Below are 56,806 nucleotides of genomic sequence, written 5' to 3'. Positions count from 1 at the left end.
GCAATCTCGTGCCCGGTCAGCTTGTCCTGCGGCATATCATCGGCGGCAGGAGACTGTGCCGTCAGCGATGCCGCCGCCAGAATCGCCGCAAATCCCAGCACGATCTCCAGCTCGCCGAAGCGTCGAATCTGTAACAGTAACGGTTGCGGTTTCCGCTCCATCCGCCGCACCAGCAGAAAATTCCCGCCGCCCAGCGTCAGCGCCAGCAGCAGCAGGTAAATCTTCGCCGACAGCATCGCGCCATACGACGTTCCATACAGTCCCTGCCACGACCCGACGTAAAACCACGACATGCCCACGCCGGCCAGCACCAGCACAGGCACGCTCACGATCGCCATCGTCGAAAACCGCCGCACCATCGTCTTCGCGGCCTGCTCCGCGTCCGCTCCGCTGCGCCGCAGCCCCAGCAGCAGATACGGCATCGCCCCGATCCACGCAGCGGTTCCCAGATGATGCAGCCCCGTCAGCACCAGCAGCAGCACCCGCGAATCCATCCGCGACGCTGCATGGCTCAGCGCCACCGACGAGCACAGCAACACCAGCCCCGCCAAAGATGCCGCCGCCAGTACCCACCGCCGACGGCTCCGCAGCAGCACAAAGAGCACCAGCGCTGCGCCCGCCATCGCGCATCCGGCAATGAAGTATCCGGCGCTCGCCACCTCGCGAAAGCTCATGCCGGAGTCGCTCATCAGCTCGAGCGAGCTGATCGCCAGCCCCGCCGCCTTCACCGCTACCAGCGCCAGCGCAAACCATGCCGCCACGCGTCGTATCCGCGTCTGTATCAGGCGATCCGCGCCGGCCGGCACGGCAACAAGAAGGAGGAAGATCAGACCGCCGAGGGTCAGAGCTTCCAGAGACAGCGATGCTGCCCGCAATATCACGGACAGCAGATCGAAGTCGCGAAGCAGCCAGATCAAGGGACTCTACTGAACCGTGAACGGAATCTCGCCGCGCGTCGTGTGCCCGTCGGTCGAGAGCGCCTGCCACAGCAGAATGTAGCTGCCGGCCTGCAGCTTCGCATGCGAGCGCAGCGCGTCCGGAGCATCCTGCGGGTCCAGCGCTTCGGTCTGCGTCTGCCCGTTCGGCAGCTTCAGAAAGATCCGCGACCGCACGCCGTCCACGCGCGAGTTGAACTTCAGGTGGATCGTCACCTCCGGCCCCCGCACCGTCGCATGCGCCTCCGGCGTGCTGCTCACCAGCACCGCATGCGCCAGCGCCAGCCGCGGAGCCATCAGCAGCAGCGCCAGCGCCACCATACTCATACCGTACGACAATCTCTTTTTCATCTCGATTCCCTTCCTCTGCACTCTTATCGCGACGCCGCCCGCTCCGACCGCCCGCTGGTCTCCGCCGCCCGCGCCTCGGCAAAGGCCGCAGCGCCCATCAGCGCAGCGCGGCTCTCCAGAATGATGCGCACCGGCGTATGGATCAGCAGATCGCTCAGCCTGCCCTTGTCCGTAAACGAGTGCAGGAACGCTCCGTCCTTCATCTTCTTCAGTATCTTCGGGGCGATCCCGCCACCCAGATAAATCCCACCCGAGGCCAGCACCTTCAGCGCCATATTGCCCGCTTCCGCGCCATAAGCGCTCACGAAGATATCCAGGGTCTTCGAGCACAGCTCGTTGCCGCCGTCTTCGCCCAGCTCGCCGATCACCGCATTCGGATCTTCATTTTCCATCCGGTCGCGCAGCCACTCCGGCTCTTCCATGCGCTTCTCATCGCGCAGAAAGGTATAGATATTCTTCAGCCCAATGCCGGAGACCACGCGCTCGAAGCTCACTCTGCCGTTCAGCCGTCGCATCAGCCAGCGCAGCAGGTCTATTTCCAGCTCATTCCTCGGAGCAAAATCCGCGTGCCCGCCCTCCGACGCCATCGGCACATGCATCTTGCCATTCCACACCAGGATGCCCTCGCCCAGGCCCGTGCCCGCCGAGACCAGCGCGCGATTGCCCACCGCGCTCGCGTCGCCCGCATTCAGCGTAAAAATCTGATCGGGACTCAGCTCCGGAATGCCGTAACCATTGGCCTCCAGATCGTTGATCAGAAACAGATGAGCAATGTTCAGATGCATCGACAGCTCGCGGCTGTCGAGCGTCCACGGCAGGTTCGTCAGCTTCAGCCGCCCGTTGCGCACCGGCCCCGGCACGCCGAAACACGCCGCCGTAATCTCCGGCTCGCCGCTCTCTTTCAGAAACCGCGTGACGATCTCTTCCAGCCCGCTGAACTCATGCGCCGGAAACCGCTCATCCCGCACATGCGTCAGCTGTCCATGATCGAATCCATACAGTGCCAGGTGAACCTTCGTCCCCCCTACATCCCCGGCCAGAATCATCGCGCAATCTCCAGCTTTCCCGCGCCCTGCGCATCCGGAGCAGGCAGCAGCGCCGCCGCGTCCTTATCCAGCAGCATGCGCAGCAGGCCGCTGCGCGGCTGAATCAGCTGCGAGGGCAGCGTCTCCGGATCGTACGGCCCCTCGAGCACGCGATGCAGCGGATCGGCCTTGTCCTTCCCGCCGATGAGAAAGAAAATATCCCGCGCCTGCACAATCACCGGCCACGTCAGCGTCACGCGCCACGTGTCCTTCTGCGGCACATGGTTGGCAACCACCACCCGCCCCAGCTCATGAATCGCATCCGTGTGCGGAAAGATCGACGCAGTGTGGCCATCGTCGCCCATGCCCAGCGCCAGCACGTCGAAGGTCGGAAGCTCGGCGCCCTCCAGCCGAAACTGTCCGCGGATCGCCGTCTCATACCGCGCCGCCGCCTGCTCCGGTTCCAGCTCTCCCTCGATGCGGAAGATCTGCTCCGGCTTCAGCGGCACCTTGTCCAGCATCGCCTCGCGCGTCATCCGGTAGTTGCTGTCTTTGTCGTCCGGCGGAACGCAGCGCTCATCCACCCAGTAGATCTGCACCTGCTCCCACGGCATTGCCTTGCGGTACGGCTCCGCGGGATTCGCCAGCAGCTCAAAGGCCCGCTTCGGCGTGCTGCCGCCCGAGATCGCGATCCGCGCCAGGCCGCGCGCGGCCGCCGCCGTGCGTGCGCTTTCGACAAAATACTCCGCAGCGGCGCGAGCCAGCGCATCCGCCCCCTCATACACCCGATACTCAACAACGTAAGGCCGTGGCATGGTCTCCTGCCGATGATTGAAATTTATAGCTTATGCCATGCGCGGCCGTCGCGTTCGAGCAGGTCGTCGCCGCACTGCGGGCCCCACGCTCCGCTCGCATAGTTCGGGAAGGTCTTCGGCACCTTGTTCGCCCACGCCTCCAGCACCGGCGTATACAGCGACCAGGTGGCCTCCACGCCGTCGCGGTGCGCAAACAGCGTCGCATCGCCCAGCATCGCATCCAGCAGCAGCCGCTCGTAGCCGTTCGCCGACGAGGTCCCGAAGGCATTCGCGTAGCTGAAGTCCATCACCACCGGGCACACCGCCGTCTCCGGCCCCGGAACCTTCGCGCCGAAGCGCAGCGAAATACCCTCGTCCGGCTGAATCCGCATCGTGATCCGGTTCGGCTGAATATCGCACGCTCCGTTCGAGCCGCCGCCAAAGAGCAGCAGCGGTGGCTGCCGGAACTGCACCGTCACCTCCGTCACCCGCTTGGCCAGCCGCTTGCCGGCGCGCAGATAAAAGGGCACGCCCGCCCAGCGCCAGTTCTCGATCTCGAGCTTCACCGCGGCATAAGTCTCCGTCTGCGACTTCGGATCGACGCGCTCTTCCTCGCGGTAGCCCTTCACCGCCTTGCCGCCCACCGTTCCCGGACCGTACTGCCCGCGCACCACATTCTGAATATCGATCGGCCGGATCGCCTTCCACAGCTTGACCTTCTCGCTGCGCACCTCATCGGCCGCAAAGCTCACCGGCGGCTCCATGCCGACGAACGACAGCAGCTCCATCACGTGGTTCTGCACCACGTCGCGCAGCGCGCCGGCTTTTTCATAGAACGGTCCGCGCCCCTCGATGCCGATGTTCTCCGCCGCCGTAATCTGCACGTGATCGACGTAATTGCGGTTCCAGATCGGCTCGAAGATACCATTCGCAAAGCGGAAGACCAGGATGTTCTGCACCGTCTCCTTGCCCAGGTAATGATCGATGCGGAAGATCTGGTTTTCGTCGAAGACGCGGTTCACGTCGTCGTTCAGCTCGCGCGCGCTCTCCAGATCGTGCCCGAACGGCTTTTCGATGATCACCCGCGCCGTGCCCTTTTCGGGATGCGACATGCCGTGATCGCCCAGCCGGTGAATGATGTCGGAGAAGTACTCCGGAGCCGTCGCCAGGTAAAAGAGCCGGTTGCCGCGCGTTCCGAACTCGCGGTCATAGCCCTCGAGCAGCTCCTTCAGCTTTGCGTATCCCTCGCCGTCGTCGAAGTTCATCGCATGGTAGCTCACCTTGCCGATGAACTCGTCCAGCTTCTCCGCGCCTTCCGTCACGCCGCCGAATTCGAGAATGCCTTCACGCATATCCGCGGCAAAGCTAGAGCCCAGATCGCGCCGAGCCACGCCCACAATCCGAATCTGCTCCGGCAGCAGCTTCGACTGTTCCAGATGAAAGAGCGCGGGCAGCAGCTTGCGCTTGGTCAGGTCGCCCGATGCCCCGAAAATCACCACCACGCACGGCTCCGGAATCCGCTCCCGTGTCTGCGCCGTCGCCTGCTTCACATCTTCAGGAGAAATCTTTACTTCCGTCGTTGCCATAAGGACCTCTTGCTTGCGAAGACCGCTCTGCGGGAAGAATGATTTTCGGTCTCTTGAAAGGGGACGGCCCTGGGGCCGTCCGTGGATGCTGCAGCCTCACGCGGACCCGGCCGCATGAGAGACGGTTGCGTCAGTCCTTCTTCACCGCGTGGCCGCCGAAGGCGTTGCGCATAATCGCCAGCATGCGGTCGGTAAAGTTATTCTCTTCGCGGCTGCGGATTCTGCGAATCAGCGACTCCGTGATCACCGGCGCGGAGATGTTCAGGTCGATCGCCTCCATCACCGTCCAGCGCCCTTCGCCCGAATCCTCGACATAGGCCTCCAGATCCTCGAGACCCGGGTCCTTCTTCAGCGCATCGGCCGTCAGGTCCAGCAGCCACGAACGCACCACGCTGCCGTAGCGCCATACCTGGGCAATCTTCTCAAGGTCGAGGTTCAGCTCCTTCTTCTGGCCCATGATCGAGAAGCCTTCGGCATACGCCTGCATCATGCCGTACTCGATGCCGTTATGCACCATCTTGACGAAGTGCCCGGCGCCGGCCGGCCCCATATATCCCCAGCCAAGGTCTTTGCCCGGCGCCAGCGCCTCGAAGATCGGCCGCAGCGACTCGACCACCGGCTCCTCGCCGCCGATCATCATGCTGTAACCCTCTTTCAGCCCCCACACGCCGCCCGACGTGCCCACGTCGACGAACTTGAACCCTTCCGCCTCCAACTCGTGATACCGCCGCTGCGAGTCTTTGTAATTCGAGTTGCCGCCGTCGATAAAGATATCGCCCTTCTGCATCAGCGGCTTCAGTTTGGCGATCGTGTCGTCCACCGGCTTACCCGCCGGCACCATCAGCCAGATCGCTCGCGGAGCCGAAAGGTTCTTTACCAGGTCCTCCAGCGACGAGACACCCGTCGAGCCGGCATCCGTCAGCCGCTTCACCGCTTCGGCGCTGAAGTCGAAGCCGACCACCTGGATGCCTCCCTGCCGCAGGCGCTCCGCCATGTTGCCGCCCATCTTGCCCAGACCGATAATGCCAAGTTCCCTGCCTGCTGCCATTGCCGCCGCTCCTCTCGTTCGTCTTCCGTTCTGTTCGTCAGTTCCGTTCGATGGACACGCCCAGCCGCGCCAGCTCGTTCCGCAGCGCCCGCGATCCCTCATAGCGAATCGCGTGCATGCCCTCGGCCGCCGCCGCCGCCGCATTCTCCGCGCGGTCATCGATGAATACCACGTTGTCCGGATCACGCTGCAGCACATCCAGCGCCAGCCGGTAGAATTTTGCGTCGGGTTTCCGAAGGCCCACATAGCATGAGCTGAAAAAGACATCGAGGCACGACAGCAGCCCGAACTCCTCCAGCCGGAAATCATTCAACTCCCGGGCTTCGTTGTTCAGAACGCCCAGCTCTGTCTCTTCTGATGCCGCCAGCTCGCGGAGGATGCCGAGAGCGCTGTCTTCCAGCACCTTCGACTGGGCCTTCATCGCTTCGATAAAGTCGCTGTGCGTGAAGCTGCGCGGCTCGTAAAAAACGGTACGGTCGAGATACTCCTCGACCGTAATCAGGCTCTTCTCCCAGGCATCGTTCGGTTCGGTGTGTCGCTGCTCAAAGGCATCGCGGTCCAGGCCGAACTGCGCCAGCACCGCTGCCCGCTCATGATGGTCCCATCCGTTGGTGAGAAAAACACCGCCCACGTCCCACAGGATCGTGCTGATCTCGCTCATCGCTGCTCCTGAATGCGCCAGAGTCGTATAAAAAATACGAGCAGAACTGCGTGACAAACAGATGAACAGTATTGCGTGAATCGTGAAACCGGCTACCGGCCGGCCCCGAACTCCTGCTTCACCGCCTCCGGCATATAGCGCGTCTCGATCGCCTTCACCTTGTTCAGCCGGCGCACAAAACGCTCTTCCTGCTTCTGGAATTTTGCGTTCAGATACGCCGCCACCAGATCAAAGGCCAGCGCCGGACCGATAATCCGGGCCCCCAGCACCAGCACGTTCATATCGTCGTGCTCTACCCCCTGGTGCGCCGAGTAGGTGTCATGGCACATGCTGGCGCGAATGCCCGGCATCTTGTTCGCCGCCACATTCACGCCCACCCCGCTGCCGCACACCAGGATGCCCCGGTCGGCGCGGCCCGCCATCAGCGTGCGGCCCACCGCTTCGGCGAAGTCGGGATAATCCGACGGCTCCGTGTTGTAGGCGCCGAGGTCGATCACCTCGTGCCCCAGACGCTCCAGGTATCCGCGAATCTCTTCCTTCAGCGGATACCCGGCGTGATCTGCTCCAATCGCCAGCTTCATGGCTACTTCCCTGCCAGCGCCGCTTCGCTTTTGCGGGCATGCTCCACCAGAGCCTTCGCCCGCGCCGCCACATTCGCCGCGCTGAAGCCCAGCTTCTCGAGCACCACCGGTCCCGGAGCCGACGCGCCAAAGCGCTCCAGTCCGATCACATCGCCGTGGCGTCCCACATACTTCCACCAGCCGTACGGCACTGCCGCTTCAATGGCCAGCTTGGGCAGATGATCGGGGAAGATCGACGCCTTGTACTCCGCGCTCTGCTCCTCGAAGAGATTCGTGCTCGGCATTGAGATCACACGGGCCCGGATGCCCTCCTTCGCCAGCTCTTCTGCGCCCTTCAGCGCCGTCCACACCTCCGCGCCGGTGCCCACGATCAGCACATCGGGGGAGTCGCCGCCCTTTTCCACGATGTACGCGCCGTGCTTCACGCCCTCGTAAATGGACAGCTTCTCCGCGTCCAGAACCGGCAGATCCTGACGCGACAGCGCCATGAAGCTGGGGCCGTGGTTCCGCTCGAGCGCCAGCCGCCATGCCGCCGCCGTCTCGTTCGCATCCGCCGGACGGAAATCCGTCAGATGCGGTATCGCGCGCAGCATCAGCAGGTGCTCGACCGGCTGGTGCGTCGGACCATCCTCGCCCAGCGCAATCGAATCGTGCGTGAAGATGAACAGCGACTGCGTGTGCATGATCGCCGCCATGCGGATGGCCGATTTGCAGTAATCGGAAAAGGTGAAGAAGGTCGAGCCGTATCCGATCAGGCCGCCGTGCGCCGTGATCCCGTTCACCGCCGCGCACATGCCGAACTCGCGCACGCCGAACCAGATGTTCCGGCCCTTCGGATCAAGGTGGAAGTTGCCGCCATCCTTCAGAATCGTCTTGGTCGAGGCCGTCAGATCGGCCGCGCCGCCGATCAGCTCCGGCACTTCCTTCGCAAAGGCGTTCATGATGGCATTGCCTGCATTGCGCGTCGCCACCGCCTTGCTGGTCGGGAAGACCGGCAGCGACTTCTCCCAGCCAGCCTTCAGCTTACCCGCCTGGGTGCGCTCGAACTCGGCCGCCAGCTCAGGAAAGCTCTTTCTGTACTCAGCGAAGAGCTTCTTCCACTCCTCTTCAAACTTCGCGCCGCGATCGACGATCGTCGACCAGTTCTTCTGCGCCTCCTCCGGCACATAAAAGAACTTGTCCGCGGGCCAGCCCAGATTCTTCTTCGTCTCCGCCGCTTCTTCGGGCTTCAGCGCCTCGCCGTGTACCTTGTTCGTTCCTGCAATCGGGCTGCCGTAGCCGATCACCGTGCGCACCGCGATGAGCGACGGCTTATCCCTGACCGCCTTCGCCGCCTCAATCGCCGCCGAAAGCGCGTTGAGATCGTTGCCGTCGGCGACCTTCTGCACATGCCAGTGATAGGCCTCGAAGCGCTTCTCCACGTCTTCGGTGAACGACAGCTCCGTCGGTCCGTCCAGCGAGATCAGGTTGTCGTCGTAGAGAAAGATCAGCTTGCCCAGCCCCAGCGTCCCGGCAAGCGAAGCCGCCTCGTGCGAGATGCCTTCCATCAGATCACCGTCGCCGCAGATCCCGTAGGTGTAGTGATCGACGATATCGAAGCCCGGCTGGTTATACACCCCGGCCAGATGCTTCTCGGCGATCGCCAGGCCCACGGCCATGGCAAACCCCTGCCCCAGCGGACCCGTCGTCACCTCCACGCCGTCCGTATCGCCACGCTCCGGATGCCCCGGCGTCTTCGATTCCCACTGCCGGAACTGCTGCAGGTCCTCGATCGTCACGTCGTAGCCGGAGAGGTGCAGCGCGCCATAGAGCAGCGCCGAAGCATGCCCGTTCGAAAGCACAAACCGGTCGCGGTTCGACCAGTGCGAGTTCTTCGGATTGTGCCGCATGTATTTGTGGAACAGCAGGTAGGCCATCGGAGCATCGCCCAGCGGAGCCCCCGGGTGGCCGCTTTTGGCCTTGTCGACGGCATCCACCGCCAGAAATCGAAGGGCATTAATGGAAAGCTGATCGAGTTCGCTCATAAGTCTGGTTTCTCCTCTGATATGCCCGGGCCTGCCGGATAAAAATTACGGTGATACTTCGATGATATGAGATTTTCGGCAACGGGTCAGTCTGAGGGATACGGGCTTCGGCCCGCCGCATCGGCCATTGCATGACTGCGGCCTTCGCTCCTCAGAACATGCCCTTCCAACCAGCCCGCTGCCGGATATGCAGAATATTTTCAGGAGGCCGGCTCAATCTCCACGTCAAAATTGCGGCCTTCCCAGCGCTGTTCGTCCGACCAGAAAAGAGTAAATGAAAGTGCGCCGGTCTGTTTTTCCCCGGTCGGCAGATCGGCATACGACCCCGCGAACCCCACCTGCGTGCTGTCCAGAACATGCGACGTCTTCCACCCGTCGTCGCTCCACACCACGCGAAAGCGCGACGCCGAGGTCATGCGCAGCGCCTTGCCCGCCGTGATCCTCCGGATCTGACGCCGGCTTACCTTGTAGACCTCGATCCGGCTCGGCTGATGCTCGCCGCCCGCATACCGCCGCGCCACCACCGGAATGCAGTCGTAGACCCTTCCGTCCTTCGCCGAGCGCAGCAGCTTCAGATACTCCGCATGCGCCCACACCAGCGGCATCGCCGAGCCCGCCGGCCCGCCGAAGCACAGTCCGTTTTTGTCCGCCTCATCCCAGATCTGCTCCGGCAGCATACCGCCCGCCGAGGCGAACTGCTCATAGGTGTGGATCAGCGGACGCACATCGCGCCCCGCGGCCAGCTCATAGTGCGCCCGCTCGCCGGTCAGCAGCGGCCATGCCCGTCCCTGCCCCCATCCAAGGTACGGACCGCCATCGTGCCGCTGCCCGTAGCCGTCGTGGTTGTAGCGGCGCCAGCACGGTCCCTGCGGGGCGTTGATCTTCAGCACCCGGTCCACCACCTTCAGCGAATCCACGATCAGCGGATCGTCGGGCCGGCGTACGCCATACCGCACCAGCTCCAGAAAGCCCGCGTCGATCACCTCGCGCGCCTCGAACTCGTACTTCTCGCCCGGCCCGCGGTTGTTCAGCCGCAGCGTCTCCGTGCCGCACTCCTCATGCGCATACGGATCGCCGCACTCCGGAGGACGAATCCGCATATAGTGCCGCTTCACCTCCGGATCGAGCACGCCGTTGTTCGTCACCGTCCAGTCTTCGAGGTGGCTCTCGATCCAGTCCGCGTGCTCTTCCAGAAACTGCCCCAGCTCCGGAGATCCGTGCGCCCGCGCCATATCCGCCGCACACACCAGCCCTGAAATCACCGCCGCCAGCGTCGACGGCGAATACCCCGCCGCCTCTTCCCAGCGCTCCTGCTGCGTGACCGGAGCGTAGCGCACCAGAAAACCCGCCGCCCGCTCCACGAACGGGAAGACGTCGAAGGTGCCCAGCGCATCGGCCTTCCACAGCCGCCACGCCAGCATAATCGGAAACGCGACCTCGTCGAGCTGAATCCCCGACCAGTACGGCGTTCCGTCGATCCAGAAGTTCTGCGCGAAGCCTCCATCCGGCTTCTGCGTGCAGGCCAGATAGACCAGCGCGCGCAGTGCCGTCTGCGGCCTTCCGCAGGCCATCAGCGCCGTGGCGCTCTGCACCATGTCCCGCGTCCACACCAGGTGGTAGCCGCCCAGATCGTCGTCGCCCTTCGCATAGCCCCACGGAATCGACGCCGAAGCGATAAACGCTCCGCCGTAGGTCTTGTCCTCATGCGCCAGCACAACGTTGTGGCTGATCTGCAGCAGCCTGCCGCCATCGCTCGCATGCTCGCCCAGTTCCCCCGGCGTCGCAGCGCGGTGCCACTGCTCGATAAACCGCGTCAGGTGCCGCTCGAACTTCGTCGCGCGCGCTCCGAGCGTCGTCGCCAGCGCCGCATGGTGTCCTTCGCCGAAGCCGATCGCGATCACGAACCGGTGCGTATGCTCCAGCGGAATCTCACCCATGATGGAGACATTGCCGTCGAGCGCCGAGCCGAACTCCCAGTCCATCAGGAAGTTCTGCTTCAGATCCTGCCAGCCGTCGCTCGCGCCCACATAGCCGCAGCTCACCCGGCTGAAGCCGCAGCTGGCCGCCATCGCCAGCGACGTATGATTTCTCCACGCCAGCCCCACGCGCCTGCCGGCCACATCCACCACCCGCGCCGAGTTGCCCATGCCGCCGCCTTCGATATGCGGGGAGAGCAGCGCATACACCCGCAGCCGCGAGATCACATCCTCTTTGCCTTCGAGCTTCACCCGTATCAGCACCACCGGATAATGCGGATCGCTGATGATCTCCTTCGTCAGCACGTACCGCCCGTCGGGGTCGACGTTGCGGATGCGCACGCCCAGCGCGTCGGAATCGATGTACTCGAACTCATGCTTCAGATTGCGCCGCTCTTCGTGAAAGAAGGTCTCGCCGTCGGTGATCAGAAACTGCATGTCGCGAATCTGCGGCCGGTCGATCGTCGGGTAATAAATTTCGTTCAGAATCCCGTGCGATACCGTGAACCACACCCGGCTCGATGCCGAATACGCCGTGCCCACCGCATCCTTCGCGCTCGAAGTCCATCGCGGCTCCAGCCCCGGTCCTCCGAACGCTGCCCCCTGCCCCTCCAGCCACCTGTACTGCGACGCCGCCTGTGCCATGCCGTCCTTCCGTTAAGTCCGCTACTTTACACCCCGGATGTGAAAACCGGGGAAACCTGGGTAACTTCCTGCCCGCAGCAGCGGCAGGGCAGACCGATCGACTTTGCCCCGGAATGGCGCCGTAGGCGCGATCGCCCGTGACGGCGAGTCACAGCACCTGCGAATTCGCCTCCGGGTCCGGATGAAACTGCACCAGATCCATGGCATGGGCGATCTCCCGGTTCTTCATAAACTGCTGCCATACAAACCGGGTTCGCAGATTCTCTGCCATCAACAGCGTAATCCCCTGGTCGATGCCGAGAATATCGGGCGCAAACCAGCTCGCCTTCGGCTTCGGCAAAAATGCGTCGACAAAGCCATACCGTGTATACACCTTATCGCCGAAACGCTCCCGCATCTGTAACAGAACGTGCGAACATTCTGCGGGAAGAAAGACCAGCGATCCTCCTGTGGCACAGGGCACCAGCGTGCCGTCGATCGACCCCATCGCCGGCGGCCCTCCCCACACCCGGTAACCGTCCCGCGAATCCGAGGCCGAGATCCCCCACATATCCTGGTCCATCCACGGAAAATTCCGGCCCTCCGTCAGGCACCAGAGCTGGTGCGCCCGCGTCGCCGCGATCGAGTTCGTGAAGTAATTGGTGTGCAGATCCCGGACATCGCGGTAATTGCACCACGCATGGGCATACTGGTGGATAAACAGCGGGGCCACGCCGCTGATGTAGTCGATGCCGCCAAACTGCACCACTGGCCGCTGCAGCGCGTTCCAGGTCTGCGGAACCACCGGATGGGTCGGCGATCCGATGGCCATCAGATACATCGTCATCAGCTCGGAGTAGATGTCCCAGCGATGCTTCAGAAAGCCCTGGTCCGGCAGCCAGCCCATCGAGAGCGTATCGCCGCCGTTCAGCATCCACTCCCAGTCCACCCGCCGGTAAAAGGTGTTCGCCAGCGCCTCGATCCGCGTATTGCCCGCAAAGTACTGGCGGCAGGTCAGCACCCCGCACAGCAGCAGCGATGTATCGATCGACGACAGCTCGCAGCCGAACATCCGCTGCCCGCTCGTCAGGTCGATGAAGTGGTACAGGAATCCATGCTCGTGCGGGCAGTCCTCCAGCAGAAAGGCCAGGGTTTTCTCGACGCGCTCCTCGCAGTCCAGAGGCCGCAGATAATTCCGCTTGTGCGCGATGCACATCGCCGTCAGCCCGAAGCCGGTCGCCGCGATGCTCGAGACCCGGCTCAGCGACAGTCCTGCCGCGGGAGCGCGATCCCGCACCAGCCCCGTCTTCGGACTCGCCTCGTTATAGAAAAAATCGCACGCCCGGCCCTCGAGATCGTCCAGCAGCGCCTCGGCCGCCGTCGAAACCTGAGTCAGCGGGCGGTTGATGAACACACCCGGCGGGTGCGGATAATTCTGCGCCGCCTGGCTCTCGGTCTTCGGCTCCTGGCCCGGCTTTACCGGAGGAGCCTGCGACTGATTCTGAAAGCCTTCCGCCGCGGCAATCGCCGGAGCGCCCAGCGCCAGCATCCCGGAGGCTCCGGCCCTGCGCAACATGTCTCTGCGGGTTATCTGCGATCGGGCCAAAGCAACGGATTCTCAGACGGATACAAGGTAGAGATGATCAGAACGTGCGGATGGTCGCTCACGGAAAAATTCTACGCGCTCCCGGCTCCCTCTGCCGGAGCCTCCGGGCCCGTCTCACCCGGCATGGAATTGGCTTCCGCTCTGTGATTGGCTTCCGCTCTGCCATCGCCACGGTGATCCGCACCGTCCCCCGGCTGCCATCGAAGCCTGTGTCATGTACCGCCGCCTGATCTGACTTCTGCGCTCTGCGGCCTGAGCCCTGTCGCCCGTTTTCCGCATCCATTATCATCAGGAGCGCAGACACAGTGGCCATCCCGGCCGCGCCCAGAGAATTTCATCAACCCCAACGCATCGTGAAGGAGAACTACTTTGGCACACACCGTTCCGCCTCTGCCGTATGACTACGCCGCACTCGAACCCCACATCGACGAAGCCACGATGAAGCTCCACCACGACAAGCACCACCAGGCCTATGTCACCAACCTCAACGCGGCCATCGAGAAGCATCCCGACCTCTCCAGGCACTCCGCCGAAGACCTGCTCCGCAATCTGAGCAGCGTGCCGGAAGACATCCGCACCGCGGTCCGCAACAACGGCGGCGGCCACGTCAACCACACCATGTTCTGGACCATCATGCAGCCGGGCGGCGGCGGCGAGCCCACCGGCGCCATCGCCGCGCAGATCCGCAAGGACTTCGGCGACTTCGAAGCCTTCAAAAAGCAGTTCAACGAGACCACCGCGAAGCAGTTCGGCTCCGGATGGGGCTGGCTGATCTTCGAGGGCGGCCAGCTGAAGATCGTCACCAGCGCCAACCAGGACTCGCCCCTCAGCCAGGGACACTTCCCCATCCTCGGCAACGATGTCTGGGAGCACGCCTACTACCTGAAGTATCAGAACAAACGCCCCGACTACCTCGCCGCCTGGTGGAACACCGTCAACTGGGACGAGATCAACAAGCGCTTCGAAACCGCAAAGCAGTAGGACCAGCCGGTGCTGGCCGCGCGGGCAACTGCGCCGCGGCGCCATGAAAAAGGGACGGGCCATGCGCCCGTCCTTTTTTGCAGAGGGAACGCCTTCCCGGGAACTGCACCCATCATGGACAGACATCCGGCCTTCGTGAAAGGAACTGGCATGAAAGAGACCGAAGACAGGGAACAGCAGGCTGAGAGGACCGCTCCGTCGTTGCGGCCGCCACAGCAACCACGTGTGCCCGGACGGCCGGTACCTGCCTGGTTCGAGCGAAAGTTTGCCTTCACCTTCCCCGTCGAGCAGTACCCGAACCTCTGCGTCCGTCTTCTCGGCGCGCCCGTGCGGCTTGAAGAGCTTCTCCACAGCGCATCGGCCTCTGCTCTCACCGCAAAGCCCGAAGGCAAATGGTCCGCGCAGGAGCACGCCGGCCATCTCCCCGACATGGAGCCCCTCTGGCTCGCCCGCGTCGAAGATTTTCTCTCCGGCAGCGGCACGCTCACCGTCGCCGACCTCGCCAACCGCAAAACCCACGAGGCCGGCCACAACGACCATCCGCCTGCAGAGATCCTCGCCGCCTTCCGCGCCGCTCGCCTTCGCCTGCTCGACCGCGTGGAAGCCCTCGACCCGGCCCGCTTCTCCGCCTCCCTGCTCCATCCGCGCCTGCAGCAGCCGATGCGCCTGGTCGACCACCTGTACTTCATCGCCGAGCACGACGACCACCACCTCGCGCACATTTTCGAGCTCATTCGCCCCTGAAATTCTGCCTGAAATCCTCCCTCAAACCCCTTCTGAAACCCCAGGTTTGCCATTTTCGAGGCCCGGACCGACTATGAATGCAAACCGTGAAAGGAATTCTGATGATGGGGAAGATTGCTCTCTTCGGCGCCGCCGGAGCCATCGGCAAAAGCATTGCCACCGCTCTGCAGCAGCATGGCATCCCGTATCGCGTCGTCGGCCGTTCCGCAGCCTCTCTGCAACGCGCCTTCGGCGGCGATCCTCATGCCGAGATCCGCACCTGGAACCCCGACGATCCCGCCTCCGTTTGCGACGCCGCCTCCGGCATCGATACCATCATTTACCTTGTCGGCGTGAACTACTGGCAGTTTCAGCTTCATCCTGAGCTGATGCGCAAAACCCTCGACGGCGCCACTGCCGCCGGAGTCCGCCGCCTTCTCCTTATCGGAACCGTTTATCCCTATGGCCGCCCGCAGACTCCGACGGTCACCGAGGACCATCCCCGCTCACCGCACACCTTCAAGGGCAGAATGCGCAAAGAGCAGGAGGATCTTCTCTTCGCAGTCCGGCAGGCCGGGCAGATTCAGACCTGTGAGCTCCGCCTGCCCGACTTCTTCGGCCCCGGCGTGGATAAAAGTTTTCTCTGGAGCGCCTTCCAGGCAGCTAAAAACGGAGGCCGCGCTCAGCTCATCGGCCCTGTCGACACGCCTCACCAGTTTGTCTTTGTGCCCGACGTGGGACCCATCGTTGTCCGTCTGCTTTCAACCGAAGCCGCCTGGGGCCACGCGTGGAACTTTGCTGGCAGCGGCATCCTCACCCAGCGTGAATTTGTCGATAAAATCTTCGCCGCCGCGGGCCGTCCGCCTAAGTTCATGGTCGCCGGAAAACTCATGCTCCGCGCCCTGGGCATCTTCAACCCCCTGCTGCGCGAACTGGTGGAGATGCATTATCTGCAGACCACGCCGGTCCTGCTCGACGACTCCCGCCTTACACAGCTCCTCGGCGGCGTGGAGCGCACCTCATATGATGAGGGCATTCTTCAGACCCTCGCCACCATGCCTGCCGGCAAATCATCCTGATACCCGCTGCTGACCCTTCTCTTCGACCGTCAGTTTTACGCATACAGCTACGCCCTCCGCCGCCAGAGCCACTTCCTCCAGCTCCGGAAACGATGGGGCGATGCGAATCGTCCTGTCCTCCGGGTCCTTCCCCAGCGGATGCGTCGCGCCCGCCGGCGTCAGCTCCACGCCCGCGGCCTTCGCCAACTCGATCACGCGCTTTGCGCAGCCCGGCGGCACATCGAGGCTGATAAAGTATCCACCCTTCGGCCGTGTCCAGCTCACTCCCGCAACGTCCGACAGCTTCTCATCGAAGATCTCCAGCACCTTTTCGAACTTCGGAGCAATCAGCGCCCGCTGCCGTTCCATCAGCGCCGTAATCCCCGCCTCGTCCTTCAGAAAGCGCACATGCCGCAGCTGGTTTACTTTGTCCGGACCGATCGTGCGCGGCGTCATCCGCGCCGTCAGCCATTTCACGTTGTCCTTCGACGAGGCAAACAGCGCCAGCCCCGAGCCCGCCAGCGTGATCTTCGAGGTCGACGCAAATACATATGCCCGGTTCGCATGCCCCTGCCGCGCGCATGCCTCCAGAATATTCGCGATCTCGACCTTCTCTTCCGTCAGGTGATGCACCGCATACGCGTTGTCCCAGTAAATGCGGAAGTCCGCCGCCGCTGTCTTCATCCCCGCCAGCCGCTCCACCACCGCATCGGAGTACACCGCGCCCGTCGGATTGCTGTACTTCGGCACGCACCAGATGCCCCGGATCGACGCGTCGCCCGCAGCCAGCCGCTCCACCTCGTCCATATCCGGCCCATCGGCGTTCATCGCCACCGGAATCATCCGGATGCCATAGTCCTCGCAGATTCTGAAGTGCCGGTCATACCCTGGAACCGGGCACAGAAAGGCGATCTCGCCCTGCTGCGACCACGGCTTCTCGCTGTCGCACGTTCCCTTCAGCAGCGCATACACCACCGTGTCGTGCATCAGCGCCAGGCTGGCGTTGTTGGCCACAATCACCTGCTCCGCAGGAGCGCCCATCAGTCCCGCAAACAGCCGCCGCGCCTCGGCCAGTCCCTGCAGTCCGCCGTAGTTGCGGATATCCGTCACGCCCTCGGCCATATAATCCGCCGCGCCCGGCAGCGCCAGAAGCTCCGCGCTCAGGTCAAGCTGCGCCGGCGCCGGCTTGCCGCGGGTCAGGTTCAGCTTCAGACCTCTCGCCTTAAATGCCTCATAGCCTGCCCGAATCGTCTCTGCCGCCACACCGCTCTCCGCCACACCTGCCTGCGCAACCTCTGTCGTCATCGCCAAACATCCTTCTGTCGGATTTCTTTCTTCCATTATCAATCATCGGCGCGGAAACCCCGGCGGCAGAGCGGCGGATAAGAATTTCGGTCGGAGAAACGAAGATGCGATTTGAGGAAGGGGAAGGAATAAGAAATTCGATGAAGAGGAAGGAAAGAAGTGCGACGAAGAGGAAGGAAAAGCTGTAAGGCAGGAAGCGGAAAATACTCGAGAAGAGAATGAAAGAAGAGAGGTGAAGAAGAAAGTGAAAGAGGCAGGAGAGTCCCAGGAACGACGCCGTTGATTCCTGGTTCTAATCGCTAATTGCTAATTCCTGATCGCTAATCGCTGCTCCCTAATCGCTGCTCCCTGATCGCTGCTCCCTGATCGCTGCTCCCTGCGAGCGCCGGCCGCCGTCCATGATGGCGGCGGCGGCCCTGCGCTCTCAGGAATCGGTTGCTCTTGTCAGCGCTGGTCCGGCGTCCTCACGCCTGCCACGCTCAGGTCCACGCGGTACACGCTGCTGCTGGCCATGATGTACAGCGTTTTGAAGTCCGGTCCGCCCCAGGCCACATTGCCCACGCGCTCCGGAATCAGCAGCGTGCCGATGTGTTTCCCCTCGGGCGAAATAATCCACACGCCCGCCGGTCCCGCCGACCAGATGTTCCCCTTCTCATCCACCTTCATGCCATCGGGCATTCCATCGCGCGTATCCGCCGTCGCATCCAGCAGAACCTTTCCCGCTCCCACCGTTCCGTCCGCCTTCACCGGATACCGCATCCACAGCTTCTTCGGCGTCGTGTTGTCGACGTACAGATACTTCTCGTCCGGCGAGAACGCAATGCCGTTCGGCCGCGTCAGGTCCTTCACCAGCAGCTGCAGCTTGCTCCGGTCGGGAGCCGCTCCGGCCGGCTGCGACGCCGCACCCGGAATCCGGTAGACGCCGTTGAACGGCAGCTCTTTTTCCGGGTCCTTGTCGCTCTGCGTCCGCAGGCCGTACGGCGGATCGGTGAAGTACAGCGAGCCATCGGACTTATACACCAGGTCATTCGGGCTGTTCAGCTTCTTCCCGTGGTACGAATCCGCCAGCACCGTCTGCTGCGCCTGTCCATCCAGCGACTCCAGCCGCCAGATATCGCGCTGCGCATGCCCGGCCACCGTCAGCCGTCCCTGTTTGTCCACCGTCATGCCGTTCGATCCCGGCTCCGGCCCGCCATACGGAGCCGATCCCTTGTATCCGCTCGGCTGCATAAAGATGCTCGCCGGTCCATCCGGCGACGTCTTCCGGATGCTGTTGCTCGGAATCTCGGCGAAGAGCAGATACCCGTCGCGGATCCACACCGGACCTTCCGTCCACTTGTATCCGGTCACGACCTTCGTCAGCACCGGATTCTGCGGCACCAGAGCATCCAGCGATGCGTCCAGCCGCTCCACCTGCAGCGGCATCGTCGTCACGGCAGGCTGGGCGCTCTGTGCAGCAGGCTGCGCCGCCTCGTTTCCGGTTGCCGTGCTTTTGTTGCATCCGCCGAGCGCCAGTACGCCCACCGCCATGACCACCACCGCCTGTAACGGTCCTGTATGCCTCACTCGCCATCCCTCCCGCATTGAAAAATGTGAAAACCGGATTGAACAATATGCAAAGCCGGCAAAGCCCCGCCAGCAAACCCGTTCATTCTCGTGTCCTCACCGCAGCTCCGTCAAATACACCCGCACGCTTCGTCCGCAGCATGCGCTCTGCTCTCGCCTGTCAACCCTCTCCTAATGCGTCCTTCTTCCACCTGACACACCCGACACAGCTTCCGCTTCATGCCGCGCTGGCATGAAATTTTCCTAATCCCTCTAGACTCAGAAAAACAGGACTCAGAACAACGGGACTCACCACAGCGAAAGAAAAAGCCCGGCCATCGCGCCGGGCTTTTTTCTGCGCATATTTCAGGAGGCACAGCCGCCATCATGACCATCTATGTCGCAAAAGCAGCCGCGTATGCCGCAAAGACAGCCGTCAACCTCGCAAAGAAGGCCGTCACCATCATGCCGTGTTTTCTGTTGCATGGCCTCGTCTCAGCCGCGTCTGCGGCATGCACGGCCGTTTATACCGCATGCAGAGCCGTCTCGCATCTGCTCTGCTTTCTGTCATTTCTCCCGCTCGCGGCCGTCATCCATCGCACGCCATAATGAAAACAGGGCACTTCGCAGAATTCCAACGGAAAATACACGAAGATCTTGCCTCTTCCATACCGGATTCGGGTACGCCGGGCTGCTTCTGGTCGGGTATGCCGTGCTACTTCATCTCAATGCGCTGCGTTCCATTGCCTCGTACACTGCACGCAACGCGTCCGGCCGGCGTCCACACCGAGCCGTCGGCGAAGGTCACCTCTTCGAGCGTCACCGTGCCCACTCCAAAGAGCGCCGCATCCACCGGAAGGCTCCGCATGAGATTGTTTGCCGGGTCCACCACGCCGGTTCCCGACACGGTCAGGTCCAGCTTCACCGTCGCCGCATCCAGGTCGTAGACATTCCGCTTCACCTTCAGCTCCGCGCCGACCTCCATCGAGCGAATCTCTTTCCCGCTCTGATTGCGGAAGCTCAACTCGATTCCGCCTTCGCTCTGGACCGGCGAAGTGAGCTGAAGATGCGCCTGCGCGGCAGGCGAAACGGCGGTCAGCTCGACCGGACATTCAGCCTCGGCGTATGCGGCTGTAGTGGTTGCAGCGAACAGAAGGGCAAGCGCGAAGGGCTTCATGGGAGTGCCTCCCGTTGCCCCACAGCATAGCACCGTCCCGCAACACTGCGCCGCCGGCATTACACTGGAAGAAGCCCATGGTCTTCGTCCTCGACAACTACGACTCCTTCACCTTCAATCTCGTGCAGTACATGGGCGAGCTCGGAGCCGGCCTCACCGTCCGCCGCAACGACGAGCTGACCGTCGAAGAGGTGGAAGCCCTCGCGCCCGAGCGCATCGTGCTCTCGCCCGGCCCCTGCACCCCGCACGAGGCCGGCATCAGCATCGATCTCGTCCGCCACTTCGCCGGCAAAGTGCCCATCCTCGGCGTCTGCCTCGGACATCAGGCCATCGGAGCCGCCTTTGGAGGCGAAGTCGTTCGCGCTCCGCAGCTGATGCACGGCAAAACCAGCGCCGTCGAGCACGACGGCAAAACCATCTTCCAGGGCATCCCCAGCCCCATGACCTGCACCCGCTACCACTCCCTCATCGTTCAGGAGAAAGGGCTGCCGAAGGATCTCGAGATCACGGCCCGCACCGCGGACGGCACCATCATGGGCCTGCGCCACCGCCGCTATCCGGTCGAAGGGGTGCAGTTCCATCCCGAAAGCGTTCTGACCGGCGACGGCAAACAGCTCATCCGCAACTTTCTCGCGCTGAAATAAGCACCCTCTGCCGTTTGCGCAGGAGCCGGTCCCGTGGGATCATGCGGCCATGAATGGCCGCCTGCCCCTGCCCGCTCTGCTGTCGCACACGCTGGTCGCTTTCACCATCGAATTCGACAACGAATTCGAGCGGCGGGTGCCGCATCGCACCACAAACCACGGCTCTGTCCCCGGCGCTCCGTGGCTGGTGTCGCGCGTCATGTGGTCGAGATTCCTGCAGTTCCTCCCCGAGGAAGGCATCTCCGTCGCCGATCTGCAGCAGCGTCTCGGCATCGGCAGCAAAGACCTGCAGATCTGGCTGACACGGCTGGGCAAATGGTGGGGTTACATCACGGTAAAGCCGGATGCAGCCGCGTCCACAAAGCGCTTCCGGCCCACCGCCATCGTCCGCCTCACTCCGGGCGGCCTGCGAGCCATCGCCGTCTGGCGGCATCTCGATGGAACCATCGAAACACGCTGGCATGAGCGCTTCGGCCAGGACTCTGTCGAACGGCTGCGCGAGCTGCTGCGAACGCTCACCGGCCGCATGGACCGGAGCCTGCCCGACTCCCTTCCGATCCTCGGTTACGGTCTCTTCAGCAGAGAACCCGACCGTTCGCTGCAGCCTGCACCGGACGGGCACGAAACCAGACACGGCACCATGCACGAACCCTCCCTTCCCGTAGTTCTCTCAAAGGCGCTGCAGGCCTTTGCCATCGAGTTTGAGCATGAATCGGAGGTATCGCTCGCCGTCGCCTCCAATGCTCTCCGTCTCTTCGGCGAGCTGCCCGAAGGCAAAGCCGGTCTCCGCGCCCGGGACCTGCCCGGCCTCGCCGGCGTGTCGAAGGAAGCCAGCACCATGTCGCTGAGCTTTCTGAAGAAGCATGGATACCTGACCGATAAACCACAATCGCCGGGCAGCCGGACAAAGCATCTTGCCCTCACCTCAAAGGGGCAGCGCGGCCATGAAGCCTGCCATCAGCGCATCCGGCTCATCGAAGCGAGCTGGCAGGAGCGCTTCGGCAGCGATCTGCTGCTTCCTCTCTGCGATGCGCTGGAGCATCTGGTGGGCGAGCCTGTCCGGCAGCACTCTCTCCTGTTCCGCAGTCTCGAGTCCTTTCCCGGCGGATGGCGCGCCTCCCTTCCGCCCTCCGAGGCCCTCCCGCACTTCCCGGCCGTGCTGCATCGCGGCGGCTTCCCCGACGGCAGCTGACCCTCGCCGGAGACCTTCGGCTCACCTCGCGCGGCCGCTGCGGCCCGTTCCCATAGCGCGCCTGCTGTAAAATCGGCATATCGGAGCGTTTCCTCATCCGGATCCGGACGAAGATCCGTGGTTCAGCGATACGGCTCGCTGCACTTCTCCCTTGAATTCAGGTAAGGAGCTTCTTCAATTTATGGCGATTCCCGCCACACAAATGCGTCCGGGCATGATCATCAGGCACAACAATGAGCTGCATGCGGTCTTTTCGGTCGAGCATCGCACGCCCGGCAATCTGCGCGCCTTTATTCAGGCGAAACTGCGCAACCTGCGCACCGGCTCGATGTTCGAGCATCGCTTCCGCTCGCCCGACCCCATCGAGCGCGTCATCGTCGACGAGATCTCCATGGAGTTTCTCTACAACGACGGCGACGACTACTACTTCATGAACACCGAGAACTACGAGCAGACCCACCTGAAGCGTGACACACTGGGCGATGCCGTCGAATACCTGACCGCCAATCTGCAGATTACCGTCTCCTTCTTCGACGGCGTTGCCGTCGGCATCGAACTCCCGCAGACCGTCGAGCTGACCGTGGTCGAGACCGAGCCCGGCCTTAAATCGGCCACTGCTTCTTCCGTCACCAAGCCCGCGAAGATGGAGACCGGTCTCGTGGTCCAGGTTCCACCCTTCATCAATGAGGGGGAGCGCATCCGCGTCGACACGGCAGAAGGCGCGTATCTGAGCAGGGCATAGGCATCCGCAAACTTTTGTACCAGACGGCGCGGCCCCGGCTGCGCCGTTTTCTGCTGTTGTCCACATACAATCGCCACAGTTAACCGCAAAGATTTACAACTGCTGGCGGATCTCAGATTGCGCGAGGCTCGTCTACTCTTGAAGGCCGGAGAAAGCAGTGGCGCCTATTACCTGGCCGGCTATGCGCTTGAATGTGGGCTCAAGGCTCGCATTGCAGGAAATATTCCGCGGCATACGTTTCCGGACAGGAAACTGGCGAACGACGCATATACACACGACCTCACAAGACTGATAAAACTCGCAAATCTATCGGATATTCTCAGCGAGCGGGCTGGGAAAGACCCTGTTTTCCAGCAGAACTGGCTTTTAGCGACCCGCTGGTCGGAAGCAAGCCGCTACAGTATCTACACAGAGCAGGATTGCAGGGATTTTCTGAACGCCATCGCTGAAAAGCGCCACGGAGTCATGTCATGGGTGAAACAGCACTGGTAGAGGTTGATTTTCGCAGGAGCGCGCAGATCGTGGGGACGCTGGAAGAGAAAGGCATCCACGTTGCGCTCGCGGTATGGGCCCACTTCCCCGAGTACGAAGACTGGCGCTTCGTGGTCGCGTCAAAAGAACTCGATCCACTTAGCCTGGCCGAAGGCTATGGCAAAGTGACCTCAGCACTCCACGAAGCGGGAATCGATGCATGGCAAACGCCACTGATCTTTCTGATGAAAACAAGTGATCCCTTTGTCCGTGCTCTGCGTAAAGTCTTCGGAAAGACCGATAGCGTTTTCGGAATGCGTCTCGGTGGCCAGACGTGGGGGAACCGCTTTGTTGACGACGCCTATGCGTACAAGATCGCCTGAACACCTGCCAGCTTGCACCCTGTCTCCGCTTCTGAAAAACTAACCACGCATCTCATGGTCCGCCATTACCTCGTTAAAGGCCGCGTGCAGGGCGTTGGATTCCGGTGGTTTGTGCATCGGGAAGCGGGCGCGCTTGGCCTGAAAGGCTGGGTGCGCAACACCGAAGATGGCCACGTCGAAGTTGTCGCTGCCGGAGAATCCGAAGAGCTTGCCGATCTGTCCACGGCTCTGCATAAAGGCTCCCGCGGCAGCCGCGTCGACCAGGTCATTGAACATCCGCTCGACGATGCCGAAGGCGAATCGCTCGGACCATTTCAGATCGAAGGAGCCTGGTAATCCAACTCATGTCTCGTTCACCGAACTGCGATCATCTCAAGGCGCTGGTACGCACCGTCCCCGACTTCCCCAAACCCGGGATTCTCTTTTACGACATCACTACCCTGCTCAAGGACAAGTATGGCTTCGCTTCGCTGATTGACGCGCTGGCCGAACACTACATCGGACGCGATATTGACCTGGTCCTGGGTATCGAGGCCCGCGGCTTTATCTTTGGCCCCGCGCTTGCCTATCGCCTCAACGCCGGCTTCGTTCCGGTGCGCAAGCCACGCAAGCTGCCGGCTCCGGTCGCGCGCGTTACCTACGATCTTGAATATGGAACCGATACGCTCGAGATCCATCAGGACGCCATCGAGCCCGGCCAGCGTGTCATCATCGTCGATGACCTGCTCGCTACCGGCGGCACCATGGAGGCGACCATCAAGCTGGTCCGGCAACTGGGTGGAGAGATCGCCGGTCTCGGTTTCGCCCTCGAGCTGGATTTTCTGAAGGGACGCAGCCGCTTCCCGGATTTCGACGTCTTCAGTTTGCTGCACTACGACGAATAGCAGGCCGGAATCAGAGGTTCGGCTGAGCGTCGTCGCTCATCGGCATCAGCGGGGGAAGCTTGCTGGTGTGCCCTGCTTCCTTCAGCACGGCATCCACATGCTCCAGCACTTCCTCCGTGCTCATCGTGTACATCTCACGGCCATTGTCGTAACCGGACTCGACCGCCTGCTTCAGGTAGCGTCCCGCGGCCTGAGCGGCCAGCGCATCGGTAATGATGTGTCCCGTACGCTGCTTCTGCTCGCCCCAGGCCTGATACGGCATGGCAATCCACACCGGGCGTCCGCTCACGTCATAGCGAATATCGACGGCATCGGCATGGCGCGTGGCAATCGCCACAATGTTGGCGATCCAGCGGCAGTGCAGCTCTTCGCCGGTCCAGCGGTCGGTTACGCGAAAGTCTTCATACATGGCATCTCCAGAGTAAATGGAGCATCGCAGCCGCAACAAGTCACGTCCTCGAACATGACAGGGTAAGCTGGCTTTATCGCCATGCGCCGCCTCATTCTGCTCCTTTTGCTCTTTACTGCGCCTTTGACACTTTGCGCGCAGACTTCGACCTTTCGCGTCGTCCATTCCTGGCCGCATGATCCGCAGGCCTTTACTCAGGGGCTCGTCTTTACCGGTGGACAGCTCTATGAGAGCACCGGGCTCAACGGCCGCTCTTCTCTTCGCATGGATGACCTCACTACCGGTCGGGTTTTACAGCATCTCGATCTGCCCGCTCAGTACTTCGGCGAAGGCCTCACCGAGTGGGGCAGCACTCTCATTCAGCTCACGTGGAAGGCGCACCTTGCTTTTGTTTACGACCGCTTCAGCTTTCGTCTCCTGAAAACGCTGCATTACAGCGGTGAAGGATGGGGGCTGACCCAGGATGGCAGACACCTCATCCTCAGTGATGGAACCGCTGTGCTGCGATTTCTCAATCCCGATACCTTCGCTGTCGTACGCCGGCTTTCCGTCACCGATCACGGCAAGCCCGTCACCCAGCTCAACGAGCTCGAATACGTTCACGGCGAGATCTATGCCAACGTCTGGTACACGAATAAAATCGTGCGAATCTCTCCGCAAACCGGCAAAGTTCTTGGCTGGATTGATCTGACCGGCATTATCCCTGCTTCCGAGCTCCATGATCCGGGTGCAGTCCTCAACGGCATTGCCTGGGATGCACAGCATGACCGCCTTTTCATCACCGGCAAACTCTGGCCGAAGCTCTTTGAAATCCAGGTCGTTCCTGCAGGTTCCGGAAAATAACCAAAGCGTCTTCACTTTTTCTGCCGGAAAACTGCTATTTCCGGAAAAGGAAAACAAATCTTTCTTCGGTTCCTGCGTCAAATGGTTGTAATTCGTACGTGAGTCACGCCATCAGGAGTCGAGCGAAGTGACAAATCATTCCCTCTCCGTCGAACGACTTGAAGAGAAACTCCGTCAGCAGCAGCGCATGCTGGAGCATTCCATGCTGAGCACGGTGAAGCAGGGCCGTCAGGCTGTTGCGGCAGATACCCAGGATGTCGCCGATCAGGCAGTCATGTCCTATCAGAAGGAGCTGATCTACACCCAGGGCACGCAGGGGCATACACAGCTCTCTTTGGTGCGTCTTGCTCTTGAGCGCATCCGCGAAGGCAATTATGGAGAGTGCCTGCAGTGCGGCAACCCAATCGGCGTCAAGCGGCTTGAGGCGCTTCCCTGGACGCCCTACTGTATCGACTGCCAGGAAAAGATTGAAAACGGCGAGATTCAGGACATTATCCGCGCTGCATAAAGTCAAAAAAACGGGAGCCCGGAGGGCCGGATCGTCCGTGCCGCCGGGTTCTGCGTGTTTGACCCTCCCACCGGGCGCTGCTAGACTTTTGATATCTTACGCAGACAGCCGAGAGACCCCCTGCCAGTCTGCCAGTTCCTGCCCGGAAGGATTGTCGAAGGAATTTCGTGGACACTCAGACACGTCACGCGCTTAAACAGGACAGCTTCGTCGATGCGACGGCTTCCAGCCTCGACTGGGTCAGCGAACATCGCGGCCTTGTCATCAAAACCGCTGTCACTGTAGTCATCGTGGCCGCAGTCATCGTTACCGCCGTCCTGATCTATACTTCGCGCGAATCCAAAGCAGAAGGCCTGTTCGGACAGGCGATGAACATCTACGAAACGCCGCTGAGCCAGCCTGGACAGCCGGCCGATCCCGGCCAGCCGTCGTATGCCACCGCGGTCCAGCGTGCCAAAGCTGCTTATCCTCTCTTTTCCCAGGTTGCGAATGATTATGGCTGGCTCCGGGTGGGCGCAAATGCCCGCTACTTTACCGGCCTCACGGAGCTCGATCTGGGACAGAGCTCTGCCGCCGAATCCGATCTGAAGAAGGCTTCCGGCTCGATGGACAGCAATCTTGCAGCTCTGGCAAAGGCCGCTCTGGCCAATGTGTACCACCAGACCGGCCGCGACTCACAGGCCATCGACCTCCTTCAGGGGCTGATCAAAAATCCCACCGTCACGGTTCCGGCCGGCGCCGCCAAACTTCAGCTTGCCGCCCTGTATGAAATCAGCCGCCCGCAGGAAGCGAAGCGTCTCTATGCTGAACTTAAAGATCAGGATAAAGAAACCGCTGCCGGCATGATCGCCACACAGAAGCTGCAGACGCTGAAGTAGCACGAAATAAAATACAAAGAGCCCGGGAGGCAGGCCTTCCGGGCTCTTTTATGTCCGGTTTTCATTTCAGGATGGAAAACCACTCCGGGAATTACAGCAGCACTGTTGATGAACTGATAATTTTCTTGCCTCTTCCCCTTCCCAGACGCACCCGATAAGGAGCAATATGTAAAACGCATTTCGCTCCGTCTCTTTGGCGGACGGGAGGTGCACATGAAATCTGTTCCTGTTACTCCGGTCCTCAGGGTCTGCAGTTCCTTAATTTTTGCAGCACTTTTCTGCGGTAGCCCGAAAGCCTTCGCCGCGGAGCCTCAGGCGCCGCCCTATCAGCCGGTCGTTGTCCCCGCAGCCAATGAGATGGCCAGCCTGTCTCCGGAAATGCGAGGCGATCTGCTGATGTTTCATCAGCAGTATCTGGCCGCCATCGATGCCTATCGACAGGGTCCGAAGGATTCCGCCATCATCTGGAATAAAATCGGCATCGCTTATCACCACATGTTCGCGCTGAAGGAAGCGAAGCTCGATTATGAGCGCGCCATATCTCTGAATCACAATTACCCTGAGGCGCTGAACAATCTGGGAGCGATCTATTACGCCGAAAAGGACTATCACAAGGCCGAGCGCTATTACCGGCGGGCGATCCATCTCTCACCGCGCGCCGCGGCCATGTACAGTAATCTGGGCACCGCTTATTTTGCCGATGGCAAATTCCGGAAGGGTTCCGAAGAGTACCGCAAGGCCTTCCTGCTCGATCCGCATGTCTTCGAAGGCACTTCGGTCCAGATGGTCTCCGAATCTTCGCCTCTCCACGAGCGCGCCCGCCAGGACTATTGTCTGGCAAAACTCTTCGCCCAGGCAGGTATGCAGCAACAGGCACTGAAATATCTGCGCAAGGCCATCGACGAAGGCTTTGACGACCGCAGAAAAATATTCGGCGACGAGGAGCTGGCCACTCTTCGCACGACCGCGGAGTTCGCGCACCTGATGGCAGAACAGCGCATCCAGCAGTAAAACGGAGCGGCTCCTTTATCGAACCGCGTGCTGGGAAATGACTGTCCAGGCCGCTTTACCCACCTCGCTCAGAATGGCGCTCACGATTGTCGTGGCAGCTGCGCCCATCCCAACGGTCACCAGCGTCTTTTTCGTTGTGGCAGATTCCATCTCTTTCGCCAGATCTGCTTTGCGCGTCTCATATTTTTTGCTCCACAACGCCGCGGCTGCCTCGACCCCGGCTGGCGGCCGTGACTGCAGATCCGCCGCGATTTCCGATACCTCTTCTTCGAGTTTGTTCAGACTGCCCGAAAAGAGAAATCGAGCATCCACGCCACTGGTATTTTTGAGGGCTTCAGCTGCCAGGGTCAGCTGCGGAGGCACCTCGGAGCCTGCATCCAGCTCCGCTTTCATCTGCAGCGAAACCTCGTCATCGACAAGCTTCGTCCGGCGATCGGCCAGTTCGCCACGCAGCTTCGTCAGCTTTTCCTGCCATGTGAGCGGTGTAGGAGATTCCAGAACGTCCACCAGACCGGCAATAAATCCACTCTGCTCCTGCAGGAAATCGAGCCGGCGGCGACGTGCTCTTTTGCTTCCGATCAGATAGGGAAGCAACACCACACATGCAAAAAAGAGCAGCAGCAGCAGCAGGGTCCGCAGAGAAAGTGTCCCCGAGAGAGCCGCCATGTCAAAGCTGTGATTCACTCCGCCTGCCCCAAAGGCCCACAGTGCCAGAGCCACGAAGAGCGCGGTCGGGATCATGCCTCCGAGCTGATTGATAAAGATTCCCTGGCGTGTCTCCTCATCGAGGTTCTCGGAAGCCAGGAGCCCGATGAGCACCACCAGCATCAGCGGATAGCCGCCCAGAATCAGCAGCAGGAGCGAATATTTCACCATCAGAATCTTCACGACACCTGAATACAGCGGATGCCGGAAGTAGATCACACCGGCCACGATCGGATAGCACCAGAAGACGATTCCCGTCAGCCAGGTCATGACTTTAAAGAGCATCGGCTGCTGCATTTGCAGCTCGACGGCCATCCACATAGCCCGCATGGCGCTCTTCGGCGTCTCTGCGCCCAGCAGCGCCGCCATTCCCAGAGATACCAGGGTACCGAGCTGCGATGCAAGCAGGAACATAACGACCAGGCGCAGGCTCCATAGCCCTGACAATATCCAGATGAAGCCGAAAAACGCGCCGTAGTTCAGCAGCAGAAGCAGTTCTGAAGCCCAGAATGTGTGCCCTTTGACTGCATCGCTCTGCAGCTTGTTCGAAGCCCGCAGACACGCCAGTACCCAAACGATGTACGCAACAAGAAAACCTGCAAACAGCAGAACTCTCAGCATCATCAACCCCTTGAGGACACACAGAAGTCAGCCTCCGCGGCATGGCTTCCGCATCGGCACACTCGCCACCTGTTACCAGATGACTCCCGGGAGAGAATTCCATGACCGGATCGGGCTATACGTTCTGCCCGCGGAGTTCAGGCGAGCAATCCCATCATGAGAAAGGGAGAAATTCACGGAATTGTACATCAGCGGCCCCAGGATTCAGGAGCGAGAAATGTGCTGTGTGTCCACAGTCATCCAACCTGACAATGAATGAACAGATGGCATGCAGGAAAAATACAGGAGGGAATGGAGGCGCGGGTCGGAATCGAACCGACGCATAAAGGTTTTGCAGACCTCTCCCTTACCGCTTGGGTACCGCGCCGTAACAGGGAATTCTATCGCAGAGGACAGGCTCGAAGCCAACCATGGAACAGTCTTGTCGACTGGAGCGGGAGACGGGACTTGAACCCGCGACCCTCGCCTTGGCAAGGCGATGCTCTACCACTGAGCTACTCCCGCTTGGTACTCACTGAGTATATCGGTCGGCCCCAACAAGGTCAACGCAGCCGAGTCTTTCCGTTACCACTGGTGGGTCTCCACTGCGCCCTTTCCGGCCTCGATACCCGTAATGTGGCCGTCACGCATATGAATGATGCGGTCGCCGACCGATGCTGCCTCCGGATTGTGCGTGATCATCAGAACGGTTTGCCGGAACTCCTTATTGGAGCGGCGCAGCATTTCAAGCACAATGTCCGAGTTCTCCGTATCGAGATTCCCCGTCGGCTCATCCGCGAGCACAATGGCCGGCCGGGTGATCAGCGCACGGGCAATCGCCACCCGCTGCTGTTCACCGCCGGAAAGCTCTGAGGGACGGTGATCCAGCCGTCCGCTGATTCCCAGCAGATCCGTGAGATGCGTCAGATACTTCTGATCCAGCGGCTCACTGCTGCCCGAAATCTCATGCGCAATGGCGATATTCGCTCGCGCCGATAATGTGGGCAGCAGATTGAACCGCTGAAAGATAAAGCCGATCTTCGACTTCCGCATCCGTGTACGGTCCGTATCACCGAGCGACGCGAAGTCCACACCGTCGATTACTACCCGTCCGGAAGTGGCCTGCGTCAGCCCTCCGAGCAGATAGAACAGTGTCGACTTGCCGCTCCCGGAAGGACCGACAATGCTGACAAACTCGCCTCGGTCAACGGAGAAAGTCGCGCTGCGAAGCGCCATGACTTCTATCCTGCCGGACTTGTAAACCTTGACCAGATTCTCTGCGGTAATAATCGGCTGCACTCTGCGATTGTAAATCGTGCGTCGTCAGCTTCAGGCTGCGCCCACCGTTTCCTGCATTGCCCGGCTCATCTCGTGAAACGCCGGCCGAAGTGTCTTCCTGGGTCCGCGCTTGCGGGCGATCATAATGCGAATCCGCTCCAGCATCTCCACAGGAGTGCATGCACCTTTAGGCAGAAACGCATCGGCGCGGTTGGCGCGCTCAAATGCTTTCACCGTACCGCTCATCAGAATCGTCGGCACCTCGGGCGTCATGTCCTTCATCCGCCGGACCAACTCATTGCCGTCCATTTGCGGCATCAGCAGATCGCTCAGCACCAGATCGATTCCGCCATTGCGGAACACCTCCAGAGCTTCTTCGCTCGAAAGAGCGGTAATCACCCGATAGCCACGGGTTTCCAGCATAAATTTACGCACGGCAAGAGCCTGCTCATTGTGATCGACGCACAGAATCGTTTTTTTAGGCCTCATGGTCTTCCTGACCGCCTCGCGAGCACGGCAAGGCTGCTTCATACAGGCACACATATCGCGCATGCACCCGCAGGGGGTTTCCGTTGGCCGCACCTGGTCCGAAAGAAAGCGCACAGTCGCTGCCGCGTGGCAGCGCTGTTCCCAGCGCGCAAAAAGACGCGGAGCCGCCCTCCGGTTCGGACCAGGATGCGGAGAGCAGAAGCTCATTTCATGATTGCCCGCGGGCCTTATTCCGCTTCGGCACTTTCACGGAGTGCTTCATTCCGCGCATAACCGAAACGGCAGGAACGCGCATGAAATGCGCCTCTGCTCAAATTAAGTTGTTTATCAATCGGCGAAAGCTGGTTCCTTTTTGGGGGAACGCTTGCCAAGAGTACGGAGACTGACGCACCGTGTAAATGGAGAACAATAAGCGAAGAAACAGATTACTTTTGGCGTAGATTCACGCCCTCAATCACATTCGTATTGTCATTGCTGCTACTTCTGCATTCTGCCTCTGTTGAAAGCATGTGAATCACTCAAGGAAAAACCGTCCTTTTGCTACAGAAACAGTGCTGCCCGCAATACGCACTTCGCTCACCCGGCCATCGCTCAATTTTGCACGGCCGTAAATACCGCTCGGCCGGCCCATTTCAATGCCCTGCCGGAGATGCACAACGTTGTCCGAGGCAGCCAGGTCATGCGCGACAAGCCATGCTGTGGCGCAGCCTGCTGCCGACCCCGTCGCCGGGTCCTCACCGTTGTAAAACTGCATTCGCGCCCTCCATGTGCCTTCTTCCCCGGGCGCTATTGCATAGATAAACTTTGCGTCGGTGCTGCGGAGATAGTCGTCCGCTTCTCGCGCATGGAGAGACAGCCTTCCCAGTGCCTCGACGGAACGCAGCGGCACAATGCAGAACGGCATACCGGTAGAGACGGTCTGCGGCTTCCACTCTGGGTGCAGATCCTCCACCGCAAGGCCCAGGATAGCCGCCAGTTGCGCGCTCTGATGGTACGCACCGAAGACCGGCTCCGGCTGTGTCATTTCACCGAAGACAGATGCCCCCGTACTGCGTTCCGGCGAAAACCTCACTGGTACTATGCCTGCATTCAAATCAAGCCGCACGGTCTCCGCGTGCGCATATTCGGCGCATGTCTCGCGTATCGTTGCCGCTGTACCCAGCGTGGGATGTCCTGCGAACGGCAACTCTTCCTGTGTGGTGAAGATGCGCACCCGCACACCGCGTTCGGCTTCCACTGCAGCTTCCCGCCGGCAAATAAATGTTGTTTCCGAAAGATTCGTTTCTTTTGCCAGGGCCTGCATCTGCGTACCGGTCAACGCGCCACCGTCGAGAAACACCGCAAGCTGATTACCTGCGAGCCGCGTCTCCGTGAACACATCGCAAAGACGGTATTCAATTTCTCTCATATGCTCTTCGGAATTGACACAATTCCCCTTCCCGCTCTAGGCTAAGAAACGATAGACGATGCATCTGGCACGATGTCCCGCATCGTCTGCAATTCAGATATGACAAATTTCGCTTCCATCTGCCCGTATATGTGCCGCTGCTGTTGTGACCATCGCACGTGCGGGTGTGAATGAGCGAATCGAACGAATCAGGTTTCGACAGACACTCAGAACCCACCCGCAGCCGGGTGGGTTTTACATTTGGTTCTTACGCTTGCACAACCGGTATCAGGATTCCACTGAAGAGGCAGAAAGAAATATGTCACTCCGCATAAACGATATCGCCCCCGACTTCACTGCCGAAACCACTCAGGGCACCATTCATTTTCATGAGTGGATCGGCGACAACTGGGCCATTCTCTTCTCGCACCCCAAGGATTTCACTCCCGTCTGCACCACCGAACTCGGCGCCGTCGCCGCTCTCGAAAGCCAGTTCGCACAGCGCGGAGCCAAAGTCCTCGGCCTCAGCGTGGATCGCGTCGACGATCACAGCCGCTGGGCAAAGGACATTCAGGACGTCAGCGGACACGCTGTAAACTATCCGATCATCGGCGACCCCGAGCTGAAGGTTGCCAAGCTCTACGATATGCTCGCCGCTGACGCCGGCAATACCTCTGAAGGCCGCACGCCGGCGCTGAATGCGCCAGTACGTACTGTCTTCGTTATCGGCCCGGACAAGCGCATCAAGCTGACGATTTCGTATCCCATGTCGACCGGCCGCAACTTTGATGAAATCATTCGCGTCCTCGATTCCATCCAGCTCACCACGCGGCATAAGGTTTCGACTCCCGCGAACTGGAAACAGGGAGACGATGTCATTCTCTCCGGAGCCGTAAGCAACGAAGAGGCGGATAAGCTGTATCCTGGTTACAAGACAGTGAAGCCTTATCTGCGCACTGTTCCACAGCCGGAGTAAACACGCAGTTGGTTGTAATTTGTATCGCTCCGCTGCGCCGCCCCGCGCAGCGGACAATGAGCACCGGTGGCGAAGTGGCTAACGCGCTGGTCTGCAAAACCAGTATTCGCGGGTTCAATTCCCGCCCGGTGCTCCAGATTCTCTTAAGCCTCGGAACAATTCCGAACAGGCTGCTTCGCATCGAAACCTGCCATATTGACACACGTCAGTGCAGCAGGACTGCATCGATGTTCGCCACATATTTTCGTGACCGCTGGGCTTCATCCGTATCCGGAATAAGCGCAATCACCGTACTGAAATGCAGGCGCGCCTCGCGCAGCAGCTCTGGATTTCCGTTGCCGTTATATTCTTCGGCGTAAACGAGCCCCAGCCGGTAATTTGCATACGGATCGTCGTGCACATAGCTCAGAGCCTTCTGGCAGGACTCAGCAGCGGCGGAAAATTGTTTCTGCATCCAGAGACAGTCACAGATGCCGACATTCGCCTGCGCCCGCAGCTCGCGCCAGATATCCTGTTCCGCCGCTCGCTTCTTCACGCCGAATCCGAAGAAGCTGCCGAGAAGGTAATAATTCAGCTGGCCCCCGAGAGCACTGTTAAATTGACTTAGCGCCAGGTACCGGCTGTATTCGGGGTTCGCTTCCGTGCACTGGTTTGACAGCCGTAATGCTTCGGCCAGCCACAGATGCGCCTCCCCATTCGATGGAGTGATCTTCACCGCCTGCTTTCCCGAAGCAACCGCCTGGTCATAACTTCCTTTGCGTACAAATGCCTGCGATTGCAGATACCAGGCCATCCCGTTCGATGCATCGCGCTGAATAACCGCATTCGTCTGACGAATCGCCTCATCATAATCGCCTGTATCGAGCAGCGCCGCCGCATAACTTAACCGGGCTTCCAGATAATCCGGATCAATCGCGATGGCTTGCTTCAGGTAGGTCTCTGCTTTCTCCGGATCATAAAGAGCCTGCCAGGTCCTGCCCAGATAGAGCGCCGCCTGACTGTACTGCGGGTCGAGCTGCAGCGCCTGCTCGAAATCGACGGCGGCCTGCTTATAATTCACTGCAAAACCTCGAGTGTAGAGTTCCACACCTTTGTCGAAGGGTTCTTCCGCAGCGTGATTCTTCTGCCTGGCAATCAGTATGCGAATGCTGACCGAGGTGTCCTGTCCTGGATATACCTGTTCCTCGCGCGGCCCATCCGGCTCATACCCCAGATGCACACCCTTCACGGTATGCGGCCCCGGAGCCATGCCAGGCAGACGTAATGGCTTGTTTTTATCGATTACACCAACGCTTTTTCCGTCGAGCCAGACCTCCACGCCATCCATGTTGGTCTGCACAACAAGAGTGCCGTAGCGTGGCGCGCCGGGACAGTTGGCCGTGCATTTAACCGAGCGTCCCGGGTTGTAGGCCAGCACCATATTCGGGTCAAAGCTGCCGCGGTCCGAGGTTGGATTCTGCAGCGTCTTCGTCGCCAGACGCACATTACTGCGCACATACTCAGCCAGCTCATCGGCTGTCACAATGCCGTCACCGGATGCGTCGGCTTCGCCTTCCAGTCCGCGAATCACGTAGTAAGTAAATATGCCGTGTCCGCCACCCCACTGCGGGCTCTCGAAACTCTGCTCGCGATCCCGGCTGGCAGTGAGAGAAAACGTCGAGACATCCAGGTTCAGCAGATTGTGATTCACCTGAGCGGTGTCATCCTCCGGAGTAATGGAGCCGCTATGGCACGCATCCGTAATCAGCACCTTCCACTTGCCATGAATCTTTGTACCGATATCTCTTCCCAGGTCTTCCATCGGGTATGCTGTATCGGCCAGATGCATCGGATCAACATCCGTCGTCGCGAGATACCCCTTACCTCCCGCGATAAATCCATGCCCGGCAAAATAGATCAGCACGCGATCGTCTGGTCCCGTCACCGACGGGAGCCATTCGGTCAGCTCGTGGCGCAAATTCTGAAGCGTCGCCTGTTCATTGATCAGCTTATGCACATTTTCGGGGGGAAAATTCCCTCCCTCTGCGCTGATCAGCGTCGTGTACATATCCTCCGCGTCACGGTCAGGAAACTGTAACTGAGCCTTCGCCGGGAGGTGCGCGTAGTGCGATACGCCAACGACCAGCGCATAGCTGTGAGGAATTGCTGGTGCGGGAGAAGGGTTAGCCGTCGTTTCTTTTACATGCGTAAGATCGCGGCTCTGTTCCTGTTGCGGCGCATCTCCCGATGCAACCGCAGCATTTTGCGCTGCGGCAAAATAGCCCGCGAGTGCAACCATCACCAGTATCAGCATGCAGCGCTTCATATTTACCTGTGTGCCAGTCGAAACTGATAGATCAGCGGCCCCATAGCACCATCCTTCGGAGCAACCACCGTGGCAGCCGGCTTGTTGATGACTGTGATGTCGCGAGGCGTTGCTCCTGGAGTGATTGGCAACTGTGAAGGCAGCGTTTCGTCGGGACTCACCGAGCGCGGCCCGGCCAGCACATCAACGCACTCACCGCGCGCTCGAAATACTGAATCATCACATCGCGGCAGGAGTGCAGCGGGGGCGCTGGGCGGCGGAGGCTCAGCCGGCAGCGGATGCGGTGGCGACACGGCAGCCTTTTCCATAGGCACCGGACTGATCAGAAAATAAACCGTCTCATATCCAGGAGGATCATCCACGCGAAACCACGATCCATTCGTTGCCGGAATCAGATATTCCTTATTCTGCTCGACACGGTTTGCGTTCTGTACTTCCTGCACAGGAAACAGCAGCAGATACTTTCCCGACGTGCTCTGGTCCATCACATAGAGATATCCATCGAAGGACGAACGGAAACGGAATCGAACCAGATCACCCGCATGAAAAATATGCTGCGGATTTTTCACTTCGACCTTATTTCCAGCCTGCTGCTCCACAACGATCCCCATATGAGGCGTCTGCGCGAACAGACTACCTGGGGAACATATAAGAACGATCAGCAGAAGCCCTGAAGCGGAGGAAGAGGCAAAGCGTTTTCGCATACGTGCGTGACCTCAGCGAAGCATCTTTATTCATGATCCAGAACAAGCGATGCGACCACACGGGAGCCGTGCGACTCGGCAGAGAGCGAATTCACCACATAAATCGCCTTTTCGCCAGACTCTCCGCTGCTGCCGCCATTGCTGGTCGCCGGGGTATTCACCTGTTCCTGCACCGGAACCAGATCGCGACTGGCAAGCTGCTGTACCAGCGCATCGGTTATGCGGTTCGACGCCTCCAGCCTTTCTGTGCCGGGCATCTGAGCCGGAGCCGGAGTGCTGCTCGCAGGTGCTTCCTGACCGTTATTCCGGAGACCGAAAATCGCTCCATCCAGATCCTGGATCGGATCAAGGCTCAGCACGATGAAAAGGTGCTCTTTGCCTGCCTGCTGATTCAGTTCGAAGGCGCCGTCGCCCGGAATTTCATACACCTTCCCGGCCTCTACGTAATTGGATTCACGAGCCGCGTCCTGACTGGGAAAGATTGGCGACCAGTTCCCGCTCGATCCCTGCTGGATGATATAGAGATACCCGGCATGATTTGCCATGATGCTGATCTTTACCCGATCACCACTGTGAAAGACCGTCGACGGCATCACCTCGACGTACTTTGCATCAGCATTCTTTTGCAGCAGCGTATAGCGAAGACCGATACGATCGCTTGTCATGCTTACGAGATGCGGCTGCACACCATAGCCATTCGCCGTCACCAGTTTCGGGTCCAGCTGATGTTTCACTGCCGCTGTCTGCTTCACAGGTCTTCGTATCGCTGCGGTTTTCTTTTCGGGAGGCTTCGCCGCAGCGGCACCTGTGGTTCCGGGATTGGGTGCAACACTCACCAGATCGCTCGCAGACCAGAAAACATCGCGCGCGCTCATCCCGGACACAGCATTCTGCTGTTGCGCCACCACCGTTGCAGCGGCCAGCAGCATAACGATCACCGGCAGCTTATGCATAGGAACTACCTTCCAAAAATAAGCAGATGCAGACGGGAAAGAAGGCCTTGTTGCGGCACAGCACGCACGCAGCGGAATCCAATGATCGGCGAATGCTGGTCTGAAGGGAAACCCCTCCGCATAAAACACCGGAAGAATACATCACCGTGTGGAGAAAAACTACCGCCTTTAATCGCATACCAGCGTCTTGAGAAGTCCGGACTGCCCAGCAGCGACCGCATGTCCGTAAATTCACGGTCACCTGCCGGAAAGACTGTAGCCGTCCATTCGAAGACATTCCCGGCCATGTTGAACGCTCCATAGGGGCTTTTGCGATCGGGGAAAGACTCAACCGGCTGGACAGTCGTCGGCACACCGGTTGTCCATGCATCGCTGCCCCAGGGATAAGGGCGTCCATCCGTTCCGCGCGCTGCCTTCTCCCACTCCTCTTCCGTTGGAAGCCGCTTGCCCACCCATGCAGCGTACGCTGAGGCATCGTCATAGCTGACGCCGGATACCGGATCGTCCGGCTTGTCTGCATAGCTGTCGGCATTTGGCGGTGCATGTCCGGTAGCCTCGATGAAGTGCCGGTATTCCCGATTCGAGACCTCCGTTTCATCGATGTAATACGCTGGCAGCGATAACGTCTGCTGTCTGCGCGGCGCATCGGGAGAGTTGTCGCCATAAATAAAGCTGCCTGCCGGAACCAGCACCATCCTGCCATGCGCATCCTGAAAAGCCGAAGCCGGATGCTCCGGAAGGAAGAACGCAACAGACAGAGGGGCGAGCAACAATACAACGATTGTCAGCGCCCAAAGACCCTTCGGCTTTTTCCTGGCTGCAGCACGTGGCTCCCTCTGGGCAATAGTGGATGTTGCCGCCATAGGCGTTTCAGAAATAAGCGATGACACTGCAGTTGCCGTCTTCACAGGTGCGTCTGAGAAATCGGCACTTTGCCTCGACCCGATGTTGGCGGCACTTATCGTTTGCATATTCGCCGGTGTACCTGTGATCGGCTGGTGCAGGTCTTCCTCGATTGCCATGTTCAGCTGCGGCCGTAATTGCCCGGGCCCCGAAGTGGCGCCCAGATTTCGCAACTCCTCCAGAAACCGCTGCGGGCTTTGATAACGATCTTCCGGCCGCTTCTGCAGCATCTTCTGCACCAGTTGCCCGCATATCTCGGGCAACTCCGGCTCCACGCTTAGCAGATCCGGCGGGGCCTCCGTCAGATGCGCCATCTGAATGGCCGTTACCGATTCATGGTCGAACGGCCGCTTTCCTGTCATCAGCTCGAAGAAGATCACACCAAGCGAATACAAATCGCTGCGCACATCGCACGGCAGGCCGCGAATCTGCTCGGGACTCATATAGCAGGGAGTGCCCAGGCTTTCTCCTGGCCGGGTGAGCCCATCCGATACGTCGGCTGCCTTCGAGATGCCAAAATCCAGAATCATGATCCGGCCATTGGTATCCAGCAGCATGTTTGCCGGCTTGAGGTCGCGATGCACTACCTTATGACTCTCGGACCAGATCAGCGCTTCGGCAGTCTGTGCAATCACGTTAGCCGCATCCGGCGGAGCCAGCTTGCCGTTCCGGCGAAGCCAGCTCGCCAGATCTTCTCCTGAAATGAACTGCATGATGATGTAGTGCAGGCCATCCCCCTGACCGATATCGAAGATCGGCACGATATTCGGATGGCCGGACAGCGTTGCTGCCGTCCTCGCTTCCTGCTCGAAGCGCGCCACAATCTGCGGGTCCTGCGCAAGATATTCGGACAATACTTTCACTGCAAATGCGCCGCCGTGACGGCGATGACGGGCAAGAAACACCTGAGCCATGCCTCCGCCTCCGATGCGGCGCATGATCTGATACTTCTCTCCGAGCAGAGCTTCCAGCTGTGCAAGCTGCATTTCTTCCATTCGCATTGGTTCGCCATTATACGACCTGGACTAAACGCGCCCTTTGAAGATGCGGCGGAATGATGTTCTGCACCTGGAAACGATTTGAAGGATGCACACACTATCCCGGCAGACGTTCTGCGTGACGGCTCATGCATGGCTATAACCGCCATTTCGCAGTCTTTTAAATTTATTTGCTCGCCGATTGAAGCAAGGGCGATAATGGCCGCGCTCTCGTGTTGACACCTGCCGCATCGCGCACCTGCAAACCGATTGAGGCTCTATGTCCAACGAAGCTTTTCCCGATATTCTGCGAAATCCTGCGGTCAGCATCGCTGCAATGCTATTGATCCTTGCAGGAGGCTGTGGGACAACTCCCACCGGGGTTCCCGTTTCTCCCTCCGGCTCTGCCTCTGTTGGCGTCACCGCCGGCCCCATGCTGGGTTATGCCTGGGACAGCACGGCATCCGGACTTCGACCGATCTACGGAGTGCCCGGAGCTGCAGAGTTCGGATCACCGCAGTATGCCGGAATGGGTTACAGCAATGCTTCCGTCTGCATGCAGAAGAGTTATGCGCTTTTCACGGGCACAAAAGGTCAAACTTTCCTCGCTCAACTCCCCGCGGGCACGCCTGTAACGATCACTGCTCAGTCAGGAGCAAAGGAGCAGATTGCTCTAAGCCCATCCTGCTCTGCAGCGCTTCTTTATGCGCAGGACAGTGCCGGTGCGGTCCTGATTACCGGCTTGCCTGCGGCGCCCCAGGTGCAGACTATGGAGCTGCCGTCTTCCGGTTCCCTGACCGCGGCTGCAGTCAGTGATGCGGGAATGGTTCTCGCAGCCTTTGGCCAGCCCGGTGGCGAGATCGCCATCGATGTACTCTCCTCAAAGAGCTACTCGACTGTGACGAATGTTGCCACTCTGGCGGGCATGACGTTCATCGCATCTGCTGCTGCACCTCAGAATGAGAGCGCAGTCATTGCGGACGGCTCGAAAGGTACAGTCTGGCTCGCGTCGAATCTCACATCTGCTGTATCGCTGCAACCTATCGCCGGCACCGAACAGGGGGTCTCACAGCCATCGGCTATTGCTGCCTCCGCCGATGGACGATGGCTGACCATCGCTAATCTCCGAGGCACATCTCTGATGCGGATCGACCTTACGGGTCAAACCTCTATCACGCAAACTGCATGCCGCTGTGCAGCGGCAAACCTGCGCCCGCTCAGCGGCAATAGTACCTTTTTGCTCTCCGATCCATCATCCGGTCCTGCCTGGGTCTTTAATGGTGATGCTGTCACTCCACGCACTTTGTTTATCCCCGGAGTTCGCTCCGTTACTCAGGGAGCGGCGCAATGAAGCACCTTCGCCATATCGCCACTCGTTGCAGCATTGGGTTCGTCATCGCGGCGGCGGCTTCTTCTGTTCTGCTGCGCGCCCAAACTGTCCCGCCGCCCGCGGCGTCCGCAAGTGCCACCTCTCTCACTTCGAGCAGTCCTTCGCTCACGCTTCCCGGCAGCCTCACACTGACCTCTGTGGTCTCCGCTCCCAAAGGCGGCGGTATGCCCACCGGCAAGGTCAGCTTCTTCTATGACGGCACAAATTCTCTGGGCAGCGCTTCTTTGTCCATTCTTCCGAAGACACAGTTATTCCCTGCCGGACTGACGCGCACCCTTAGCTACGGAACGAATCCATACGCCTTTGGGGCCTCGGGCTTTACTCAAACCGGTCCCATCAATATCGCTCTTTCTGATCTTCAGGTTCTGAGCCAGGAAGATGGTCCGGTGCTGGCTATTTTTCCCACACTCGGCCGCGGAGGCTTCAGTGCCTCTTCCGTACAGACTCTGCAGACGCTGCCCGCCGGCTACTATATTGACGCCGTAACCAGCGGCAATTTCAACAACGACGCTAATCGCGAATTTCTCATTCACCTCACGCCCTACCTTTTCAGCTCTGAAACGTCTTCTTTCAATGGTCAGCTTGTTATTGTCGATTCCGCACTCAACACGGTTTCCACACAAACGCCTCTTCCGAATTGCCTGGGTACTACGGAGGATGGCTCCTGCGATGAGTATGATCCCGACGCGGAGAATCTGGCCGTCGGCGATTTCACCGGAGATGGCTTTGATGATGTGGCCTCACTCGTAACAAGCGCCGGAGCGCCCCTTGAAAACGTCACAGATGGCGTCTATCGGGTTGAGGTTCCGATCATTCGCATCGGCATTAACAATACTCAATCGGGTTTCACCTTTGGCGCGAATGCCGTACTTCCTGGATTTCCGGATGTGCTTTCAAATAAGCTGACAGATACGTATTGCCCCAATGCCATCGCAGTCGGCCGTTTCCGTAAAGGCGGCAATCTCGATGTAGTTTCTGTCGGCCAGCAGACTGCATATACGAATATTCCTTCGTCGGGCTTGTATCCCGGTGACTGCAGATACCCCGTCGCTATGGGTCATCTTGTTCTGCTCCTTGGCGATGGCAAGGGCGGTCTCGCAGCTCAGCCTGCTCTTTCACTTGGCAGCAATCCGGCAGCCGTGGGTGTGGCCGACTTTAATCTGGATGGAAACGACGATGTTGTCGTCGCTGACGCGACCGATAATACCGTCGAAATCCTCTACGGCAAGGGCGATGGAACCTTTTCCACCCAGGCCTTTACCATCTCCGCGGGCAATGCGCCATCAACACTGCAGGTCGCCGATTTCAATGGAGATGGTTACCCCGATGTCGTCATCGGCGACAGCGGAAATAACAACGGTTCAAATGGAGATGGCAATACCTATGTCCTCATGAATGATGGCACGGGTAAGCTTCTTGCTCCTGTCCTTATCTACACCGGCACAGGTCCGGCGATCGCTATTCTCGCGAAGGACATGAATGCAGATGGACTTCCGGATGTAACGGTTCTGCAACCACCTCCATCCGACAGCGATCAGGAGACCCTGGCTTCAGTTGCCATTCAACTCAGCACAGCATCCGCACAGGCCGTTCTCTCCACCGCAGCGCAGACGCTGCCGGCGGGAAACCATGCACTGACTGCCACCTTCCCGGGAGACGCTAATTTCATTTCCAGCACATCGCCTGAGGTCCCCGTTGCGGTTACACAGGCTACACCTGTCCTTACCTGGCAGCCACCCGCTGCAATCGAGTACGGCACTCCTCTGGGAGCGGCACAGCTCAATGCCACAGCCAGCGTGGCGGGCAGCTTTACCTACCAGCCCGGCGCAGGTTCTGTTTTGCTGCCCGGCGTCTCAATGATCACAACTGCCTTCACACCCGCGGATAGCTTTGACTATGCACCACTTACTGGCTCCGTTCCAATCACGGTAAATCCACCCCTGCTCACGGGCATCTCACCCACAAGCGCAAATCTGGGCAGCCCCGCCTTTGTTCTTACCGTAAATGGACAGGGTTTTACGCAGGGGGCTTCTGTCTTCTGGAATGGCACAGCGCTCGCGACAACATTCGTCAGCCGGAACCAGTTGACGGCAACGGTGCCTGGGGCGCTGCTGACCGCTACCGGAAAAGCTTCTGTTACGGTTACAGATCCTGGTCCGGTCTCTGTGAGCGGCTCGGAAAGCTTCGCAATTGTTGCTCCCACGGCAGTCGCCTCTGCGAATGGCCCGGCTATGAGCGATCCTGGCTCACAACCATCCATTCAGTTATCGCTGAGCCCGTATCCGGCTCCTGTAACTGTTACGGCGTCTCTCAGCTTTGCACCAGCTTCGCCTGATCAGCCAAACGACCCGAAGGTGCTGTTCGCAAATGGAACGAGGACCGATACCTTTGTCGTCCCTGCAAACTCCTCGGCCGCTATTCCATCCATTGATTTGCAGGCTGGTTCAACCGCGGGGACCATCACCATCACCATCCAGCTTTCTGCCGATGGAACGGATATCACCCCCTCAGCGCTGGCTCCTGTCATCATCGACGTCCCGGCAGTGGCGCCCATTATCATGAGCGTCATGCTTCAGCGAAACGGAACGGGCATGCAGATCGTGGTCACAGGTCTGTCATCTCCTCGTGACATGTCCAATGCGCAGTTCCAGTTTGAGCCCGCTCCCGGAGCATCGCTCAAAACAAAAGATCTGACCGTCACGCTGACCAGTGCTTTCACCACCTGGTACCAGAATGAAGACTCTACCGCCTTCGGTACTGCGTTTCAGTACACGCAGCCATTTATTCTCGACAGCGACGCGACAGATGTTAAAATTGTAACCGTGATACTTACAAATTCAGCAGGATCATCACAGCCCGCGTCTGCTCAATGACGCGTGCCGTAAGAAAAGACACAGCCATGCTTATTTATCGCCTGTTTCTTCGGATTGTCGCTCTCTCTCTTTGCATGCTGCTTGCCGGCGGAGACCTGTTGCCTGCCAGTGCCCAGTCAACGGCGCCTCCGAAGTCTCTGCAGATCGTTATTCTGGATGGCGAAGGCGCGCTCAACAACATTAAGCTGCGCACAGCGCATGAACCGATCGTGCAGGTGCAGGACGAGAACCACAAACCAGTTGCCGGCGCCCTGGTGTTCTTCCTGCTGCCGGATTCCGGTCCCGGCGGGTCATTTCTGAATGGGGCAAAGAGTCTCCAGGTAACCACGGATGCAGAGGGCAAGGCTGTAGCTCATGGCTTTGTAAGCAACCGCGCCACCGGTCAGTTTCAGATTCAGGTACGTGCCCAATACGGCGACCTGAAGGCACAGAACTCCATATCGCAGCAGAATATCAGCGAAAGATCCGGCAGCCACGCGTCCCAAACCGGCCATCCCATTTTGAAATGGGTGCTTATTAGTGGTGCCGTAGCTGGGGCAGGTGTAGCCATCGGCATCGCAGCTACACAGGGTGGGCATTCCACCACAATCATTCCCGGTACGCCTACAGTGGGAGCGCCATAGAGACGCGGGCCGCTGGTGTTCTCAGAACCGCTGAAGGGTTATGCAAACATCTCGTTTGACGGCAATATGTACCAGCTGAAAGCAGACGATTCTCCTCTTTGCAGGAGATGATCGGTCAGGCCTTCTCTGCGCAGCAGGCATATGCTTTTGGCATATCTTCGTATTCATCATGACGACGGACGAAATCCATCGTCGTCTTCTCATTGCGTCCCTTTGGGGCGCGATCGAGAATCATCAGCGTACCGATCAGCTCCTCTCCACCACGCGCATACGTGGAATAAGTGTGGAAGAGGCCGCCGGTCTCATCTTTGTAGAAAACGCTAAGGCCCGGTAGCTCCGTCCCTGTGAAGCCAGGCGGTAATGGTGTTTCAGTGAAGTTATAGGCAAGCTTTCCGGCTGTCAGATCGTCGTTATCAAACGACACGTGATAGTCGTAGTTGAAATCACTGCCAAATGCAGAAGCCCACGGAAATTTCCAGCCCATGCGCTTTTTATAAGTCTCAATCTCCGCAAGCGGTGCGCGTGATACGGCGGTCAGAGTAACGTCGTGATGATTGAGGTGAGGGAGCGCTCCATCGAGGTGATCCACGAGAAAGGAGCAGCCCGGACAGCCAGCTTCCCATCCAGGGCCGAACATGAAGTGATAGACCATGAGCTGGCTGCGATTTTCAAAGAGTTCCGACAGGCTCTTCTTTCCTGTGGGCGTGTCAAAAATGTATTCCTTTTCGACTTTTACCCAGGGAAGCGCGAGCCGCTCTGCATTCACGCGATCGCGCAGATGGGTCGCTTCTTTCTCCTTCGCCAGCAGCGCGCGACGAGCGATCAACCACTCTTCCCCGGATACAACAGGATGATTCTGCATGATGATTACCTCACACTGACGTTCGTTCTTTGACAGAATACGTTGATATCAACTATTCTGGGCACATGTCAAGTACCATGAAGCCTTCCTATGAAACTACGCTTCTGGTCCGCGACTGCTGCCTGTGCCTGCATGTGCAACGGGCAGCGCGAGCATTAGCTCGTCGTTTCGACGAAGCGCTGCGTCCGCTCGATCTGACCAATGGCCAGTTCTCGCTGATGATGTCCCTGAATCGGCCGGAACCACCGGCAATGGGCTCTGTTGCCTCTCTGCTTGCTATGGATCGAACAACCCTGACCGCGGCGCTCAAGCCGCTGGAGCGGCGAGACCTGATTCACATCACCGCCGATCCGTCGGACCGGCGCAGCCGGCTGCTGGCGCTTACACCAAAGGGGAGAAGTTTGCTCGCTCGCGCCGTTCCCATTTGGGAGCGCGAGCACCTTGAGATTGAAAAGCTGATTCCTGATGGCGATCCCGGCAATCTCCGGAAAAGCCTGATCGCGCTTTCCTGACAGGCCGCGTCAGGAAAGCGCTTCTGTGCGAGTGGACCAGCCGGCTCTGGCGCTATCTTTCCGCTGCTTCGTCCTCAGATGCCTCTCCGAACTCAATTGCTTTTGCACCTTCGTGCAGACGCTGATCTCCGGATGCAGATGCGTCGCCGGAAACCGCATAGGCAACAGCCGCTCCGATCAATGCAGGGATGATAAACGCATGCCCCCCCGTCGCTTCAGCGACAAAGACGACCGCGGCAAGCGGCGTCTTATAGCCGGCGGCAATGAAGGAGGCCATTCCCACTGCGGCATACAGACCAGGAATGGAGCTGTGGACGATGCACTGGGCAAAAGCCGTTCCAAGACTTCCACCGGTCAGGAACAGCGGGACGAACATCGCGCTGACGCCGCCCGCGGCCAGAGTAAACAGTGTCGCCGCCAGCTTGAGCACACTGAAAATCACCAGCTGAACCGTGCCGTGATGCTGGTTGAGTATCTCTCCCACAGCCTCGTAATTCGGCCCAAGAGGCACAAGGTTCCCCTGATATATATGCAGGAAGAGAAGGCCGCAAAGACCCGTCAGCAATCCGCCAATGACAAGCTTCAGCCAGTGGGGTATAGCCCACTTTACAAAGAAGCTGCGTGCCCGCCGAAATGTGATCACGAATGCCATAGCGACCAGGCCGATCAGCAGGCCAAGTAATGCGCTCCAGTAAAGATCAACGCGCGCATACGATCTTGAGCTCGCGAAGTTGAAGAGCGGCGCTGCTCCCAGAAATGAGCTGAGCGTCACAAAAGAAACCACCGACGCAATCAGAGACGGCACCAGTGCTTCGTGCGCCAGGTCATCGCGATACGGCATCTCCAGCGCAAATACGATGCCGGTAAGCGGCGCACGAAAGACCGCCGACATTCCGGCCGCCGCGCCGCAGATCAGCATAATGCGCCGGTCGCGATCGCTGAGACGCAGACGGCGCAGCTTCGTCCAGAGCCACGAGCCAATGGCCGCGCCGCCATAAATACTCGGCCCTTCCAGGGCGGCACTGCCGCCAAAGCCCACCGTAGTAATGGCTGCCAGGAGCTTGGGCACGAAAGACCGCATCCCAATCTTGCCTTCGTGCTCGTGATAAGAACGAATGATCTCTTCGGTGGAGTGCTCATTCGGGTCCGGAGTCAGAAACTGCATGATGAGCCCGGTAAGAAGGAAGCCCAGAACCAGGCCGGGGACAATCGCCCAGTGATGAAGCAAAAAGTAGCTGAGAACCGCCGGCCACAGCTTGTCCAGAATGATGACGGCAATTCCGGTGATGATCAGGCCGGTCAGCACCCCGATGATCGGAGAAATAATGAGCCACTTGCGAAGATCGCGCGCATAAACCACGCTCAGGTCTTCGTGCACCAGAGGAAGATATCTGCGCAGCAGCGGATGCCTCAGCGCTCTCATCGTTCTGTGTTTTTGCCCTTCCGCCGGCTTGCTTCTCATTTGCGGTCTTCCTTTTCGCGGGTAAAGTTCTTCAATCTGTGAGCGGGTTTGCTGAGGGCTGGCCTCCCGGCAACGTCCGTTGCCGCGTGCCCTGCAGCCAGCTGTGACTTTCGTTTTTGGGGGTTCAGCGATCCGGCCCGCACACGCCGAACCTCTTCCTGGTGGAGCAGCGCCAGACGCGACAGAATCTTTTCCCCCTGGGAGGTAAGAGACACCACCACGAGTCTTCTGTCAGATTCGCTGCTCTCCCGGCGTACCAGACCACTTTGCACAGCGCGGTCCACCAGGCCGACAACTGAATTATTTTTTTCCTGGAGGAATTCGGCCAGCTCCGAGATCGTCGCTTTGCCCGTACCGGTAAAACCGGCAATACCCAGCATCAACTGATGCCGCTGCGGAGTGACCCCGCATTCCCTGGCCGCGTTCTCACTAAATCTAAGGAACTTCCGGAGGCTGTAGCGGAACCACGCCAGATCCTGAATGATTTCGTTATCGATGAGCGGTTTCATCTCTGATGAGCCTGGACCGCAGGCCGGAGTCTGCGGTGAAATGGAATTAGATCGCGATACGATCTAATTTACATCTCAATACGATCTTTTTCAAGAGTCGAAGGTAACAACATCGCCGGGGACAGCCAGTGCTCATCGCACACGGCGCTTCACTCCCGCCCCGTCATGCCGGGAATATCTTCATCCTTCTTCAGATTATTGGGGCAACCGCAGATGCTGTGCTTTGTTGCGCAGAGATTATGTCCTAGCCTGCTGCAACAACCGTCTGCTTTTCCACCTTCGCCGGATCAAACTCGATATTGAAACCGGTCCCCGCCGGAAGTGCAAAGTGCGCGCGGAGTGGTTCTGGTGGATGCTTTTCAAAAAAGTAGTAAGTCGGCATTTTAGGGGGCGCCAGAAGGTATTCCGCGAAAGGGAAGCTGGCCGGCGACTGGCTGAAGATTGTGTGAAGAGCTGCATGCACGCCATGACCATGAGGCACCACAGGAATCTCATAGACCGAAGCAAGCGTACCGATCTTTACCAGCTCCGATATGCCGCCACACCAGTCCGGGTCAGCCTGGATAATGGAGATGGCTCCGGCTTCCAGAAACTTCGCTGCATCCCATCTTCCGAAAAAATGCTCACCGGTAGCTACAGGGATGTTCGTACTCCGCCGCAGTGTCTGAAACGCATCCAGCTTGTCGGTGGTGACAATCTCCTCAATCCAGCGCGGATGATACGGCTCTGCACGGCGCGCCCACTCCAGCGCATAACTCAGCGTCCAGCCGTTAAAGGCGTCGAACATCAGATCGTCATAATCTCCAACTGTCTCGCGGAGAATCTGTACCATTTCGATGTTCTTCTTCAACCCGTCCTCGCCCGAGCCTGGCCCATAAGGAATAAACCACTTCTGCTTTGTGTAACCGTTTTGCTTATTGATCTCTGCGCGCCTGCGCAGCGCATCCGGCTGTACGGAGTAGTTCAGATTGCTCGCATATGCCTCTACGGTCTGCCGCCCGGGGCCGCCAAGGAGTGCATATACCGGTATGCCATAGTACTTTCCACGCAGATCCCATATTGCATTGTCGATCGAGCTGATAGCCATGCACTGAGCACCGTCGCGGCCAAACGGCGCCGAGCGATACATCTCGTCCCATAATGTTTCCTGCGCCAGAGCATTGCGTCCCAGCAAAAACTTCCGGAAATGGCCCAGCACCAATGGCGCATCTCCATCGATCGGACCAAACAGGCCATCGAGCCCCTGCCGTGTCCGCAACCTGACATACGTGCTCGACACCGGAACAGTCCGCATCTGCCCCGGATGCTCGACATATTCCGGCGGCCGCATATCGTCGTAAATGTATTCCCCTTTGACCTGATACTGATCGTCAATGCCGATGTCCACTGTATGGTGGCCTTCCAGATGGATCAGCTCTACTTCATCGATGATCAGCGGCCCATTGCTTCGCTGAAAATCAAAGAGCATCCCGACAGGAGTATTAAGCGGCTCTGCGGCGGCAACCAGAGTTGTGACCGCACCGGCAATCGATCCAAGCAGAAATTCCCGACGCCTCATTGATCGCACCTCCCGGATCGAGCCACCAGCTTATCAAACCGAAGAAACAGGAAAAGACTATTGCAGCCCTCAAATCAATCTGCAGATTTTCTTAAAACACTTTGCCCTTCAATTTTCTGCTGACGTGTAACCGTAATGCGCTAATATGAGGAGCCTGTGCATGAGACCTGTCATTCAGGAATCACACAGGCTGCCCTCCCCCTTCGCGGCCTGCCGCGCACAACCGGCCCACACAGGTAAACCATCTTCGCGGGTAAGAGGGAAAATGAGCACGCAACCTCAGCTTTCGCTGTCCGATCTGAAGAGCTTTCCGCAGCTTAGCCCCGACGCCTTTCAGCATGCCGACGATCTGGCGGCGACAGCAACATTACAGAATGTACCGGTCTTCCCCGCAATCGTGAAGTTCATCGCGGGCGGCGTCACAGAGAAGGCGACCCGGCTCCATCATCTCTGCCAGTCCATCCGGGTGGGACCGTCTCAGGCGGTCAGCCTGTACCGTATCTACGTCAAGGCCGCGGAGATCCTGTCTATTCCGGAACTACCCGAACTCTTCATCAGCCCTGAAAGCGGCGTGAACGCCTACTCCATGGGGATGAATCATCACTCAGTAGTGGTGACGCGCGACCTGATTGAAACCATGACTATGCCCGAAATTATGGGCGTTTTGGGCCACGAGCTGGGCCACGTAAAGTGTGGTCACATGGTCAACAAAACCATCGCCAGCATGATCGCTCAGTTCGGCGTCGCAGGGGTTGCCAAACTGATTCCAATTGCGGGAGAAGCGGCACTCTTTCCGATCATGGCTCACCTTCAGCACTGGAGCCGCATGGCAGAGCTTAGCTGCGATCGCGCTGCGCTTCTTGTCGTGCAGGATCCCAAAATCGTCGCCAGCCTTCTTGCCAAGCTGGGCGGATGGCCGGTTTCGCTCGGCGATATCGATTTTGAAGCCCTGCGCGAGCAGGGCGAAGAGTACGACGAGCTGGACAATGATTCTGTTGCGGCCGTGCTCAAGATCATCAACATGCTGCAGAGCGAAATCTATCTCTCCCATCCACTGCCGATTCAGAGAGTCAGAAAAATTCTCATGTGGGGCGAGTCCGATATGTACCGAACAATCCTCACGGGAATTTATCCCCGCCTGGATCAGGCGCTTCCGGATCGCCGCTGCCCCAATTGTGGAGCAAAGGTGATTCCGGGCAGTCAGTTCTGCAGTAACTGCCAGACCAGACTGGACGTGAGTCCGCTCGAGGACAGTTGCCCCCGATGCGGAAGTCCCCTTCCACATCCCCTGCCGAAATTCTGCGGTTATTGCGGCAACCCGCTGAGCGGCCCCGCCACGCTCAGCAGCTGAACTCCGTCTGGTAGAACGCTCCCATGCCACTGCAACGCTTCAGGCCGACACAGGAGCGTATTGTGCCTGAGCTACATCATGCGATACGACCATGGTGCCGGCCAGCTTGTCTCCGATTCTTTCGCGAGTCAGAATCACCATCAGCGCTTCAACCAGGATGACGAAAAGCTGAATGGGATAATCCGTCAGGCCAATGTACGGAATCAGCAGTGGCAATACCATTATGGCAAACGGGAGATTACGCAGAATCCGCTGCATCGTCGTCGATCGGCCACCGCCGCGGCTGACGATCGCCAAGCCAAGAAGCGACTTGCCCGGGCTCGCGCCATTAATGTCCCGTAAGAGCCAGTACAGGGCAATAATCGGCGTGATAATCAGCCCCACAATCGGGATTGTCCCGACCAGAACCAGGAGAAACGCGATGCAAAAATCGATGAAATAGGCTCCGAAGCGACGGCCACGCGACACCGGAGTTATCGCTGCAACATCGGCAACTTTTTGCAGACGGCGTCCGCAGTTCGGGCAGAATTCAAGCGCAGCATTTTGAATTACCCCGTGGCGTTTCGTGTAGTCGCACTCTGGATTCGTGCAGATTGAAGCCATTTCGTTCTCTCCGGGGGAGCGAATGATTCGAGAGTGTAGCAAACGGGAAACCAAAGAAGAAGCACAAATATTGCTTCTTCTTCAAAGGGCTTCTGAGCCAAGCTCTCGTACCAGACGCCGTGCCATTTCGTGTCCCTGACCAGCAGCCCGCTCGGCCCACAGCAGGGCTTCGCTGTGATCGGCCGGCGCGCCGTATCCATGCATCAGCATCCACGCCAGATAATACTCAGCCCCGGCATGGCCCGCACCGGCGCACTCACGCATAGCCTCCAGAGCACGCGGGTAATTCCGTTCGACGCCCCTTCCATTCAGATAGAGCAACGCCAGGTTATACCTGGCATCCGTAATTCCCTGTGCCGCCGCACGATCAAACCAAACTGCAGCTTCGCGTGCATTCGCAGACTCACCGCGTTCCTGCAGCAACATCTGCCCCCAGGCGAACTCGGCCGGGGCGTAACCCAGCTTTGCCGCAGTCTGTATCCAGCGAGCGGCTTCAGGCTCGCTGCGCACCACGCCATTTCCACTGCGGTAAGCGAGCGCGAGCTTCCACGCGCTTTCCGCATGCCCCTGCTCGGCCGCTGCCCGAAACCACCTGACAGCCTCAGCAGGGCGGAGTGTCTCGCTCTGCTCATCCGAGTAGTGAACAGCAAGCCGGTATCGTGCTTCAGCATCTCCACGCATGGCCGCCGCCTCACACGCCCGCCAGTCCTGGTCCCCTTCCTGCTTCTGTACAGACGCCTCTCCGATAAGCCTTTTCAGAACGTCGCCGAGCTGCCTCAGCGCTACTTCATTAAGTCCCGCCGTTGCATCGATTGTTTGCACCCGATCGAGGTAGTAAAGCAGGTCGCCGCCAAGCTGAAATTTTTCCAGTCGAAACGGCACCAAAATGCGCTTGCTTCGGAAAGCAAGATGCACTTCATTGGCAACATCGCGCGACCGGTTAGAATTGCGCGTCAGAACGAAAACACAGGCCACCGCGCTCTGAATTGCCTCAACAATCGGGGTCTGATAGAACTCCGCTGCAGGCTCATCCCGATGAGCAATCCAGCACGGAACTCCCACGCTCTCCAGAAACGAGCAGATGGTATCGACCGCCGCGCGGTCGGCATTCGAATAGCTGATAAAAACATGATTCATCGGCGTGATTGCAGCGCTCCTGATCGGTTCTTCCATGTATCTTTGCGGCGGTTCAGATTCCCTCCTCGAATACTTCCGGAGCGTCTGTCTCCCGTTTCAAAAGGCACGCTCCGCCGGCGGCAACGGCTGCAAGCAGATAGGCAGCAGCAAAATGCCACGGCAGCGTCGATCCCGCCTGCCATGGCAATACAAAGGTCCCCTGTGCCGTGGGAGAATGAATCACGCCGAAAAGACAGAACAGCGCTCCTGTCACAAGATAAAACGCGCTGTGCCGGAAGCGCCGGTCGATCAGTTCGGCCGTTGCCGCTCCCCACAGAATCGCTGTAATGATGAATCCGTTGCTCAGCAGAATCAATGCGTGCAGTGACTCGCCGGTCTCACCGGTAATCTGACTTATCTGCGCACCGACAGCCGAAATCACCGCATTCACCTGCAGCACGACCAGAAATGCCAGCGAGGGCAGCAGCGAAATCGCCACAGCTACGCCATGCCGCTTTGGGCTCGCCAGGAACGCCTGCGCAATCACCTCCAGCCCGATGTACACCAGCACCGGCGCAATCGCAGAAGCCGGAATTGCGCCGACAAAGAACGGCAGAAAGCCCAGCATCCCGCCGAGTCCAATAAACAGACCGGTCAGGATGGCGTATCCCGCGCCCGCCCCCATCGACTTATATGCCGGATGGCCAATATATGGCGTGCTCTCCACCACGCCACCGCACAACCCCGCGGCCAGGGTGCAGAATCCCTCCGTCAGCAGAATGGCTCGCGTGTCATATTCATCTCCGGCAACCGCCGCGCTTTCTGTGTTGTCGATGCCGCCCACCACCGTCGACAGCGAGAACGGCAGCGCAATCGGCAGGAATGCCCATGCCTTCGAGAGACCGCCCAGGAATGCAAACGACGGCCAGGGAAATGCCGGATGCAATGCCATGGAAACCGGTCCCGCTCCCGTCAGGAGAGGACTTCCCAGGTGAATCTCCCGCAACAGGTAAAACGCTGCGATCCCCGCAAGCGCCGAGATCAGCGCGCCTGGCAGCCTCCACGGCAGGCGCATCCGGGCCACCAGCGTTACCAGCAGAATGCTCAGCGCCAGCATGCCCGGAACCGGATCGGCAAAGACCTTCAGCAGGGGCAGCACCCCGATCAGCGCCAGCCCGGCCCCGCCAATCGACCCAAGCAGCGCGGCCCTCGGCACAATCGATCGCACGCGGTTTCCGGCAAATGACAACGCAATTTTAAAGACTCCCGCCAGCACTGTAACGGCCATACCGATCTTCCAGGCCAGCATCGCATCGTGCGTCAGCAGATAGGCCGGTCCGATCACCGCAAATGACATGCCGAAGATGCTCGGCGCATTCAGCCCCAACGGCATGGCCGTCACATCGTCGCGGCCCGTCCTGCGCGCCAGCCGTCCAGCCATCCATGCATAGATCAGATCGCCAATGAGCACTCCCACCGCCGTGCCCGGAACCATCCTGTACAGCACGATCTCACGCGGAAACTGGAACGCACCGATCAGAATGCTGGCCAGAATCACCAGATTTGCCACGTTATCGAACATCAGCGCAAAAAACGCATTCAGGTCGCCTGCGCGAAACCAGCGATAGTGGCTCATGCTCTCCTTCTATGTGCCAAGAATGCACTCACTATATCTTCTCCGTCTCCTCTCGACACCCCGAATTCGACGCCTTCACCTCTTTTGAAATCGGCCAACACGAGAAAGGACCGCCTGTATCGCCCTGCTTCGACTTTTGCAGGTAAAACCAGACACTCATCTCTGTTCTGAAGCCGCACGGGCTTCAGTAAAATCGGAGAACAACGGGGAGCACACAACGCATGCTGGAAGCAGCCGAAGCGGTCAGACAACTTACACAGGCAGGAGCGGCGCTTGCCGGCCGGGGATGGCTGCAGGGCACCTCCGGCAATCTCAGCGCCACGCTTGCTTCCGACCCACTCCGTCTGCTCATCACCTCCAGCGGTCAGAACAAAGGCAATCTTACCCCGCAGAGCTTCGTGCATATCGATGAACAGTGCCGCGTTCTGCAGGGCGAGGGACGACCATCTGCCGAGGCCGCTCTCCACGCCGTCATCGTGCGCCAGCGCAGCGCCGGATCCGTTCAGCACGTGCATTCTCCCTGGGCAACGGTCCTCTCCGGCTTCTACGCAGGCGCCAAAGGCATCACGATTGCCGGCTACGAAATGCTCAAAGGACTCTCCGGCGTCACCACGCACGAACATTCCGAATGGCTGCCGGTCCTCGAAAATTCGCAGAACTATACTCAGTTATCGGCAGAGCTCGAAACGCTTCTTCGCGAGTATCCTGATATACATGGTGTGCTCCTGCGGGGACACGGCCTCTACACCTGGGGAGCCGACGTCGCCGAAGCACAGCGCCACGTCGAAATCATCGAATTTCTGCTGGAAGTCGCTGGCACCACCGACATGCTGCGCGGCCGCTTTGCGCAGGCACAGTAGCTACTGCAGGAGGACCCGTCATGGCCGTCGTCGAAATTCCCGATGAAAAAATCGTTCTCCGCGAAGAAAGCAAGATCCGTGCGTATCTCGCCGAAGTCGGCATCGAATACCAGCACTGGCAGACCGGCCGTATCTCCGCCGATGCTCCTGCTGATGACCTTCTCGCCGCTTATGCTCCGGAAATCCATGCGCTGAAAGAGAAGGGCGGCTATACCACCGCCGACATCATCGACATCACTCCGGAGACGGAGGGCCTTGCCGCCATGCTTGCGAGGTTTAACCGCGAGCACTGGCACAACGAAGATGAAGTCCGCATCACCCTGCGGGGCCGCGGCCTCTTTCACATTCATCCGCACGGCCGTTCTGTTTTTTCTATCGAGGTTACCGAAGGCGATCTTATCTGCGTGCCCCGCGACACGCACCACTGGTTCAACCTTTGCAGCGATCACAATATCCGCGCCATCCGCCTCTTCCAGGACAAGACGGGCTGGACGCCGTATTACACATCAAGTGGTGTGGACAGCCGCTATGAGCCCGTCTGCTTTGGCCCGGCGTATATCGGACCGCGCCAGTCCGGCGCCTTCGATGTTCCCGCATGAACCAGGCCGCGATCTCGGTCGTCCTTCTCGACATTGAAGGAACGACCACCCCTGTTTCTTTCGTCTATGACGTACTCTTCCCTTATGCTCGCGCCCGTCTGCTGAGCTTTCTCAGTGAGCATGTCGATGATCCGGCGACACATAACGATCTCGATCTGCTGCGGGCAGAAAATGTGCGCGACCTTTCCACTTTTGCTGCAGTCCCGGTTGTTTCCGGTGCCCTGTCATCCGTATCGCTGCAACTGGAAACGGCGCATGCATATCTGCTCTGGCTCATGAATCAGGACCGCAAATCTCCTGCTCTCAAATCCATCCAGTGCCGCATCTGGGAAGCGGGTTACGCCGCCGGGGATCTCCACAGCATTGTCTTTCCCGATGTCCCCCTCGCTTTCGAGCGGTGGCGCGAGCAAAAGCGCGGCATTGCGATCTATTCTTCCGGCAGCGTTCTCGCACAGAAGCTGATCTTCCGCCACACGCAGGCAGGCGATCTCACCCCATGGATCGAAGCGTACTTCGACACCGCCGTCGGCCCCAAGACACAAAGCGCAAGCTACCGGAACATCGCTTCCACCTTAAACACGAGTCCGGAGCAGATTCTGTTTCTCTCCGATGCGCCCGCCGAGCTCGACGCAGCCTCCGCTGCTGGTATCAGCGTCTGTCTTGCTGTCCGGCCCGGCAATAAAGCTATCGATGCCTCTGTTGCGCATACTCCAGTGTCTGATTTCGAGAGCTTGTAAAACCCTTTCCGGAAACAGAATCCGAGGTTGTCCCATTCAGCCGGATCGGCGGAACTTCTGCGCTCAATGGCCCCGAAAGACTTCAATCAGCAGCCAGCCGTTCAGCGCAGCAATCAGAACGGCGACTCCATATCCCAGCATCCGCAGCCAGCTTTTATTCACAAACTCGCCCATCTGTCGGCGGTCGCTGGTGAATGCGACCAGCGGGAACACGGCAAAACTGAGCTGCATGCTCAGAATCACCTGGCTCAGCAGCAACAGCTTCGATGTTCCTTCTTCGCCATACAGCGCCGTCACAATCACTGCCGGAATAATCGCCAGCGAACGTGTCACCAGACGGCGCAGCCATCCAGGCATGTGAAATTCCAGAAAGCCTTCCATCACTACCTGGCCGGCCAGCGTGCCGGTAATGGTCGAGTTCTGCCCGGAGGCCAGCAGCGCCAGCGCAAACATCAGGCTTGCTCCGGTAAAGCCCAGCAGTGGACTCAGCAGCTTATATGCATCGCCGATCTCGGCAACCTCCGTATGCCCGCTGCGATGAAATACCGCTGCGGCCACCACCAGAATGGCCGCATTGATAAACAGCGCGATCGTCAGCGCGAGAGCCGAGTCGAGATTCGCAAACCGGATCGCATCCCGCTTTCCCTCCGGTGTCCGCGGATAATCGCGCGTCTGCACAATCGATGAGTGGAGATACAGATTGTGCGGCATCACCGTAGCACCCAGGATGCCGATCGCAATATAGAGCATCGCCGGATCGGCCACGATTGTTCGCGCCGGTACAAACAGATTTTTCAGAATAGGAAGATATTCCGGCCGCGACAGCACTGTTTCGATGGCAAACAGAGCCGCAATGGTGCCGATCAGCACCAT

General features: G+C 59.4%; 55 protein-coding genes and 3 tRNA genes (2 of these 58 running past the window's edge). 25 read left to right on the top strand and 33 right to left on the bottom strand.

What is annotated here, in order from left to right:
* From D0Y96_RS08475 to D0Y96_RS08425, 11 genes are all read right to left on the bottom strand, one after another.
* Positions 1-917 carry the 5' portion of a copper resistance D family protein gene (locus D0Y96_RS08475; protein ID WP_117298946.1) on the bottom strand. The gene continues 724 nt to the left of window position 1, outside the view, so only the first 917 of its 1,641 coding nucleotides appear in the window; it begins with the start codon at positions 915-917; its stop codon lies off the left edge, out of view.
* 6 nt (positions 918-923) lie between these two features.
* Positions 924-1,286: a copper resistance CopC family protein gene (locus D0Y96_RS08470; RefSeq protein ID WP_199480218.1), complete on the bottom strand. Its 363-nt coding sequence runs from the start codon at positions 1,284-1,286 to the stop codon at positions 924-926.
* Between the two features lie 23 nt (positions 1,287-1,309).
* Positions 1,310-2,332: a glucokinase gene (gene glk / locus D0Y96_RS08465; RefSeq protein WP_117298944.1), complete on the bottom strand. Its 1,023-nt coding sequence runs from the start codon at positions 2,330-2,332 to the stop codon at positions 1,310-1,312.
* Complete coding sequence (gene pgl, locus D0Y96_RS08460; RefSeq protein ID WP_117298943.1) at positions 2,329-3,126, bottom strand: 6-phosphogluconolactonase; 798 nt, start codon at positions 3,124-3,126, stop codon at positions 2,329-2,331. The genes glk and pgl overlap by 4 nt, the downstream gene beginning before the upstream one ends.
* A gap of 23 nt (positions 3,127-3,149) precedes the next feature.
* Entirely contained in the window at positions 3,150-4,691 is a 1,542-nt protein-coding gene (zwf, locus tag D0Y96_RS08455) for a glucose-6-phosphate dehydrogenase (RefSeq protein ID WP_117298942.1), read from the bottom strand.
* A 130-nt stretch (positions 4,692-4,821) separates the two neighbouring features.
* A complete protein-coding gene (gene gnd, locus D0Y96_RS08450; RefSeq protein WP_117298941.1) occupies positions 4,822-5,739 on the bottom strand; it encodes a phosphogluconate dehydrogenase (NAD(+)-dependent, decarboxylating) in 918 nt (305 codons plus the stop codon).
* A gap of 37 nt (positions 5,740-5,776) precedes the next feature.
* On the bottom strand, positions 5,777-6,400 hold the full coding sequence (locus D0Y96_RS08445) for an HAD-IA family hydrolase (RefSeq protein WP_117298940.1): 624 nt from the start codon (positions 6,398-6,400) through the stop codon (positions 5,777-5,779).
* A gap of 92 nt (positions 6,401-6,492) precedes the next feature.
* The gene (gene rpiB / locus D0Y96_RS08440) at positions 6,493-6,981 is read right to left on the bottom strand and encodes a ribose 5-phosphate isomerase B (protein ID WP_117298939.1); all 489 of its coding nucleotides are present in this window, start codon (positions 6,979-6,981) and stop codon (positions 6,493-6,495) included.
* A gap of 2 nt (positions 6,982-6,983) precedes the next feature.
* On the bottom strand, positions 6,984-9,005 hold the full coding sequence (gene tkt, locus D0Y96_RS08435) for a transketolase (RefSeq protein WP_117298938.1): 2,022 nt from the start codon (positions 9,003-9,005) through the stop codon (positions 6,984-6,986).
* A gap of 200 nt (positions 9,006-9,205) precedes the next feature.
* Positions 9,206-11,626: a glycoside hydrolase family 15 protein gene (locus D0Y96_RS08430; protein WP_117298937.1), complete on the bottom strand. Its 2,421-nt coding sequence runs from the start codon at positions 11,624-11,626 to the stop codon at positions 9,206-9,208.
* A gap of 148 nt (positions 11,627-11,774) precedes the next feature.
* Positions 11,775-13,181 (bottom strand): glucoamylase family protein, encoded by a 1,407-nt coding sequence (locus D0Y96_RS08425; RefSeq protein WP_252263615.1) that lies wholly within the window; start codon positions 13,179-13,181, stop codon positions 11,775-11,777.
* A 399-nt stretch (positions 13,182-13,580) separates the two neighbouring features.
* On the opposite strand from D0Y96_RS08425, the gene D0Y96_RS08420 reads away from it, so the two are divergent.
* From D0Y96_RS08420 to D0Y96_RS08410, 3 genes are all read left to right on the top strand, one after another.
* On the top strand, positions 13,581-14,192 hold the full coding sequence (locus D0Y96_RS08420; RefSeq protein ID WP_117298935.1) for a superoxide dismutase: 612 nt from the start codon (positions 13,581-13,583) through the stop codon (positions 14,190-14,192).
* 150 nt (positions 14,193-14,342) lie between these two features.
* Positions 14,343-14,936 carry a DinB family protein gene (locus D0Y96_RS08415; RefSeq protein ID WP_158562317.1) on the top strand — a complete coding sequence of 198 codons (594 nt, stop codon included), beginning with the start codon at positions 14,343-14,345 and terminating at the stop codon, positions 14,934-14,936.
* A 101-nt stretch (positions 14,937-15,037) separates the two neighbouring features.
* Positions 15,038-15,994, top strand: coding sequence for an NAD-dependent epimerase/dehydratase family protein (locus D0Y96_RS08410; RefSeq protein ID WP_252263614.1), 957 nt, complete (start codon positions 15,038-15,040; stop codon positions 15,992-15,994).
* Here D0Y96_RS08410 and D0Y96_RS08405 read toward each other — a convergent pair.
* Both D0Y96_RS08405 and D0Y96_RS08400 read right to left on the bottom strand, forming a co-directional pair.
* A complete protein-coding gene (locus D0Y96_RS08405) occupies positions 15,986-17,278 on the bottom strand; it encodes an aspartate aminotransferase type Ic (RefSeq protein ID WP_117298933.1) in 1,293 nt (430 codons plus the stop codon). The two genes, D0Y96_RS08410 and D0Y96_RS08405, sit on opposite strands and share 9 nt — an antisense overlap.
* Before the next feature lie 444 nt (positions 17,279-17,722).
* Positions 17,723-18,844 carry an SMP-30/gluconolactonase/LRE family protein gene (locus tag D0Y96_RS08400; protein WP_350449009.1) on the bottom strand — a complete coding sequence of 374 codons (1,122 nt, stop codon included), beginning with the start codon at positions 18,842-18,844 and terminating at the stop codon, positions 17,723-17,725.
* Between the two features lie 366 nt (positions 18,845-19,210).
* Between D0Y96_RS08400 and D0Y96_RS08395 the strand changes: the two genes are divergently transcribed.
* Positions 19,211-19,432: a hypothetical protein gene (locus D0Y96_RS08395; RefSeq protein ID WP_117298931.1), complete on the top strand. Its 222-nt coding sequence runs from the start codon at positions 19,211-19,213 to the stop codon at positions 19,430-19,432.
* Between the two features lie 106 nt (positions 19,433-19,538).
* On the opposite strand, the gene D0Y96_RS08390 is transcribed toward D0Y96_RS08395, so the two are convergent.
* Positions 19,539-20,000 carry a hypothetical protein gene (locus D0Y96_RS08390; RefSeq protein ID WP_117298930.1) on the bottom strand — a complete coding sequence of 154 codons (462 nt, stop codon included), beginning with the start codon at positions 19,998-20,000 and terminating at the stop codon, positions 19,539-19,541.
* Positions 20,001-20,077: 77 nt separating this feature from the next.
* On the opposite strand from D0Y96_RS08390, the gene D0Y96_RS08385 reads away from it, so the two are divergent.
* From D0Y96_RS08385 to D0Y96_RS08355, 7 genes are all read left to right on the top strand, one after another.
* On the top strand, positions 20,078-20,644 hold the full coding sequence (locus tag D0Y96_RS08385; protein ID WP_117298929.1) for an anthranilate synthase component II: 567 nt from the start codon (positions 20,078-20,080) through the stop codon (positions 20,642-20,644).
* A 49-nt stretch (positions 20,645-20,693) separates the two neighbouring features.
* Positions 20,694-21,836 carry a hypothetical protein gene (locus tag D0Y96_RS08380; protein WP_117298928.1) on the top strand — a complete coding sequence of 381 codons (1,143 nt, stop codon included), beginning with the start codon at positions 20,694-20,696 and terminating at the stop codon, positions 21,834-21,836.
* Between the two features lie 181 nt (positions 21,837-22,017).
* Positions 22,018-22,578 (top strand): elongation factor P, encoded by a 561-nt coding sequence (gene efp, locus D0Y96_RS08375; RefSeq protein WP_117298927.1) that lies wholly within the window; start codon positions 22,018-22,020, stop codon positions 22,576-22,578.
* Between the two features lie 117 nt (positions 22,579-22,695).
* Entirely contained in the window at positions 22,696-23,070 is a 375-nt protein-coding gene (locus D0Y96_RS08370) for a HEPN domain-containing protein (RefSeq protein WP_252263613.1), read from the top strand.
* On the top strand, positions 23,049-23,432 hold the full coding sequence (locus D0Y96_RS08365; protein ID WP_117298925.1) for a hypothetical protein: 384 nt from the start codon (positions 23,049-23,051) through the stop codon (positions 23,430-23,432). The genes D0Y96_RS08370 and D0Y96_RS08365 overlap by 22 nt, the downstream gene beginning before the upstream one ends.
* A 54-nt stretch (positions 23,433-23,486) precedes the next feature.
* Complete coding sequence (locus D0Y96_RS08360; protein WP_117298924.1) at positions 23,487-23,768, top strand: acylphosphatase; 282 nt, start codon at positions 23,487-23,489, stop codon at positions 23,766-23,768.
* Positions 23,769-23,776: 8 nt separating this feature from the next.
* Positions 23,777-24,316, top strand: coding sequence for an adenine phosphoribosyltransferase (locus D0Y96_RS08355; protein ID WP_117298923.1), 540 nt, complete (start codon positions 23,777-23,779; stop codon positions 24,314-24,316).
* A gap of 10 nt (positions 24,317-24,326) precedes the next feature.
* Here D0Y96_RS08355 and D0Y96_RS08350 read toward each other — a convergent pair whose 3' ends face one another.
* Positions 24,327-24,725 carry a hypothetical protein gene (locus D0Y96_RS08350; protein WP_117298922.1) on the bottom strand — a complete coding sequence of 133 codons (399 nt, stop codon included), beginning with the start codon at positions 24,723-24,725 and terminating at the stop codon, positions 24,327-24,329.
* An 81-nt stretch (positions 24,726-24,806) separates the two neighbouring features.
* On the opposite strand from D0Y96_RS08350, the gene D0Y96_RS08345 reads away from it, so the two are divergent.
* From D0Y96_RS08345 to D0Y96_RS08330, 4 genes are all read left to right on the top strand, one after another.
* Positions 24,807-25,568 (top strand): glutaminyl-peptide cyclotransferase, encoded by a 762-nt coding sequence (locus D0Y96_RS08345; protein ID WP_117298921.1) that lies wholly within the window; start codon positions 24,807-24,809, stop codon positions 25,566-25,568.
* A 127-nt stretch (positions 25,569-25,695) separates the two neighbouring features.
* Entirely contained in the window at positions 25,696-26,076 is a 381-nt protein-coding gene (locus D0Y96_RS08340) for a TraR/DksA family transcriptional regulator (RefSeq protein ID WP_350449008.1), read from the top strand.
* 167 nt (positions 26,077-26,243) lie between these two features.
* On the top strand, positions 26,244-26,954 hold the full coding sequence (locus tag D0Y96_RS08335; RefSeq protein WP_117298919.1) for a coatomer subunit epsilon: 711 nt from the start codon (positions 26,244-26,246) through the stop codon (positions 26,952-26,954).
* A 213-nt stretch (positions 26,955-27,167) separates the two neighbouring features.
* Positions 27,168-27,965, top strand: coding sequence for a tetratricopeptide repeat protein (locus D0Y96_RS08330; protein ID WP_117298918.1), 798 nt, complete (start codon positions 27,168-27,170; stop codon positions 27,963-27,965).
* Positions 27,966-27,980: 15 nt separating this feature from the next.
* Here the strand turns inward: D0Y96_RS08330 and D0Y96_RS08325 are convergent, their stop codons facing one another.
* The 6 genes from D0Y96_RS08325 to D0Y96_RS08300 form a co-directional block, all read right to left on the bottom strand.
* A complete protein-coding gene (locus tag D0Y96_RS08325) occupies positions 27,981-29,294 on the bottom strand; it encodes a hypothetical protein (protein WP_117298917.1) in 1,314 nt (437 codons plus the stop codon).
* A gap of 289 nt (positions 29,295-29,583) precedes the next feature.
* A tRNA-Cys gene (locus tag D0Y96_RS08320) sits at positions 29,584-29,658 on the bottom strand.
* A gap of 62 nt (positions 29,659-29,720) precedes the next feature.
* A tRNA-Gly gene (locus D0Y96_RS08315) sits at positions 29,721-29,795 on the bottom strand.
* A gap of 60 nt (positions 29,796-29,855) precedes the next feature.
* A complete protein-coding gene (locus D0Y96_RS08310) occupies positions 29,856-30,569 on the bottom strand; it encodes an ABC transporter ATP-binding protein (protein WP_434090775.1) in 714 nt (237 codons plus the stop codon).
* A gap of 30 nt (positions 30,570-30,599) precedes the next feature.
* Entirely contained in the window at positions 30,600-31,037 is a 438-nt protein-coding gene (locus D0Y96_RS08305; RefSeq protein WP_117298916.1) for a response regulator, read from the bottom strand.
* Between the two features lie 514 nt (positions 31,038-31,551).
* A complete protein-coding gene (locus tag D0Y96_RS08300; RefSeq protein WP_117298915.1) occupies positions 31,552-32,445 on the bottom strand; it encodes a PhzF family phenazine biosynthesis protein in 894 nt (297 codons plus the stop codon).
* A gap of 298 nt (positions 32,446-32,743) precedes the next feature.
* On the opposite strand from D0Y96_RS08300, the gene D0Y96_RS08295 reads away from it, so the two are divergent.
* Entirely contained in the window at positions 32,744-33,400 is a 657-nt protein-coding gene (locus tag D0Y96_RS08295; RefSeq protein WP_117298914.1) for a peroxiredoxin, read from the top strand.
* A gap of 60 nt (positions 33,401-33,460) precedes the next feature.
* Positions 33,461-33,536: transfer RNA gene (locus tag D0Y96_RS08290), tRNA-Cys, on the top strand.
* Between the two features lie 69 nt (positions 33,537-33,605).
* On the opposite strand, the gene D0Y96_RS08285 is transcribed toward D0Y96_RS08290, so the two are convergent.
* From D0Y96_RS08285 to D0Y96_RS08270, 4 genes are all read right to left on the bottom strand, one after another.
* Positions 33,606-35,705 (bottom strand): tetratricopeptide repeat protein, encoded by a 2,100-nt coding sequence (locus tag D0Y96_RS08285; RefSeq protein WP_117298913.1) that lies wholly within the window; start codon positions 35,703-35,705, stop codon positions 33,606-33,608.
* 2 nt (positions 35,706-35,707) lie between these two features.
* Positions 35,708-36,316 carry a DUF4384 domain-containing protein gene (locus D0Y96_RS08280; protein ID WP_215601614.1) on the bottom strand — a complete coding sequence of 203 codons (609 nt, stop codon included), beginning with the start codon at positions 36,314-36,316 and terminating at the stop codon, positions 35,708-35,710.
* Between the two features lie 119 nt (positions 36,317-36,435).
* On the bottom strand, positions 36,436-37,362 hold the full coding sequence (locus D0Y96_RS08275) for a DUF4384 domain-containing protein (protein ID WP_117298911.1): 927 nt from the start codon (positions 37,360-37,362) through the stop codon (positions 36,436-36,438).
* Positions 37,363-37,367: 5 nt separating this feature from the next.
* On the bottom strand, positions 37,368-39,251 hold the full coding sequence (locus tag D0Y96_RS08270) for a bifunctional serine/threonine-protein kinase/formylglycine-generating enzyme family protein (protein WP_158562316.1): 1,884 nt from the start codon (positions 39,249-39,251) through the stop codon (positions 37,368-37,370).
* A 271-nt stretch (positions 39,252-39,522) separates the two neighbouring features.
* Here D0Y96_RS08270 and D0Y96_RS08265 point away from each other — a divergent pair, with 271 nt between their 5' ends.
* Genes D0Y96_RS08265 through D0Y96_RS08255 form a run of 3 tightly spaced genes read left to right on the top strand, consistent with a single transcriptional unit; the run spans position 39,523 to position 44,128 of the window.
* A complete protein-coding gene (locus D0Y96_RS08265) occupies positions 39,523-40,593 on the top strand; it encodes a hypothetical protein (protein ID WP_117298909.1) in 1,071 nt (356 codons plus the stop codon).
* Entirely contained in the window at positions 40,590-43,505 is a 2,916-nt protein-coding gene (locus tag D0Y96_RS08260) for a choice-of-anchor Z repeating domain-containing protein (protein WP_117298908.1), read from the top strand. Before D0Y96_RS08265 ends, D0Y96_RS08260 begins: the two co-directional genes overlap by 4 nt.
* Before the next feature lie 26 nt (positions 43,506-43,531).
* Complete coding sequence (locus tag D0Y96_RS08255) at positions 43,532-44,128, top strand: Ig-like domain-containing protein (RefSeq protein ID WP_147324973.1); 597 nt, start codon at positions 43,532-43,534, stop codon at positions 44,126-44,128.
* 115 nt (positions 44,129-44,243) lie between these two features.
* Here D0Y96_RS08255 and D0Y96_RS08250 read toward each other — a convergent pair whose 3' ends face one another.
* Positions 44,244-44,990, bottom strand: a complete 747-nt coding sequence (locus D0Y96_RS08250) for a DUF899 domain-containing protein (protein ID WP_117298906.1) — start codon at positions 44,988-44,990, stop codon at positions 44,244-44,246.
* Between the two features lie 29 nt (positions 44,991-45,019).
* On the opposite strand from D0Y96_RS08250, the gene D0Y96_RS08245 reads away from it, so the two are divergent.
* Complete coding sequence (locus D0Y96_RS08245) at positions 45,020-45,502, top strand: MarR family winged helix-turn-helix transcriptional regulator (RefSeq protein ID WP_252263612.1); 483 nt, start codon at positions 45,020-45,022, stop codon at positions 45,500-45,502.
* Positions 45,503-45,554: 52 nt separating this feature from the next.
* Here D0Y96_RS08245 and D0Y96_RS08240 read toward each other — a convergent pair whose 3' ends face one another.
* The 3 genes from D0Y96_RS08240 to D0Y96_RS08230 form a co-directional block, all read right to left on the bottom strand.
* Positions 45,555-46,925 carry a chloride channel protein gene (locus D0Y96_RS08240; protein ID WP_117298904.1) on the bottom strand — a complete coding sequence of 457 codons (1,371 nt, stop codon included), beginning with the start codon at positions 46,923-46,925 and terminating at the stop codon, positions 45,555-45,557.
* 35 nt (positions 46,926-46,960) lie between these two features.
* On the bottom strand, positions 46,961-47,473 hold the full coding sequence (locus D0Y96_RS08235) for a MarR family winged helix-turn-helix transcriptional regulator (protein ID WP_117298903.1): 513 nt from the start codon (positions 47,471-47,473) through the stop codon (positions 46,961-46,963).
* A gap of 244 nt (positions 47,474-47,717) precedes the next feature.
* The gene (locus tag D0Y96_RS08230) at positions 47,718-49,031 is read right to left on the bottom strand and encodes an enolase C-terminal domain-like protein (RefSeq protein ID WP_117298902.1); all 1,314 of its coding nucleotides are present in this window, start codon (positions 49,029-49,031) and stop codon (positions 47,718-47,720) included.
* Between the two features lie 265 nt (positions 49,032-49,296).
* Here D0Y96_RS08230 and D0Y96_RS08225 point away from each other — a divergent pair, with 265 nt between their 5' ends.
* Positions 49,297-50,382, top strand: a complete 1,086-nt coding sequence (locus D0Y96_RS08225) for a M48 family metallopeptidase (RefSeq protein WP_158562315.1) — start codon at positions 49,297-49,299, stop codon at positions 50,380-50,382.
* A 39-nt stretch (positions 50,383-50,421) separates the two neighbouring features.
* Here D0Y96_RS08225 and D0Y96_RS08220 read toward each other — a convergent pair whose 3' ends face one another.
* From D0Y96_RS08220 to D0Y96_RS08210, 3 genes are all read right to left on the bottom strand, one after another.
* Positions 50,422-50,985 carry an RDD family protein gene (locus tag D0Y96_RS08220; RefSeq protein ID WP_117298900.1) on the bottom strand — a complete coding sequence of 188 codons (564 nt, stop codon included), beginning with the start codon at positions 50,983-50,985 and terminating at the stop codon, positions 50,422-50,424.
* Between the two features lie 81 nt (positions 50,986-51,066).
* Positions 51,067-52,122 (bottom strand): toll/interleukin-1 receptor domain-containing protein, encoded by a 1,056-nt coding sequence (locus D0Y96_RS08215; RefSeq protein ID WP_158562314.1) that lies wholly within the window; start codon positions 52,120-52,122, stop codon positions 51,067-51,069.
* A 52-nt stretch (positions 52,123-52,174) separates the two neighbouring features.
* Positions 52,175-53,737: a SulP family inorganic anion transporter gene (locus D0Y96_RS08210; RefSeq protein WP_199480217.1), complete on the bottom strand. Its 1,563-nt coding sequence runs from the start codon at positions 53,735-53,737 to the stop codon at positions 52,175-52,177.
* A gap of 221 nt (positions 53,738-53,958) precedes the next feature.
* On the opposite strand from D0Y96_RS08210, the gene mtnB reads away from it, so the two are divergent.
* From mtnB to mtnC, 3 genes are read left to right on the top strand one after another with little or no spacing between them, the layout of a single operon-like run.
* Positions 53,959-54,597: a methylthioribulose 1-phosphate dehydratase gene (mtnB, locus tag D0Y96_RS08205; RefSeq protein ID WP_117298898.1), complete on the top strand. Its 639-nt coding sequence runs from the start codon at positions 53,959-53,961 to the stop codon at positions 54,595-54,597.
* Between the two features lie 20 nt (positions 54,598-54,617).
* Positions 54,618-55,196, top strand: coding sequence for a cupin domain-containing protein (locus D0Y96_RS08200; protein ID WP_117298897.1), 579 nt, complete (start codon positions 54,618-54,620; stop codon positions 55,194-55,196).
* On the top strand, positions 55,193-55,933 hold the full coding sequence (mtnC, locus tag D0Y96_RS08195) for an acireductone synthase (RefSeq protein ID WP_117298896.1): 741 nt from the start codon (positions 55,193-55,195) through the stop codon (positions 55,931-55,933). Before D0Y96_RS08200 ends, mtnC begins: the two co-directional genes overlap by 4 nt.
* 63 nt (positions 55,934-55,996) lie before the next feature.
* On the opposite strand, the gene D0Y96_RS08190 is transcribed toward mtnC, so the two are convergent.
* Positions 55,997-56,806, bottom strand: partial view of an Nramp family divalent metal transporter gene (locus D0Y96_RS08190; protein ID WP_117298895.1) — the 3' portion only. 528 nt of this gene lie beyond the right edge of the window; only the last 810 of its 1,338 coding nucleotides appear in the window; its start codon lies beyond the right edge, outside the window; the stop codon is at positions 55,997-55,999.

The organism is Paracidobacterium acidisoli (assembly GCF_003428625.2).
Taxonomy (GTDB): domain Bacteria; phylum Acidobacteriota; class Terriglobia; order Terriglobales; family Acidobacteriaceae; genus Paracidobacterium; species Paracidobacterium acidisoli.
Note: the sequence above shows the minus strand (reverse complement) of the source record. Positions and strands in the feature narration are given on the sequence as shown.

Bases quoted from the DNA above. Each gene is read 5' to 3' on its own strand.
- rpiB (WP_117298939.1), bottom strand. From the start codon at position 6,981: ATGAAGCTGGCGATTGGAGCAGATCACGCCGGGTATCCGCTGAAGGAA.
- pgl (WP_117298943.1), bottom strand. From the start codon at position 3,126: ATGCCACGGCCTTACGTTGTTGAGTATCGGGTGTATGAGGGGGCGGAT.
- D0Y96_RS08200 (WP_117298897.1), top strand. From the start codon at position 54,618: ATGGCCGTCGTCGAAATTCCCGATGAAAAAATCGTTCTCCGCGAAGAA.
- D0Y96_RS08240 (WP_117298904.1), bottom strand. From the start codon at position 46,925: ATGAGAGCGCTGAGGCATCCGCTGCTGCGCAGATATCTTCCTCTGGTG.
- D0Y96_RS08210 (WP_199480217.1), bottom strand. From the start codon at position 53,737: ATGAGCCACTATCGCTGGTTTCGCGCAGGCGACCTGAATGCGTTTTTT.
- D0Y96_RS08325 (WP_117298917.1), bottom strand. From the start codon at position 29,294: ATGATGCTGAGAGTTCTGCTGTTTGCAGGTTTTCTTGTTGCGTACATC.
- D0Y96_RS08405 (WP_117298933.1), bottom strand. From the start codon at position 17,278: ATGACGACAGAGGTTGCGCAGGCAGGTGTGGCGGAGAGCGGTGTGGCG.
- D0Y96_RS08360 (WP_117298924.1), top strand. From the start codon at position 23,487: ATGGTCCGCCATTACCTCGTTAAAGGCCGCGTGCAGGGCGTTGGATTC.
- D0Y96_RS08355 (WP_117298923.1), top strand. From the start codon at position 23,777: ATGTCTCGTTCACCGAACTGCGATCATCTCAAGGCGCTGGTACGCACC.
- D0Y96_RS08415 (WP_158562317.1), top strand. From the start codon at position 14,343: ATGAAAGAGACCGAAGACAGGGAACAGCAGGCTGAGAGGACCGCTCCG.
- D0Y96_RS08425 (WP_252263615.1), bottom strand. From the start codon at position 13,181: ATGTTGCGCAGGGCCGGAGCCTCCGGGATGCTGGCGCTGGGCGCTCCG.
- D0Y96_RS08330 (WP_117298918.1), top strand. From the start codon at position 27,168: ATGAAATCTGTTCCTGTTACTCCGGTCCTCAGGGTCTGCAGTTCCTTA.
- D0Y96_RS08220 (WP_117298900.1), bottom strand. From the start codon at position 50,985: ATGGCTTCAATCTGCACGAATCCAGAGTGCGACTACACGAAACGCCAC.
- D0Y96_RS08295 (WP_117298914.1), top strand. From the start codon at position 32,744: ATGTCACTCCGCATAAACGATATCGCCCCCGACTTCACTGCCGAAACC.
- D0Y96_RS08365 (WP_117298925.1), top strand. From the start codon at position 23,049: ATGGGTGAAACAGCACTGGTAGAGGTTGATTTTCGCAGGAGCGCGCAG.
- D0Y96_RS08280 (WP_215601614.1), bottom strand. From the start codon at position 36,316: ATGGGGATCGTTGTGGAGCAGCAGGCTGGAAATAAGGTCGAAGTGAAA.
- mtnB (WP_117298898.1), top strand. From the start codon at position 53,959: ATGCTGGAAGCAGCCGAAGCGGTCAGACAACTTACACAGGCAGGAGCG.
- D0Y96_RS08215 (WP_158562314.1), bottom strand. From the start codon at position 52,122: ATGAATCATGTTTTTATCAGCTATTCGAATGCCGACCGCGCGGCGGTC.
- D0Y96_RS08255 (WP_147324973.1), top strand. From the start codon at position 43,532: ATGCTTATTTATCGCCTGTTTCTTCGGATTGTCGCTCTCTCTCTTTGC.
- efp (WP_117298927.1), top strand. From the start codon at position 22,018: ATGGCGATTCCCGCCACACAAATGCGTCCGGGCATGATCATCAGGCAC.
- D0Y96_RS08390 (WP_117298930.1), bottom strand. From the start codon at position 20,000: ATGAAGCCCTTCGCGCTTGCCCTTCTGTTCGCTGCAACCACTACAGCC.
- glk (WP_117298944.1), bottom strand. From the start codon at position 2,332: ATGATTCTGGCCGGGGATGTAGGGGGGACGAAGGTTCACCTGGCACTG.
- tkt (WP_117298938.1), bottom strand. From the start codon at position 9,005: ATGAGCGAACTCGATCAGCTTTCCATTAATGCCCTTCGATTTCTGGCG.
- D0Y96_RS08235 (WP_117298903.1), bottom strand. From the start codon at position 47,473: ATGAAACCGCTCATCGATAACGAAATCATTCAGGATCTGGCGTGGTTC.
- D0Y96_RS08350 (WP_117298922.1), bottom strand. From the start codon at position 24,725: ATGTATGAAGACTTTCGCGTAACCGACCGCTGGACCGGCGAAGAGCTG.
- D0Y96_RS08225 (WP_158562315.1), top strand. From the start codon at position 49,297: ATGAGCACGCAACCTCAGCTTTCGCTGTCCGATCTGAAGAGCTTTCCG.
- D0Y96_RS08385 (WP_117298929.1), top strand. From the start codon at position 20,078: ATGGTCTTCGTCCTCGACAACTACGACTCCTTCACCTTCAATCTCGTG.
- D0Y96_RS08410 (WP_252263614.1), top strand. From the start codon at position 15,038: ATGATGGGGAAGATTGCTCTCTTCGGCGCCGCCGGAGCCATCGGCAAA.
- D0Y96_RS08230 (WP_117298902.1), bottom strand. From the start codon at position 49,031: ATGAGGCGTCGGGAATTTCTGCTTGGATCGATTGCCGGTGCGGTCACA.
- D0Y96_RS08270 (WP_158562316.1), bottom strand. From the start codon at position 39,251: ATGCAGCTTGCACAGCTGGAAGCTCTGCTCGGAGAGAAGTATCAGATC.
- zwf (WP_117298942.1), bottom strand. From the start codon at position 4,691: ATGGCAACGACGGAAGTAAAGATTTCTCCTGAAGATGTGAAGCAGGCG.
- D0Y96_RS08470 (WP_199480218.1), bottom strand. From the start codon at position 1,286: ATGAAAAAGAGATTGTCGTACGGTATGAGTATGGTGGCGCTGGCGCTG.
- D0Y96_RS08395 (WP_117298931.1), top strand. From the start codon at position 19,211: ATGACCATCTATGTCGCAAAAGCAGCCGCGTATGCCGCAAAGACAGCC.
- D0Y96_RS08260 (WP_117298908.1), top strand. From the start codon at position 40,590: ATGAAGCACCTTCGCCATATCGCCACTCGTTGCAGCATTGGGTTCGTC.
- D0Y96_RS08445 (WP_117298940.1), bottom strand. From the start codon at position 6,400: ATGAGCGAGATCAGCACGATCCTGTGGGACGTGGGCGGTGTTTTTCTC.
- D0Y96_RS08305 (WP_117298916.1), bottom strand. From the start codon at position 31,037: ATGAGGCCTAAAAAAACGATTCTGTGCGTCGATCACAATGAGCAGGCT.
- mtnC (WP_117298896.1), top strand. From the start codon at position 55,193: ATGAACCAGGCCGCGATCTCGGTCGTCCTTCTCGACATTGAAGGAACG.
- D0Y96_RS08250 (WP_117298906.1), bottom strand. From the start codon at position 44,990: ATGCAGAATCATCCTGTTGTATCCGGGGAAGAGTGGTTGATCGCTCGT.
- D0Y96_RS08275 (WP_117298911.1), bottom strand. From the start codon at position 37,362: ATGCATAAGCTGCCGGTGATCGTTATGCTGCTGGCCGCTGCAACGGTG.
- D0Y96_RS08380 (WP_117298928.1), top strand. From the start codon at position 20,694: ATGAATGGCCGCCTGCCCCTGCCCGCTCTGCTGTCGCACACGCTGGTC.
- gnd (WP_117298941.1), bottom strand. From the start codon at position 5,739: ATGGCAGCAGGCAGGGAACTTGGCATTATCGGTCTGGGCAAGATGGGC.
- D0Y96_RS08300 (WP_117298915.1), bottom strand. From the start codon at position 32,445: ATGAGAGAAATTGAATACCGTCTTTGCGATGTGTTCACGGAGACGCGG.
- D0Y96_RS08430 (WP_117298937.1), bottom strand. From the start codon at position 11,626: ATGGCACAGGCGGCGTCGCAGTACAGGTGGCTGGAGGGGCAGGGGGCA.
- D0Y96_RS08285 (WP_117298913.1), bottom strand. From the start codon at position 35,705: ATGAAGCGCTGCATGCTGATACTGGTGATGGTTGCACTCGCGGGCTAT.
- D0Y96_RS08265 (WP_117298909.1), top strand. From the start codon at position 39,523: ATGTCCAACGAAGCTTTTCCCGATATTCTGCGAAATCCTGCGGTCAGC.
- D0Y96_RS08345 (WP_117298921.1), top strand. From the start codon at position 24,807: ATGCGCCGCCTCATTCTGCTCCTTTTGCTCTTTACTGCGCCTTTGACA.